The 56,249-nt window shown below is 43.9% G+C and carries 50 protein-coding genes; 18 read left to right on the forward strand and 32 right to left on the reverse strand.

The window, feature by feature from the left end:
• Positions 1 to 326 precede the first annotated feature (326 nt).
• From HMPREF3002_RS05935 to HMPREF3002_RS05950, 4 genes are read right to left on the reverse strand one after another with little or no spacing between them, the layout of a single operon-like run.
• Positions 327 to 992 carry a potassium channel family protein gene (locus HMPREF3002_RS05935; protein WP_070665564.1) on the reverse strand — a complete coding sequence of 222 codons (666 nt, stop codon included), beginning with the start codon at positions 990 to 992 and terminating at the stop codon, positions 327 to 329.
• A 9-nt stretch (positions 993 to 1,001) separates the two neighbouring features.
• Positions 1,002 to 2,384, reverse strand: a complete 1,383-nt coding sequence (locus tag HMPREF3002_RS05940; RefSeq protein ID WP_070449318.1) for a TrkH family potassium uptake protein — start codon at positions 2,382 to 2,384, stop codon at positions 1,002 to 1,004.
• 31 nt (positions 2,385 to 2,415) lie between these two features.
• Positions 2,416 to 3,180, reverse strand: coding sequence for a nucleoside phosphorylase (locus HMPREF3002_RS05945; protein ID WP_049483786.1), 765 nt, complete (start codon positions 3,178 to 3,180; stop codon positions 2,416 to 2,418).
• Positions 3,177 to 3,746 (reverse strand): sugar O-acetyltransferase, encoded by a 570-nt coding sequence (locus HMPREF3002_RS05950; protein ID WP_049483785.1) that lies wholly within the window; start codon positions 3,744 to 3,746, stop codon positions 3,177 to 3,179. The genes HMPREF3002_RS05945 and HMPREF3002_RS05950 overlap by 4 nt, the downstream gene beginning before the upstream one ends.
• Before the next feature lie 177 nt (positions 3,747 to 3,923).
• Between HMPREF3002_RS05950 and HMPREF3002_RS05955 the strand changes: the two genes are divergently transcribed.
• Both HMPREF3002_RS05955 and HMPREF3002_RS05960 read left to right on the forward strand, forming a co-directional pair.
• Positions 3,924 to 4,667 carry a DeoR/GlpR family DNA-binding transcription regulator gene (locus HMPREF3002_RS05955; protein ID WP_070665566.1) on the forward strand — a complete coding sequence of 248 codons (744 nt, stop codon included), beginning with the start codon at positions 3,924 to 3,926 and terminating at the stop codon, positions 4,665 to 4,667.
• An 11-nt stretch (positions 4,668 to 4,678) separates the two neighbouring features.
• Positions 4,679 to 5,488 (forward strand): Cof-type HAD-IIB family hydrolase, encoded by an 810-nt coding sequence (locus HMPREF3002_RS05960; protein WP_070665568.1) that lies wholly within the window; start codon positions 4,679 to 4,681, stop codon positions 5,486 to 5,488.
• A gap of 90 nt (positions 5,489 to 5,578) precedes the next feature.
• On the opposite strand, the gene HMPREF3002_RS05965 is transcribed toward HMPREF3002_RS05960, so the two are convergent.
• Positions 5,579 to 6,526 (reverse strand): AEC family transporter, encoded by a 948-nt coding sequence (locus HMPREF3002_RS05965; RefSeq protein WP_070665571.1) that lies wholly within the window; start codon positions 6,524 to 6,526, stop codon positions 5,579 to 5,581.
• Positions 6,527 to 6,609: 83 nt separating this feature from the next.
• Positions 6,610 to 8,235 (reverse strand): malolactic enzyme, encoded by a 1,626-nt coding sequence (locus HMPREF3002_RS05970; RefSeq protein WP_070665707.1) that lies wholly within the window; start codon positions 8,233 to 8,235, stop codon positions 6,610 to 6,612.
• A gap of 392 nt (positions 8,236 to 8,627) precedes the next feature.
• On the opposite strand from HMPREF3002_RS05970, the gene HMPREF3002_RS05975 reads away from it, so the two are divergent.
• The 4 genes from HMPREF3002_RS05975 (at position 8,628) to HMPREF3002_RS05990 (ending at position 14,549) form a co-directional block, all read left to right on the forward strand.
• A complete protein-coding gene (locus HMPREF3002_RS05975) occupies positions 8,628 to 8,978 on the forward strand; it encodes a helix-turn-helix domain-containing protein (RefSeq protein WP_023919061.1) in 351 nt (116 codons plus the stop codon).
• Between the two features lie 111 nt (positions 8,979 to 9,089).
• Entirely contained in the window at positions 9,090 to 9,965 is an 876-nt protein-coding gene (locus HMPREF3002_RS05980) for a LysR family transcriptional regulator (protein ID WP_070665573.1), read from the forward strand.
• Positions 9,966 to 10,266: 301 nt separating this feature from the next.
• Entirely contained in the window at positions 10,267 to 11,685 is a 1,419-nt protein-coding gene (locus tag HMPREF3002_RS05985; protein ID WP_229099289.1) for a VWA domain-containing protein, read from the forward strand.
• 149 nt (positions 11,686 to 11,834) lie between these two features.
• The gene (locus HMPREF3002_RS05990; protein ID WP_070665579.1) at positions 11,835 to 14,549 is read left to right on the forward strand and encodes a DEAD/DEAH box helicase family protein; all 2,715 of its coding nucleotides are present in this window, start codon (positions 11,835 to 11,837) and stop codon (positions 14,547 to 14,549) included.
• A gap of 54 nt (positions 14,550 to 14,603) precedes the next feature.
• Here HMPREF3002_RS05990 and HMPREF3002_RS05995 read toward each other — a convergent pair whose 3' ends face one another.
• Together HMPREF3002_RS05995 and HMPREF3002_RS06000 are read right to left on the reverse strand one after the other, a co-directional pair.
• On the reverse strand, positions 14,604 to 15,641 hold the full coding sequence (locus HMPREF3002_RS05995; RefSeq protein ID WP_070665582.1) for a zinc-binding dehydrogenase: 1,038 nt from the start codon (positions 15,639 to 15,641) through the stop codon (positions 14,604 to 14,606).
• A gap of 78 nt (positions 15,642 to 15,719) precedes the next feature.
• Positions 15,720 to 16,625: a cation diffusion facilitator family transporter gene (locus tag HMPREF3002_RS06000; RefSeq protein ID WP_070665585.1), complete on the reverse strand. Its 906-nt coding sequence runs from the start codon at positions 16,623 to 16,625 to the stop codon at positions 15,720 to 15,722.
• 133 nt (positions 16,626 to 16,758) lie between these two features.
• Between HMPREF3002_RS06000 and HMPREF3002_RS06005 the strand changes: the two genes are divergently transcribed.
• The 3 genes from HMPREF3002_RS06005 to HMPREF3002_RS06015 are packed head-to-tail and all read left to right on the forward strand — an operon-like array spanning position 16,759 to position 18,151.
• Positions 16,759 to 17,298, forward strand: a complete 540-nt coding sequence (locus HMPREF3002_RS06005) for a TetR/AcrR family transcriptional regulator (RefSeq protein ID WP_207185529.1) — start codon at positions 16,759 to 16,761, stop codon at positions 17,296 to 17,298.
• 15 nt (positions 17,299 to 17,313) lie between these two features.
• Complete coding sequence (locus HMPREF3002_RS06010) at positions 17,314 to 17,784, forward strand: HXXEE domain-containing protein (RefSeq protein WP_003008702.1); 471 nt, start codon at positions 17,314 to 17,316, stop codon at positions 17,782 to 17,784.
• Between the two features lie 34 nt (positions 17,785 to 17,818).
• Complete coding sequence (locus HMPREF3002_RS06015) at positions 17,819 to 18,151, forward strand: glucuronide permease (protein ID WP_070665591.1); 333 nt, start codon at positions 17,819 to 17,821, stop codon at positions 18,149 to 18,151.
• A gap of 49 nt (positions 18,152 to 18,200) precedes the next feature.
• Here HMPREF3002_RS06015 and HMPREF3002_RS06020 read toward each other — a convergent pair whose 3' ends face one another.
• Complete coding sequence (locus HMPREF3002_RS06020) at positions 18,201 to 19,139, reverse strand: AEC family transporter (protein WP_070665594.1); 939 nt, start codon at positions 19,137 to 19,139, stop codon at positions 18,201 to 18,203.
• 212 nt (positions 19,140 to 19,351) lie between these two features.
• Between HMPREF3002_RS06020 and HMPREF3002_RS11005 the strand changes: the two genes are divergently transcribed.
• Entirely contained in the window at positions 19,352 to 19,513 is a 162-nt protein-coding gene (locus tag HMPREF3002_RS11005; protein ID WP_176745571.1) for a hypothetical protein, read from the forward strand.
• A 14-nt stretch (positions 19,514 to 19,527) separates the two neighbouring features.
• Entirely contained in the window at positions 19,528 to 19,656 is a 129-nt protein-coding gene (locus HMPREF3002_RS11330; RefSeq protein WP_002878297.1) for a hypothetical protein, read from the forward strand.
• A gap of 81 nt (positions 19,657 to 19,737) precedes the next feature.
• Here HMPREF3002_RS11330 and HMPREF3002_RS06025 read toward each other — a convergent pair whose 3' ends face one another.
• The 6 genes from HMPREF3002_RS06025 to HMPREF3002_RS06050 all read right to left on the reverse strand — a co-directional run bounded on the left by HMPREF3002_RS06025 (position 19,738) and on the right by HMPREF3002_RS06050 (position 29,819).
• Complete coding sequence (locus tag HMPREF3002_RS06025) at positions 19,738 to 20,538, reverse strand: energy-coupling factor ABC transporter ATP-binding protein (RefSeq protein ID WP_070595474.1); 801 nt, start codon at positions 20,536 to 20,538, stop codon at positions 19,738 to 19,740.
• Positions 20,525 to 21,361, reverse strand: a complete 837-nt coding sequence (locus HMPREF3002_RS06030) for an ABC transporter ATP-binding protein (protein WP_070595476.1) — start codon at positions 21,359 to 21,361, stop codon at positions 20,525 to 20,527. The genes HMPREF3002_RS06025 and HMPREF3002_RS06030 overlap by 14 nt, the downstream gene beginning before the upstream one ends.
• Positions 21,337 to 22,128 (reverse strand): energy-coupling factor transporter transmembrane component T, encoded by a 792-nt coding sequence (locus HMPREF3002_RS06035; protein ID WP_171963570.1) that lies wholly within the window; start codon positions 22,126 to 22,128, stop codon positions 21,337 to 21,339. The genes HMPREF3002_RS06030 and HMPREF3002_RS06035 overlap by 25 nt, the downstream gene beginning before the upstream one ends.
• A complete protein-coding gene (locus HMPREF3002_RS06040; RefSeq protein WP_021153833.1) occupies positions 22,128 to 22,730 on the reverse strand; it encodes a hypothetical protein in 603 nt (200 codons plus the stop codon). The genes HMPREF3002_RS06035 and HMPREF3002_RS06040 overlap by 1 nt, the downstream gene beginning before the upstream one ends.
• Before the next feature lie 331 nt (positions 22,731 to 23,061).
• The gene (locus HMPREF3002_RS06045) at positions 23,062 to 28,461 is read right to left on the reverse strand and encodes a Cna B-type domain-containing protein (RefSeq protein WP_070665597.1); all 5,400 of its coding nucleotides are present in this window, start codon (positions 28,459 to 28,461) and stop codon (positions 23,062 to 23,064) included.
• 302 nt (positions 28,462 to 28,763) lie between these two features.
• The gene (locus HMPREF3002_RS06050) at positions 28,764 to 29,819 is read right to left on the reverse strand and encodes an acyltransferase family protein (protein WP_070595481.1); all 1,056 of its coding nucleotides are present in this window, start codon (positions 29,817 to 29,819) and stop codon (positions 28,764 to 28,766) included.
• A gap of 118 nt (positions 29,820 to 29,937) precedes the next feature.
• Here HMPREF3002_RS06050 and pabB point away from each other — a divergent pair, with 118 nt between their 5' ends.
• From pabB to HMPREF3002_RS06070, 4 genes are all read left to right on the forward strand, one after another.
• Positions 29,938 to 31,665: an aminodeoxychorismate synthase component I gene (gene pabB / locus HMPREF3002_RS06055; RefSeq protein WP_070595482.1), complete on the forward strand. Its 1,728-nt coding sequence runs from the start codon at positions 29,938 to 29,940 to the stop codon at positions 31,663 to 31,665.
• Positions 31,665 to 32,279, forward strand: a complete 615-nt coding sequence (locus HMPREF3002_RS06060; protein ID WP_021153837.1) for an alpha/beta fold hydrolase — start codon at positions 31,665 to 31,667, stop codon at positions 32,277 to 32,279. Before pabB ends, HMPREF3002_RS06060 begins: the two co-directional genes overlap by 1 nt.
• A gap of 395 nt (positions 32,280 to 32,674) precedes the next feature.
• Entirely contained in the window at positions 32,675 to 33,583 is a 909-nt protein-coding gene (locus tag HMPREF3002_RS06065) for an ABC transporter ATP-binding protein (RefSeq protein ID WP_031574611.1), read from the forward strand.
• Between the two features lie 57 nt (positions 33,584 to 33,640).
• Entirely contained in the window at positions 33,641 to 34,393 is a 753-nt protein-coding gene (locus HMPREF3002_RS06070) for an ABC transporter permease (RefSeq protein WP_006595651.1), read from the forward strand.
• 20 nt (positions 34,394 to 34,413) lie between these two features.
• Here HMPREF3002_RS06070 and HMPREF3002_RS06075 read toward each other — a convergent pair whose 3' ends face one another.
• Together HMPREF3002_RS06075 and HMPREF3002_RS06080 are read right to left on the reverse strand one after the other, a co-directional pair.
• Positions 34,414 to 35,301, reverse strand: coding sequence for a sensor histidine kinase (locus HMPREF3002_RS06075; RefSeq protein WP_070595484.1), 888 nt, complete (start codon positions 35,299 to 35,301; stop codon positions 34,414 to 34,416).
• On the reverse strand, positions 35,301 to 35,990 hold the full coding sequence (locus tag HMPREF3002_RS06080) for a response regulator transcription factor (RefSeq protein WP_070595486.1): 690 nt from the start codon (positions 35,988 to 35,990) through the stop codon (positions 35,301 to 35,303). Before HMPREF3002_RS06080 ends, HMPREF3002_RS06075 begins: the two co-directional genes overlap by 1 nt.
• 203 nt (positions 35,991 to 36,193) lie before the next feature.
• On the opposite strand from HMPREF3002_RS06080, the gene HMPREF3002_RS06085 reads away from it, so the two are divergent.
• Positions 36,194 to 36,727, forward strand: coding sequence for a hypothetical protein (locus HMPREF3002_RS06085; RefSeq protein WP_070595487.1), 534 nt, complete (start codon positions 36,194 to 36,196; stop codon positions 36,725 to 36,727).
• 114 nt (positions 36,728 to 36,841) lie between these two features.
• Here HMPREF3002_RS06085 and HMPREF3002_RS06090 read toward each other — a convergent pair whose 3' ends face one another.
• The 15 genes from HMPREF3002_RS06090 to HMPREF3002_RS06165 form a co-directional block, all read right to left on the reverse strand.
• On the reverse strand, positions 36,842 to 38,281 hold the full coding sequence (locus HMPREF3002_RS06090; RefSeq protein ID WP_070665600.1) for a 6-phospho-beta-glucosidase: 1,440 nt from the start codon (positions 38,279 to 38,281) through the stop codon (positions 36,842 to 36,844).
• A gap of 208 nt (positions 38,282 to 38,489) precedes the next feature.
• Positions 38,490 to 38,837, reverse strand: coding sequence for a VOC family protein (locus tag HMPREF3002_RS06095; RefSeq protein ID WP_003005063.1), 348 nt, complete (start codon positions 38,835 to 38,837; stop codon positions 38,490 to 38,492).
• 108 nt (positions 38,838 to 38,945) lie between these two features.
• On the reverse strand, positions 38,946 to 40,721 hold the full coding sequence (gene spxB, locus HMPREF3002_RS06100) for a pyruvate oxidase (protein ID WP_070665603.1): 1,776 nt from the start codon (positions 40,719 to 40,721) through the stop codon (positions 38,946 to 38,948).
• 348 nt (positions 40,722 to 41,069) lie between these two features.
• Complete coding sequence (locus tag HMPREF3002_RS06105) at positions 41,070 to 43,292, reverse strand: heavy metal translocating P-type ATPase (protein WP_070665605.1); 2,223 nt, start codon at positions 43,290 to 43,292, stop codon at positions 41,070 to 41,072.
• Positions 43,293 to 43,302: 10 nt separating this feature from the next.
• On the reverse strand, positions 43,303 to 43,674 hold the full coding sequence (locus HMPREF3002_RS06110) for a cupredoxin domain-containing protein (protein WP_023919099.1): 372 nt from the start codon (positions 43,672 to 43,674) through the stop codon (positions 43,303 to 43,305).
• 18 nt (positions 43,675 to 43,692) lie between these two features.
• Positions 43,693 to 44,088, reverse strand: a complete 396-nt coding sequence (locus HMPREF3002_RS06115; protein ID WP_049506522.1) for a CopY/TcrY family copper transport repressor — start codon at positions 44,086 to 44,088, stop codon at positions 43,693 to 43,695.
• Between the two features lie 420 nt (positions 44,089 to 44,508).
• Positions 44,509 to 45,141, reverse strand: a complete 633-nt coding sequence (locus HMPREF3002_RS06120) for an SGNH/GDSL hydrolase family protein (protein ID WP_024055139.1) — start codon at positions 45,139 to 45,141, stop codon at positions 44,509 to 44,511.
• Entirely contained in the window at positions 45,142 to 45,990 is an 849-nt protein-coding gene (locus HMPREF3002_RS06125; RefSeq protein WP_023919110.1) for an HAD family hydrolase, read from the reverse strand.
• Between the two features lie 136 nt (positions 45,991 to 46,126).
• Complete coding sequence (locus tag HMPREF3002_RS06130; RefSeq protein WP_023919112.1) at positions 46,127 to 46,705, reverse strand: HD domain-containing protein; 579 nt, start codon at positions 46,703 to 46,705, stop codon at positions 46,127 to 46,129.
• A gap of 310 nt (positions 46,706 to 47,015) precedes the next feature.
• Complete coding sequence (locus HMPREF3002_RS06135) at positions 47,016 to 47,732, reverse strand: DUF554 domain-containing protein (protein ID WP_070665607.1); 717 nt, start codon at positions 47,730 to 47,732, stop codon at positions 47,016 to 47,018.
• Between the two features lie 23 nt (positions 47,733 to 47,755).
• On the reverse strand, positions 47,756 to 49,420 hold the full coding sequence (locus tag HMPREF3002_RS06140) for a MutS-related protein (RefSeq protein ID WP_070665610.1): 1,665 nt from the start codon (positions 49,418 to 49,420) through the stop codon (positions 47,756 to 47,758).
• A 3-nt stretch (positions 49,421 to 49,423) separates the two neighbouring features.
• Entirely contained in the window at positions 49,424 to 50,767 is a 1,344-nt protein-coding gene (locus HMPREF3002_RS06145) for a CapA family protein (RefSeq protein WP_070665612.1), read from the reverse strand.
• Positions 50,768 to 51,198: 431 nt separating this feature from the next.
• Positions 51,199 to 52,134 (reverse strand): peptide-methionine (R)-S-oxide reductase MsrB, encoded by a 936-nt coding sequence (gene msrB / locus HMPREF3002_RS06155; protein WP_070665616.1) that lies wholly within the window; start codon positions 52,132 to 52,134, stop codon positions 51,199 to 51,201.
• 272 nt (positions 52,135 to 52,406) lie between these two features.
• A complete protein-coding gene (locus HMPREF3002_RS06160; protein ID WP_061591443.1) occupies positions 52,407 to 52,763 on the reverse strand; it encodes a hypothetical protein in 357 nt (118 codons plus the stop codon).
• 277 nt (positions 52,764 to 53,040) lie between these two features.
• A complete protein-coding gene (locus tag HMPREF3002_RS06165; protein WP_049474144.1) occupies positions 53,041 to 53,976 on the reverse strand; it encodes a dihydroorotate oxidase in 936 nt (311 codons plus the stop codon).
• A 299-nt stretch (positions 53,977 to 54,275) separates the two neighbouring features.
• Here HMPREF3002_RS06165 and gdhA point away from each other — a divergent pair, with 299 nt between their 5' ends.
• The gene (gdhA, locus tag HMPREF3002_RS06170; protein WP_003004977.1) at positions 54,276 to 55,622 is read left to right on the forward strand and encodes an NADP-specific glutamate dehydrogenase; all 1,347 of its coding nucleotides are present in this window, start codon (positions 54,276 to 54,278) and stop codon (positions 55,620 to 55,622) included.
• 278 nt (positions 55,623 to 55,900) lie between these two features.
• Positions 55,901 to 56,218: a hypothetical protein gene (locus HMPREF3002_RS06175; protein ID WP_070665618.1), complete on the forward strand. Its 318-nt coding sequence runs from the start codon at positions 55,901 to 55,903 to the stop codon at positions 56,216 to 56,218.
• The last annotated feature ends 31 nt before the right edge of the window (positions 56,219 to 56,249 follow it).

Below are 56,249 nucleotides of genomic sequence, written 5' to 3' on the forward strand. Positions count from 1 at the left end.
ATCCAGTGGATGATTTCAGCAATCCAGGAAGTTCTATGACTAAATTAAGATACAGAGGGCGTCTGCGGAGTAAAAATTAAAAATCATTTTTCTGCAGAATCATTTCACCTATTTTAGTTAAAAAATAGGTTATCAACATTCTGAGGCTGGGACAAAAGTCCTAGCCTCTTAATTGTTTTTGGATTGTCGAGCAAGACGCAGTGGTTGATGGGCTCTACTACGCTGATTTCATCAGCTTTTACAGCCCTACTCAACTGTGCGAAGGAGGGACGACGAAATCGAATTCTAATGAATTACCGATTTCTGTCCCACTCTCAATTACACGATTAGTCTAACAAGTCTTGGATTCTATCCAGATACTGGTTGTCTGTCACCGCCATCACGCGCACCCCTTCTGGCCAGATAAAGTCGGGAGCAATCTGAATATGAAGCGGTTGGTCTTCCGCATCTCGATAGCCGATAATATTGAGATGGTACTCCTCTCTGACAGCCAAGTCCTGAAGGCTTTTTCCTACCCAGCTAGCTGGAACCGTAAACTCAGCCACCACCACTGCTTCATCCAACTGGAAGACTTCAATCCCGTGTTGGAAGAGGATCATCTTAGCTAGAGACATCCCCGCTTCTACCTCTGGTAGGATGACCAAATCAGCTCCAATCTTCTCAAGAACTTCCTTGGTCACTTCATTCTTGACCTTAGCAATGACGTGCTCGACGCCCAATGCCTTACAGTGCATGACAGCTAGGACACTGGACTCCAGGTTTTCACCTGTCGCAATCACGACTGTGTCACAGTTCCCAATATCTGCCGCATCCAAGAGGTCCATTTCCGTAATGTCTCCAACAATTCCAGTTGTAATCATAGATTCATACTGGTTGATCACATCTTCGTGATCGTCAATTGCGATGATATCCACATCCTGGTCCTGCAGGGTTTTTAAGACACTCTGTCCAAAAATCCCTAAGCCCAGAATTCCAATGGTTCGATTTGCCATAAGTCTCTCCTATCCGATAATGATGTCTGCCTTGGCATATTGCAAGGCATCTGCTTTTTTGGCTTTGTAATTGTTCAAACTGACCATGAGGGTCAAGGGGCCGATCCGACCGATAAACATAAGCACCATGATGATCCCCAGCCCTGCTCCATTTAAGGTCGAGGTCACATTGGCTGTCACGCCTACTGTCGCTAGAGCCGATACTACCTCAAAGACCAGGTACAAAAAGCGTTGACCATCCGGAGTCACGAGACAAAGGCCAAAGAGTCCAAGGAGAAAAGTCAACTGGAAAATCACTGCCGTCCCCAAAGAGCGTTGGACCAAGTCTGGTGCGATGGTGCGCTTACCCAGGTTGGTATGTGGCAAGCCGAGCAACTCTTTGCGCGCTAAGAGAATTAGCACCAAGAAGGTGGTGATCTTCATCCCCCCTGCTGTCCCGCCTGGTGCCCCACCTAGGAACATCTGTAAGAGATAGATAAAGAGCGTCACTGGCCGGACTGCTGTATAATCCAACGAGGCAAAACCAGCCGTCCGCATACTGACAGTTTGGAAGAAGCTGACCAAGATCTTCTCTCCTAACGGAAGGGACCCAATCGTTGCTGGATTATTAAACTCGGTCATAAGACTAGTCACTGTCCCAAAGAGAAGGATAGCAGCTGTTAACCAGAGAACCACCTTGGTGTGAAAGCGAAGAGTCCGGCGTCCAGATTGGTTGCGGGCCTTGGTGGCTAGGTCAAACCAGACCATGAAGCCCAAGCCTCCGGTAATGATCAGAGCAGACAAGGTCAGATTGACCAACCAATCGGTCTGGAAACTCATCATACTATCGCCCCCAAAATTATCAAAGCCCGCATTACAAAAGGCCGAGACCGCAACAAAGATGGAGTTAAAGATCCCATGCCCCCAGCCAAAGCGAGGGATAAAGCGGGTCATGAGGAGCAAGGCCCCCACTCCTTCGATGGTAAAGGTGGTAATAAAGATGGAGCGGACAAAACGGGCCAAGCTCTGGTTATTGCTAAAACTAAAACTGTCTCGAATGGTCTGCCGGTCCTTGTAACTAAGTTTTTGGCGACCTTCCATAAAGAAGAGACCGATAAAGGTCAAGATCCCTAAGCCTCCGATCTGGATCAAGAGCATACAGATCAATTGTCCCAAACCATTATAGGTCGAAGCCACCGACTGGGTAAAGAGCCCCGTCACACAGACCATGGAGACCGCTGTAAAGAGGTGGTCGATATAGCCTGCTTTTGAGCTCGCTTGCTGGACAAAGGGCAGACTCAATAAGAGCGAGCCCACCAGGATAACTAAGGCAAAGCTGAGAAATATTCGCCTTGCCGGAGACAGGCTTTTAATTTTGGCCTGCCATTGTTTAAAAAATAATTTGACTAACATAGCTTCATTGTATCATAAAAAGTGAAAAGACCTACAAGTGATGAACCATCTCTAGGCACAATTCTAGGGCCTTCTCAAAAGCTTCAGCACCCCAGTCACGCTGGTCATAATTTTCCAGGTCTGCAAGAGAATCTGCGGTAAATAGGAGCAAGCCCCAAACTGCATCACGAAGCTGGGCGACCGCTGCAAGTGAGGCACACTCCATCTCCACAACACGACACCCTTCTTCAATGCGATAGGCCACCTTGTCAGGTGTTTCTCTATAAAAACCGTCCGTCGACCAGGTCATGACCTCTTGATAAGGAATATCTTTTCCTTTCAAGACAGTTTCGATGGCGGTCAGTGCACGACTGTCCACTTCGATATAACGAGAAGGCGCTACATAATGGTAACTAGCTCCCTCATCTCGCAAGGCCTTGGTCGGGATCAAAAAGGCATTTTCTTCTATATCTACCAAGACGCCACAGCTACCCGAGGAAATGATCTTCTTCACCCCATAGCCAATCAACCAATCCATGAATTGGGCAGCAGCTGCAGATCCAACTGGCGCTTGGGCCAAGCAGACTTTCTCTCCTTGGTGCTCCATAACATAGACCGGATAGACCTTGGTAGCTGAGACAAAGCTAGCTACTTGTTTGGCTCCAACAGCTTTGGCAAAGCGATCAATCTCATCCTCCAGGAAAGCATAAACACATTTTTCGGGTAGGTGCAGGTCTAACCCCTCATGGGTCGGCATAATGACTGCCTGCGGATTGTCGTCAAACTCTAAAATGGGTATTTCATGTTTATGGATCATTGTTTCTCCTTTTTGACGAGTATTTCTTTAATGACACGGGCTGGGTTTCCTGCAAGGACCACATTGTCTCCAAAGGACTTGGTCACGACTGCTCCTGCGCCAGCAACCACATTGTCACCCAGCGTCACACCAGGAAGGATGGTGACCCCTCCTCCTGCCCAGAAATTGTCCCCTATTGTAATCGGAGCGCCATACTCCAGACCAGAATTGCGCTCGTCTGGATCCAGTGGGTGTAAGGGGGTCAAAAATTGGCAATTAGGACCAATCATGGCATTCTTTCCAATCGTGATAGGACAAATGTCCAACATGGTCAAATTGTAATTGGCATAGAAATTTTCTCCCAGATGGATGTTGACCCCATAATCCACAAGAACCTGACGATTGAGATAGAGGTTTTCACCGGTTGAACCAAACCACTCTTTGATGATAGCTACACCTTTTTTAGGATCCACCTCTTGGTTAAAAGCTTCCTGTTTCTCCCGAGAGGCTTTTGCCAAAGCCCGTAATTCAGGGTCCGCAGGTCTATAATAGTCACCCGCAATCATTTTTTCATATTCACTGGCCATAAGGAAACCTCCACGTTATTTTGACATATTATAGCAGAATTCCACCTTTAAAACAAACGTCAGAATAAGGGTTTGCAAGAAAAAAGATCATAAACACTTAAAAATACTTAACAAAACTTGCATTTGCTTACAAAATAATGTACAATAAAGACAAGAACAGAAATAAGGAGCGAATTCATGTACCAGGAACAACGGCTCGAAAAAATCCTAGAACTTTTAGAAGAGCGAAAACAGCTATCCGCTAAAGAAATGGTTGATTATTTTAAGGTCTCAAAAGATACCATCCGTCGAGACTTCGCTCTCCTTAGCCAACGCCAGCTGGTCCGCAGGACCCACGGTGGGCTCCTTCCCTTAAACAAAGAACCTGGCCCTTCTTATCTAGACCGCAGTCAAAAGGCTAACAAGGAAAAGACTACCATGGCTCAAAAGGCCCTGCAATTGATCCAAAATGGCCAAGTGATCTTTCTCGACGTTTCCACCTCGATGACCCTGCTTGCTGGCTTGCTTAATAAGGAAGTCACAGTCTATTCGCATTCCCTTGACAATGCTATCCAGCTCAGTAGTCATTCCCAGGTTGACTTTCATCTTTTAGGAGGAAAATTCTACCCTAAAAACCGCTTCTACTATGACGCGAATCAAGCACAAATACTGGACAATCTTCGCTTTGATCTCGCTTTTTTTGGAGCGAGTAGCTTAGCCAACGGCGAGGTCACCTTTGAAGATGCCGAAGACGTTGCCGTCAAGTCTCTCGTTTTTGAACGAGCTCGTACCAAGGTGCTGGTGGCAGAAAGCATCAAGTTCTCCCAAAATGCCAACTACTATCTCGCTCATCTCAAGCAATTTGACTATTGGATTACCGACCAAAAACCAAGCCCGGAAATCCTAAAACAAGTTGGCAACGAAACCACTATTCTTTACTAGGAGGTAATTTTATGTCTCACATCCGTCTCATCATCAGCGATATCGATGGCACCATCTTAAATGATCTACACCAGATCGATTCTGATTTACTGACTCTGATCCCAGATTTAAAGCGTGAAGAGATCCCTTTCGTGCTAGCCTCTGCTCGCTCCCCCAAAGGAATGGCACCCATTGCCAAAGAACTCGGTATAGAAGACTGCCCCATGGCCTGCTACAACGGGGCCTTGATTCAAAAAGGCGAGCAGGTTCTGTTTGAGCATCCCTTAGACAAGAATGAAGCTCGTCAGTTTATCGACTGGGCCAACCAACACTTCCCTCAAGTTTCGATCAACCTCTATAGCGGAAAAGACTGGATGACCGATCATCTCGACCAATGGAGCCGAGAGGAAGCCCGGATTACAGGGGAAAAACCTCTTATTCTTCCCCTATTGGATCCTTTGCTGGATACGACAAAGCCCCTCCACAAATTGCTCTTAATTGGAGATGCAGAAGAGATCCAAGCCCTCTATCGTGCTATTTCTGCCGACGACTTCCCTTCTACCGCCTTTTATCTCTCCAAAGCCAACTACCTAGAAGTTACCGCTAAGCACGTCTCTAAAGAGGATGCTCTGGTTGAGCTCGCTAATCACTACCACTTGAGCTTAGAAGAAGTCCTCACCATGGGGGACAACTTCAATGACCTTCCTATGCTCAAAAAAGCAGGCATCGGTGTCGCTATGGGCAACGCTCCACAAGAAGTGAAAGAGGGAGCAGCAGTCGTGACAAAGACCAACAATGAAAACGGGGCTGGGCATGCGGTTGAAACCTATGTGTTGATCTAGTCATCCGTTTAAAAAGGACGTCGAGTATAATATCCGACGTCCTTTTTGACGAATGTATAGCACTAAAACTACATCATTTTCATATAAATGCTATCCCAACAATGTCTGCAGAATTGGAACCACAATCACAAATAAGACTGTGCTGAGAGTGACCACATTCGTTGAAAACTCAACATCGCCTTTACCTTGATTGGCAAGAATAGGAAGAACTGCCAAAGCTGGTGTTGCTGATTGAATCATAAAGGTTCTAAATTCTGGTGCCACCATATTTGGAGAGAAGAACTTCAGAACCAAGAGCATGATGACAGGTGCAAGAATAAAACGACCAACCAGTGTGATAATGGTATCTTTATCAAAGCGAATCGTCTTAAGGCCTGCCTTAGCTAGGACGATACCGATATAGACAAGAGATAAGGGCGTTGTTAAACTACCAATATAAGTCAAGGTGCTTTCTGCAAAACTTGGAACAGGAATACGCAACACCAAAAAGACGAGGGCTACGAGAAAACCTAATAAAGGAGCTGGGAAAAGCTTCTTCCAATTAAATTTTTGAGCCTGTTTTGAAGCCCCTTCTTTACTATCAGAAGTCATCAGATAGACACCTAATGTCCAAGTAGATACTGTATTTGTAATATAATACACTAAGAAATAAGGAAGGGCTTGATTTCCAAACAGAGCGATATTTAAAGGCAAACCAATAAATATGGTATTGGCATTGACAAAGGTATTAATCATGGTTCCTCGGCGTCCTGGGCGCACTCTAAAAACTTTCACCGCGATAAAGGCCGCTAGGTAACCAAGAATGAAGGCGATAAACGTATAGAGCAAACCGCCAGACAAGCTAATCAGCTTATCTAAAGTTAAATATTTAAGAACAGAGGTGAAAATTGCAACGGGCATGGCCACATTCATAATAAGTTTAGACAAGTCATTTCCGAAACTCTCTTGGAACCAACCGCGGACTTGCAAGAAATAACCAAGAATGATGATGACGATAATGGGTACAATACTCTGAATTGACGTTATAAAGATTTCCATAGTCTCCCTTTCTATATAATAGGACATACAGTAAAAGGCGTACGAGGCATCCAGTCGCACTCGTACACCCCAATTAAATTTACTTATTTATATTCTGGGTACCATTTCAAATCACGAACTGCTTTGGCCATATCTGTTTCCTTAGCACACGCAAGACCTTGCTCTTGTGCTTTTTTAGCGACTGCTTCTGCTACTTTAATAGAAACATCTGCTACATACTTGAATGGTGGCAAGACAGGAGCTCCTGGTTGGCCTGGATTGACAATACCACTCAATGAATGAGCCGCTGCTCCAATCATTTCATCAGTCAAAAGACTTGCTTCAGAAGCCAGCATACCTAGACCAAGACCTGGGTAAATCAAGGCATTATTGGCTTGACCAATCACATAGTCGACACCTTTATAAGAAACTGTATCAGCAGGAATTCCTGTTGCGACAAAAGCTTTGCCATCTGACCATTCGATCAAATCTTTGGCACTAGCTTCTGCTAGTTTGGTTGGATTTGACAAAGGGAAAATCATCGGACGCTCTGTATTTTCACACATAGCCTCTACTATTTCTTTAGTGAAGGTATTAGGTTGAGTTGAAGTTCCTACAAGAATGGTTGGCTTCACAGTCTTCACTACTTCAAGCAGGTCAGTCAACTTGTCTGCGTTACTAAAGTCAGCACGTTTCTTAGCAAACGGTTTTTGTTCAGGGGTTAGGTCATCCATGTCATCAAAGAGAAGACCTTGTTTATCAACCATAAAGAAACGTTTATAGGCTTCTTCTTCAGAAAGACCTTCACTCACCATTTCACGAAGAACACGAGAGGCAATTCCTGCGCCCGCAGTACCACCACCATAGCAGAGATAAACTTGATCTGTTAATTTTTCACCACTAATATCCAGTGAACCAAAGATACCACCCAAGGTAACGATTCCTGTACCTTGAATATCATCATTAAAAGTTGGAATTTGTTTCCGGTATTTTTCAAGAATATTGGCTGCATTCAAGCGACCAAAATCTTCCCAGTGAAGGTAGAGTTTAGGAAAGAGACGTTCTGCTGTTTGAACAAATTGGTCAATGAAGTCGTAGTAACGATCTCCGCGAACCCGTTCGTGACGATTTCCTAAGTAATTAGGATTGTTACGCAATTCTTCACGGTTGGTACCTGCATCAATGACCAAAGGAAGCACCGTTGAAGGATCGATTCCTGCAGCTCCAGTATAGACCATCAGTTTCCCAACAGAAATATCGACACCATTTGTTCCCCAGTCTCCAATACCAAGAATACCTTCTGCATCTGTCACAACAATAAGACGAATTTCACGGTCCCCTGCTGCATTTTTCAAAGTTGCTTCGATATTTTCAGGATGATTGATATCAAGATAGGCGGCATATTGTGGATCAACAAAGAGGTCGCTATAACCCTCAATGGTATCGGCAATGGTTGGATCATAGACAATGGGATTAAATTCTTCCAAATGTTGAGCAAACAGGTAATAGAAAAGGGTACGGTTGGTATTAAAAATTTCCATTAGGAACAAACGTTTTTCCAAATCGTTAACCTTCGTTTGCATTTGCGCATAAGTTTGCGCTGCTTGTTCTTCAATGGTTTGAACGTAAGGTGGCAGGAGGCCAATGAGACCTAGTTTCTGACGTTCCTCTAAGGTAAAGGCAGTTCCCTTGTTAAGGAAAGGGTTGTTTAAAATATCATGTGCAGTCATCATGTGACCTCCTTATTAGTTTAATTTATTATACCACTTATTTGCATTAAATGACACTTTGTTCTATATATGATACAATATAAATGAATCACTCAATGAAAGTTCAGGCGATACAACCGAAAATGATGCGATTTCAATAGATAACAAAATAATAGGTTTATCCATCACTTCCTAGATAGTCACGGTCATCTCTTAAAAAAGCCTGTTCCTTTCCACCTTTTAGAAGGTTATTCTCATCAAAAGATCCACTGTTTTCAGGTACTCTTTTTTCCACTTATGATGATCAATACCTATAAAAACCATAGATAATAAATCTAAAATATGTTTGTTATAAAATACTTTGTTTTGTTTAAGGTGTTATTTTTGTCATTTAAAACTTGTATTCTGGTTACATGAAAACAAAACATTATTTACAACGGTATATAGCGCAAAAGGTCAAATATTTGCGAAAAAAACAAAACATGAGTCAAGAGGAGCTATCGGAACGGGCAGATCTTGGATTAAAATACATCAATCAATTGGAAAATCAAAACGTGAATCTGACCATTCACAGTCTTGAAAAAGTCATTTCTGCTCTTGAGTTAACGCCTGAAGAATTCTTCAATTTTGATTCACTCGAAGCGTCTTCAGATCCTACTGACAGCCTTTCACTTAAGAGAGTAAACATGAAAATTAAACAACTTCCAGTTGGAAAAAGGGAAAAGATCCTAACGATTTTTGAAGATCTTTTAGATAGCCTTTAATGGTCCTCTGACTCACCTCAGATTGTAACAAACAAAAAATCATATAGTCAAATTAGCTATCACGGATAATTTTTGCTTATCCATGTCTGTCTATTTAGAAGAGGGAGCCCAATGAATCTTAAGGACTTTTATTATTTTTTTGATCTTAGTCAACAGCAATCCTTTACTGGGGTTGCCCAAAAACACGGGATCAGTCAACCATCCGTTTCCTATGCGATTAAACGACTAGAAAAGGAATTTCACTGCCCATTAATCGCGCACGATCCTTCTCACCGTACTTTCAAATTAACGCCCCAAGGAGAAATCTTGCTACGACATATTCAAAAGGTCCTACCTGAGATTCAAGGGGCTAAAAAAGAGATCCTCCGGAGTCTCTCTCAATTCAATACGATTGGTTTCCCACCAATCATCATTGACTATCTTGTCCGAAAACAACCCGCCTTTATCAGTAATGTTGCAGCTCTTCAAAGTATCCATCCTGTTCAAGAAGGGTCTGTCGAACTTTTGGAATTACTTTCCAAAGGAGAACTAGATGCTAGTTTTTTAGGGAGTTTAGAACCGATTAAAGATCATCGCTTCCAGGTAAGAGAAATGGCCAAACGAGATCTCTTCTATATCCTTCATCACAACCATCCACTATCCTCAAAAAAAGTATTACAATTTTCAGACGTCATCGATGAAGATTTTATCATTCCAGATGAGCACTTTGTTCATTTAAAAGCCTTTGAACTGTTGAATGAGCGCTATCACCATGAGGCTACGCCCTTCTTTCAGACGGATGATATTCAGCTCCTAAAACAACTTCTTCGTAAACAAGTGGGGATCAGTTTACTAGCAGATCTTGCACTAACAGATGATGAAGAGGAATTGATTGCCATTCCGATGGATGAAGACGAACGGATCAGCTTTTACGTTTCATTAGTTGAACCGAGGGAAAGTAATCTCAAACCGGAGGTCATCCAATTCTTTGAAAAATTACTAAGCTAATCACAACCTCCATTCTTTGTCCTGATTTAGAAACATAAATAAAGTGACTAGCTAGTATTTTTTACGACTAAAAAATATAGTAGAAATGCCGATAAAATAAGGATTCCTGCAAATTTGTGGGAATCCTATTTTCTTTCGTATGTATTGTATAATTAAATTATTTTGTGTATATTTTGCTTATTCAGCTTATTATTAATAATTAGAGATATAAAAAGCTCGCAAAGCCTTGATTATTATACCGTTGACAAGCTTTTCAAAAACCTGTATGATAGAAAAAAGTTTATTAAAAAGGGGACGTATTTTGAAAAAATATACTATTTCACGTAAACAAACTTTAACTTTAGCTTCCGTTGTTTTAGGAACGGTCTTCACAGGAACGACTATTGCTTCTGCTGATGACGTTGCACCTGCAACAACCCAAGCTGCTCCTGCAGCTACTACAGCAACAAAATCACCTATCACTGCTGCAACAGAAGAAATCAACGCCAAAGCCAATACACCAGTTGTTCCTGCTGATAAAGCAAAAACTGGAGATGTCATCGCTGTGGACGTCAAAAAAACTGGCCCATCTGCTAAAACAGACGGTGCAGACACCACCACTACCTCAACAGCAACCATCAAAACGACTAGCTTAGCCGATCAAGACACACCTGTTGGCACTTCAAAACCAGTCTCTTCTACCAAGACAGCTACATCAACCAAAGAAACAGCTGACTACACTGAGACAACAACTGAAACAGTCAACAAAACAACTGTAGTCGAAGTGACAAAAGAAGCCGATGTCGTCAACAAAAAAGAAGTCCAAGGAACATCAGACATCGTCTTTGTCATCGATAAATCAACTTCGATGGATTCACATATCAATGATACAATGAAGAATATCGAGTCCTTTGTTCGCAATCTATCTGCTAAGAAAATTCAAGCCCGTTTAGGATTAGCTGAATACGAAAGAGCTAGTGAAGTTAAATACCATGATTTCAATGGATCGAAGTTCACAAGTGATCCAGAAAGCTTCATTTCCGCCCTGAAAACCATCAAAACTGATGGCTACTATGAAAATGCTACTGTTCCATTGCATCATATCGCTACTTCAGGAGACTACAACTGGGGGACTGGGGCAAACAACCATCGCTTTGCTTTCTTGATTACAGATGAGGACATTGATCTTACAAAGGATACACCAACAAAAGAAGCGACACTGAAAGCCCTTCAAGATGCTGGTATCTCTTTGACAGTGGTTGGTGAAACACGTGAAAAAAAAGACTTTGATCCATTGGTCAATGGAACAAATGGTCTCTACCTAGATATCGACAAAAACTTTGCTAACTTGTTGAACGTTCAATTTGCCAATAAAGTCGTTGAAACCGTCCAAAAAGGTCGTGTCTTCAAGGTACAAACAGACAAGTATGAGTTGATCTCAAAAACTCATCGTGTGGCGAAAGCAAAACCACAAACACCTAGCATCCAAACGCCTGCAACACCGACTCCTACTCCTCAAAAACCGGCTGTTGTAACCCCTGCGAAACCGACCGTATTCACACCGGCTAAAAACGAGCCTGTGAAAACGGAAGTTTATATCGCACCAGCAGCTCTTCCTCAAAAAGAAGCAAGCCTTCCAAATACAGGAAGCAAGACCTCAATTGCTTTGACGACTCTAGGTCTTGGTCTTCTTAGCATGGGTGCTGCCTTTGGCCTCTCTCGTAAAACAAAGAAAGACTAACATGAAAAGCCTAATCCGTTGATTGGGCTTTTTATCACTCAAAATTTCCCCTTTGCTATTTTCATTAGAAAGCGGAAATCTTCAACTTCTACCAAGAAATTCTTGTCCTCCGCTATGATATAATGGGGACAGTACAAGGGAGGAAACCAATGTTACAAGAACTAGCCTTTACAGGCCAATGGAGACGCTATCAAAAACGCGTTCTCGATAAGAGTGACGCTTTTATGGCGGATGGCCATCTGCATTTGGTAGCAGCGCCTGGCTCTGGAAAAACAACCCTGGGAATCGAATTTATCAGACGCTTCGGCCAGCCAACCCTGATCTTAGCTCCTACGGTCACCATTCGTCAACAATGGGTGGACCGGATTATCCAAGCATTCTTGAAAGATGAAAGCCAGGCAGAGCAACTGATCTCTCAGGACCTCAAACATCCTAAGCTAATTACAGTGGCTACCTATCAGGCTCTACACAGTGCCATGAACCAAGTCGTCGGTCAATCGCAAGCTGAGGATACCGATGACCAGGCAGAGATTGAAACATTTGATTTCAAAGGCTTTGATATCTTTACTACTTTCAAAGACATCTCACTCGGGACCCTTTGTTTAGATGAGTGTCACCACTTGCGCAATGAATGGTGGAAGAGTTTGGAAGCCTTTCGTCAAGCCTTCCCTGACTTAAAGATGATCTCCCTCACCGCTACCCCTCCCTATGAAGGAGACCCTGCCCTTTGGGATCGCTATATCCGCATGTGTGGTGAGATCGATGAGGAAATTACGGTTCCCGAATTGGTCAAGGAAGACACCCTTTGTCCTCACCAAGACTATGTCTACTTTGCCTTTCCAACCAAGGAAGAGCAAGAGCAGTTGGATGCTTTTAGCCAACAAAAGAATGCTCTCTTGCAGCAACTGACTTCAGATCCTCTCTTTTGCCAATACCTCCAAACCTGCCAGGCCTTATCTGGTCAGATCAGTGATGATGAGCTACTCAATGAGCCCAAGTATCTCTCTGCTACCTTGATCTTTCTTCGAAGCAAGGGAATCGCCTTTCCCAAACGTTTCCAGGACCTTTTAGGAGCCAAGAAACTACCTACTTTCACCCTGGACTGGCTTGAAATTCTCCTGCAAGGTCTGCTCTTTCAAGTGCCTCACTGGTACAATCTACCTGAGGAATACGAGAAGCAAGTCCTCCATGAACTAAAAGCAGCCAGCTTGATCGATCGAAAACAAGTTAAACTTGTCCGCAACAAAAAACAAGACCTTCTGCTCAACCAATCCCTCGGAAAACTCAATGCCGTTCGTGAGATTTTCAAGGCGGAATACCAGGCGCTTGGAAATCAACTGCGCCAACTGGTCCTAACAGACTATATCCGCCAAGACTTTGAAGTTCATCTCGGGGATAAGGACGCCCAATTTACTCAATTGGGAGTTCTCTCTTATTTCGAATCCATTCGCAGGGAAAGCTTAGAGCAAGCAACTCCTCCTGCCATCGCTGTTTTGACCGGTAGCATCGTCATCATTCCGACGGTCGCTAAGTCAAGACTAGAAGAGCTTCTAGGAGGGAATCGACTGACTTACCAAAGTGTCGGCCAATTATCTCCTGATGACTTTCTCAAGGTTCGCTTGGTTGGTTCTCAGCATGATTTGGTGACAGCCGTGACCCAGCTCTTTCAAGAAGGGCTCATCCAAGTCGTCATTGGAACCAAGTCACTTCTAGGGGAAGGCTGGGATGCTCCTTGCGTCAATTCCCTGATCCTAGCGAGCTTTGTCGGCAGTTTTATGCTCAGTAACCAAATGCGGGGTCGTGCCATCCGAGTGTGGCCTGAGGATCCAGACAAGACCAGTAACATCTGGCATCTAGTCTCTATCAACCTTTCCCTAAAGAAATGGTATGAAAAGTCCGATCTTGAAAAGGAAGAGATCGAAGCCATCACTGATCAGTTGAAAGAATACAGTCCTGATTTGGAGCTCTTAGAAAGACGGATGAAGCAATTTTTAGGCCTTCATTACAAGGAGCCCTTCATCGAATCCGGTATCGAACGCCTAGCCTTTGACAATATTCGCTATACCAAAAAACAGTTACAAAAACTCAATGAAGAGACCTTAGAGCGCTCCACCCATCGTCAAGAACTCCGAGACGGCTGGCAAAAAGCCCTGCCTATTCTGGAGAATATGGAGATTGCAAATGAGGTCCAAGTGGATAAACACTTCCTGCCTCTGGCCCTATTCTTCGATGCCAGAAAGCTGGCTCGTTGGCTGACGGCCGCCACTTTGACCGATGCTTTCGCCAACCTTTTTTACTATTCACATAGAGGAGGAGGGAATAAAGCGTCTCTAATTCTTCTATTCGTTTTAGCTGTTCTCGCTCTCCTTGCCTGGCTCCGCTACTATCTCTATAAGAGCCCTTATAAACGGTTAGAGGTCTTTGGACAAGCTATTCACCAAGCCTTGCTCCTCTCTGGGCATATTCAAACCCAGGAGACCCGTATCCAAGTCGTACGAGACAGAAAGGATGCCATCAACACGCTGATTTATTTGAAGGGCGGAACCATGCGGGAGAAGGAACTCTTCTCGCAAACCATAATCGAATTCTTCGCACCGATTGAAAATCAGCGCTATATCTTGAAAGCACAGGAAAAGGTATCCGATCAAACAGAATATTTCGCTGTACCAAGCCTCTTTGACAAACGGAAAGAGGATGCCCAAGCCTTTGTCGCGCAAATCCGAAAGAGTATAGGCAAGTATGACCTCGTCTATACCCGAAGTGTCGAAGGTCGCGCCATTCTCCTAGATGCTCGCATCAAGGCTCTAGCTAACAAACAAGAGCGCACCTTCACCAAGAAACAAGTGATGTCGGATTTGAAATAAAACTGATTTCACTACAAAAAAATTCTAGTAGACATCCTCTACTAGAATTTTTTGTTAGTCAAGTACAATCATAGCCTTAATAGTCTTACGTTCATCCATGTCCTTATAAGCTTGGTCGATATCTTCCAGTTTATAGCTTGAAGTAAAGACACGACCCGGATTAATATCACCGTCAAGAACTGCTTTTAACAAAACTTGTTTATCATAAGTAGTAACTGAGGCTGCTCCACCTGCCACTGAGATATTTTGGGCGAAGGTCGAACCAAGGGCACGGTTATTGTAGTGTGGCACACCGACAAATCCCATACGTCCACCATTGTGAAGGACCCCAAGGGCTTGATCGACAGCTGCCGCGGTACCGACACATTCAAGGGCCGCATCTGCTCCTCCTCCGAGGATTTCACGAACCTTGGCAATCCCTTCTTCACCACGCTCAGCCACAACCGCTGTCGCGCCTGACTCCAAGGCCATCTGTTGACGGTCTTCGTGGCGACTCATAAGGACGATTTGAGACGCACCACGCATCTTAGCTGCGATCACTGCACATTGACCAACGGCACCGTCCCCAATGACCACGACTTTGTCACCTTTTTGCACATCTGCTACACGCGCCGCATGATAGCCCGTCGGCATGACATCTGCTAGCGTCAAGAAGGATTTAAGCATAGCTTCTGTATAATCAGAAGGTTGCCCTGGAATCTTGACAAGGGCCCAATTAGCAAAGTGGAAACGGATGTACTCCGCTTGCACTCCATCAGACCAGTTGGTGCCGATATGACGGTCACAAGTCCCATCGTAGCCAGCACGACAGGCATCACACTCTCCACAGCCATGGGTGAAAGGTGCAATGACAAAATCTCCCGGTTTGACCGTTGTAATGGCCTCACCGATTTCTTCGACAATCCCAATGGCTTCGTGGCCACTATTTTGGTGCCCCGCTTCAATATCTGGATTACGGTAGCTCCATAGATCGGATCCACAGACACAGGTGCGAACGATACGGAGAATGACATCATCTGGCGCTTCGATCTGTGGACGTTCCACTTCTACAAGGCCCACTTGCCCAGCTTCTGTATAGACTGTTTTCTTCATAGGGACGACCTACTTTCTATTGCTTACTTATCTATAGTATACACTTTTTATCGAGCTTCTGCTCATACCAAGTCGTCATTAATGGTGGTGATGATCATGCCCATGACCTTGATCAGTTTCCAGGTCTTCGATATTTCTCTTGTGAGCTCGGTGGGTTGCCAAGTCTTCATCTACCTCAATGGTGACGTTTTGAAAGCCACAATCTTTGAGCAAGGTACGAATCGCTTCTTTACAAACCTCCATGTGGTTGACATGCTCCAGACAAACATGGACAATGGCGTTCTTTTCCAGCCCATCCATGGTCCAGAGATTAAGCTGATTGATACTAGCCACATGGTCCAACTGTTCCAAATCACTCTTGACTTGCTGGATATCTACTCCTTCTGGCACGGCATCCAGGAAAATCCTGAGCGTGCTCCAAAAACGTGGAATGGCTTTTGACAGAATAAAGATGGAAATGGCAAGAGATAAGAGCGGATCCAGGATATACCAGTCGGTAAATCGGAGAACAATGGCCATTAAGATGACAGCCACCCAACCTAAGGTATCTTCCAGAAAGTGCAGGCTGAGAATGGATTCGTTCTTGGTTTGCCCTTTGCGAATGACGAGACTCGCTAGCACATTGATGCTGACGGCTATGATTCCAAGCCAGAGAATGCCCTCATCGTTGACAGGTTGTGGGTGAACCAATTTCGTTATATTTTCCAAAATAACCAGAACGGACCCTGTCATGAGAATCACAGCTGTTACCATGGCCCCTAAAAGGCTAAAGCGCTTGTAGCCCAAGGTATAGTGGCTGTCTTCTTCACGATTGGAAATACTCTCCAAAAAGGCGGAGATCCCAATAGCGATTGCATCCCCCAAGTCATGGACCGAATCCGCAAGGACTGCACTGGATCCAAAAATCCCTCCTGCAATAAACTCAACAATGGCATAACTCAAATTCAAGAAAAAAGCGATCCAGACCGCATGTTTTGTCTTCATAATCCTTAATCCTCTGATATAATAGATTCATGAACATCATGTTCATTATCTATTATCCACTACTATCAACAGAAAGGATAGGAGCAAACTGTTTAGGGTGTACGTTACTGAACAATTTGTTCAAATTGTCCATATGAATACTCAGGATCGTCGCATCACCAAAACTCGAAAAGCTATCTATCAAGCTTTCTTACACTTACTCAACCAAAAAGACTACGAGGCCATCACCGTTCAGGAAATTATAGACCTTGCTGATGTGGGGCGCTCGACCTTTTACAGCCATTACGAGAGCAAGGAATTATTGCTAGATGAACTCTGTCAAAAACTCTTTCACCATCTCTTTGAGCGTGCTGAACACCTCTCACCACAAGACTATCTGGCCCATATCTTCCAGCATTTCAAGAAAAATCAAGATCATGTGACCAGTCTCTTGCTCTCTAAAAACGATTATTTTATACGGCAACTGCGAAAAGAACTAGAACACGATGTCTACCCAATGGTAGCCGACGAACTCATCAAGGCCCATCCAACTCTCCCTCACTCTTACCTCAAACACCTGGTCGTCAGCCATTTCATCGAAACCCTCAGCTGGTGGTTGAAAAAAGGCAAGTCCTACACCGAACAAGAAGTGACCCAGTTTTATTTGGAGATTTTAAAAGTGGGGTCGAACTAGAAGGGAGTATTTTCAATGACCAGCGTACAATTTTACTTTCTATTTCCATCACTCTTCATGCTTCACGAACTGGAAGAAATCGTTTGGATGCCATCCTTTGTCAAAAAAATATCAATCCAGTATCCAAACAATCGAATCCTAACTTATTACACTCCTTTTGCTTTCAACTTTATTGTCTTGGAGCAATTTCTCATCCTAATGACGTCTCTATATCTTAGTTACCAGTTTAATAACTATAGCATTTACGCAAGCATCATAATCGCTTATATCTACCATGTATTCGGACATCTGATTCAAACAATCGTTATACGAAAATACGTGCCTGGGTTGTTAACGGGCATTTTAACAAGTTACTTTTCTATCATTTCCCTCAAAAATGAAATTCCAATTACACTTTATGGTTACTCTCTTTTTACCTTATTGGTTATTATTTTAAATCTTGTAGTATCATTTATGATTCTTCATAAAATCAGTCATAAAAAATAGTACTCAGGCAATCATATCTTAGAAAGGAAACCCTATGTTCTTCCCCATTCTTCTCGGCTTTTTGACAGCCTTCTTTGCCCTTGCTTTTGCTCTTCTTCACTTATTGGCTTCTCTTTCTGAAGTTAAAAAAGGAAATCACACTCTAGGAAATACATTTCTCCTCATCGGAAGTAGTCTTGCGACCTTATCTCTCACCCTCTACTTCTTTTTACCGATTGTCTCTCTAGTCCTTTGGTTGATCGGCTGTGGTTTGATTTGCTACGGGGCCTATTGGAATGGGAAACACAAAGGAAACTTCCACCCAGTCCACCACCTGATTCGAATGGGCATCGCTCTGGTGATTACAATTTTATTAGCTCTCATATAAGAAAAGCTCAAGTTTGCAGAAAAACTTGAGCTTTTGTAGTTTCTATTTGTTAAGCCATTAACAGCATGAGAATAGGGATCACCACCATGGTTGCAAGGGTCGTCTCTGTCACCATGACCGCTGCGTAATCACTATCAGCTCCGTAGAGCCTGGCAACGACCGGGGCATTAGTCATCACAGGCATGGCAGACTGGATGATAAAGACTTGCTTCATCAAGCTTGGAAGAGGGGCCCAGTAAACAATGGTCGCCATTAGGAGTGGAGCAACTACGAAGCGTCCTAGTAGAATGAGGAGCTGATCTTTTCCAAGTACCAACTGCTTCACGCCTACATGAGATACCGACAAACCAATGAAAATCATGGATAAGGGGGTTGTTAAATTGCCCAGATACTGCAAATCACTGGCTAGAAATGCAGGGAGCTTTATCTGCAGCATCACCATGACTAGTCCTAAGAGAAAGCCCATGAGGGGAGGAGAAAAGACTTTTTTCAGACTGGTTCTGATATCAAACTGCGCTTCTCCTTCGCCATCTCGCTGGATCAGGTAGCTCCCCAAGGTCCAGAAAAAGGTCGTATTACACATGTAATAGATCAAAACATAGGGAATACTGGCATCTCCAAAGAGAGCTTGGTTAATAGGAAGCCCCACGAAGATAGTATTGGAGTTAAAAAACATGGAAATAAAGAGGCCACGACGGTCCTGTCTCACCGCAAAGATCCTGGCTACTCCTGTCGCGATGCCAAGCAAAATAACCATAGACAGGGCAGGAAAACGCAGTTCTGGCAACATTTTTAGGAGGTCAGCCGCTGTAAAACGCTGTGTAATGGTATAAAGCATATAGCAGGGAAGAGCAATTTGAGTGACTAATTTTGCGATCAGGCCACGTGACTTGTCATCAAACCAGCCTTTTTCACCTATGACAAAGCCCACTAAAATCATACCTAGAATGACCAGGATCCCTGATATACTCCTCAAAAAGATCTCCATGTTTTCTCCTTTTACTTCTTTGAAATGAACGTTTTTCCACAAGTCTCAAAAACTACTCTAGTATATCATAAAAAGAGGTGGGGCAACATGCCCACCTCTTGTATTTATTAATTGTTACTAGTAGCCTTTCTTGGCCGCCTTGGTCTATTGGTACCAACCAACGAGACTGTTGATAAGGTAAATCAAGAAAAACCAATAAAATGGTGGGGACTATGGCGAAAATAGATGATTCAGTTAAAAAGAAAGTTCCAGAATTGCGATTTAAAGGATTCGCGGATGAATGGGAACAGCGTAAGTTGGGAGACGAAGTTCGAATAGTGACGGGACAGTCTCCTAATTCAGAAAATTATACTGATGATCCTAATGGGCGCTAAAAATGCGAAGACCTATGAAGACCTATTTTGTATTAGTCAAACAAAAGATCCAAAAGAAATGGTATATGATTATGACCATGAAACAAAGTAAAATCAAACCAAGTGATCTGAGGAAGCACCCGATGATCATGAAACGTTATTAAACACAAAAGTCACCCATGTGAGTTCTTGCCAGAAGCTGAAGTTAATCCTTCAACCTGGAAAACCCGCAGAGGTGACTTTTTCTATACATCTCGATTTTTCTGGTAATAATCATTAACCGATAAATATGTCTGTGAATCACCCAGCGACTCCGCTATGTCCATAATCCGCGGTGGTAGTAATCCCACTCGCTGGACAAGTTCGTGATCGCTGAACAATTCCCGTGGACTGCCGGAGAAGCCAAACTTCCCGTGTTCCATAACATACACCGACTCAAACTCGGCGGCGACCCAATCCATGTCATGGGTGATGGTCACAACTTGGTGGCCCGAATCAGCCAACTGATGGAAAATTGCGGTCAACTTGCGCCGGCTTTCCCAATCAAGCGACATCATCGGCTCATCAAATAAATAAATCGCCGGATCCACTGCCAAAACTGTGGCAACGCTCAACAGCTTGCGTTCCGACAATGACAGGTCATATGGACTTTCAGCTGTTTTATCATCCAAGCCAACTCTTTTTAGAGCCGCTAAAGCCCGCCTCGTAATCGTGTCGTGGTCATCTATGACCTGCGCGACACTCCACTCCACCTCTCGTTGAACGGTCGGGTTAAAAAGCTGATCGTCAGGATTCTGAAAAGTAATCCCAACCTTCAGTAACTTTTCGACTGGTTTAAGATCATTAAAATTTTCTCCATCGATCTTAATCACACCGGTTTGTGGTGTCAGCAAGCCCGTCAATAATTTGAAGAGCGTTGATTTGCCGGCACCATTTTGGCCGACAATCGCCACCATCGGATCGGCGAAGAGTTTGTCTTCAACATCCAAGCTAAAGGACCGTTCCGGATAAGTGAACGTCAGGTGGTTCAGTTCAATTGTGGACATAACAAACCTCCTTCAGTTCAGCGTCATTCACCGGATACCGGCCATCAGCCAAGCGCCAATCCATTTTTTGAGCAAGTTGCTGGATTGTCGGGGCTGGAATCTGCCAGTCAGCTTCCAAATGATTAAACACCTCACCCGGCCTGCCCTGGGCTACCATTTGACCCTCGTGCAGCACCCACACAACGTCGGCGACTTCGCACAAATCGTCAATTTCACTGGTGACAATGAAGACAGTCGTCTCTTTGACTTGGGCCAGCCATTGGAAAAATTGTCGGCGACCAAGGGGATCCATCTGACTGGTCGGATCATCCATAATCAAAACAGCCGGGTTAGCCGCAATCGCCGTGGCAATTGCCAACCGCTGGCTCTGACCACCGGAAAGGCTCTCGGGACGCAAATTCAGCTGTTCAATCAGCCCCATTTGCGTCGCAACTTCTTCAACCCGTTTTTGAATCAGTCCTTCAGCCATTCCCTGATTAATCAAGTCAAAGGCAATTTCATCGGCAACCGTGTCTGCCAACCCGCTTAGTTGGCCAGCTGGATTTTGCAGTACAACTCCATTCATGGCATTATAAACGGGCCAATTGTCGGACACTCGCTGGCCAAACATGTGCCAGTCGCCCTCAATCTCAGCAGACACCATTTTGGGAATGACCCCTGCCAGCACACGGCACAAAGTCGATTTGCCGGAGTGGCTATTCCCGATAATCCCAACCACCTGGCCGGTATGAACCTCCGCGTTAATCTGACGCAGTTGTGGTTGCTCAGTACCCGGATAACGGGTGGTCAAATTTTCAATTACAATCCGTTTATCTTCGTCCATATCTTCCACCCAATCAATAAAATTGCCAATCCAGTCAGACCAATGTGCAGCGTCCGCGACAGGCGATACACGCGCTGGGAGGTTCTGACAGTCCGGTTGGGATTATCAAAACCTCTCAGTTGGAGAGAAATCGACCGCGCCATCGATTGATCCAAGGTCTTAATCACCAATGGAATTAGAACCGGCAGGACTGACTTTAATTTCTGAATCAACGTTTTTTGCGGATTGGTTCCGCGAACTTTTTGTGCCTGCTGGATTTTCCGCATATTGCGCATCATTTCCGGCAAAATATAACACACCGACATCAGAACGTAGACGGTTTTATAAGACAATCCGGACAGTTCCAAATAGGCCGCGTTTTCTGAAATACTCGTGGTCACCATAAAAAAGCCACTGGTCAAAATAATCACCAATACTCGACAACCCAGAGTGGTGGCGTAAATCAGGCCTTCTTTGTAGAACGACACCCCAAGCACAGAAAACAGCACAGTTTGATTCCGACTGTAAAATAATCCTTGGATGATCAGCATGGTGCAAATCAGAAACAGGCTGAATCCCAGCGCCTTAAAGATGGTAGAACTCAATTTGGAAAATAACAATAGCAGTGTTGCGACAAGAATTAATCCGGCCTGAAGCAATAAATTCATACTGGCAAAGCTCAACAACGTCATGTCCAAGATGAACAAGAGCTTAGTAATCGGATCGATCACCTGGTACCACTTGAGCTTGACCCGTGGCGCTCCAGAAATCAATGTTTGATCAGTCATCATTTATCACCGCTAAAGAAGTGCACCATCCGCTTCGGTAGCTGACGATAGATGAAGAATGCCAGGTAGGCCACGCAGACTTTATCCAAAATATCCAAGACAAACTCATCGGTAAATGAGGCCAGCCACACTGGTGCATGATTGGCGACCATTACCGCAAACAATGAGTCACCCCAAGCGATACCGGTCTGACCACCCCAAAAGATGACGTTGAGTGGCGTTGAAATGACAGCTGAAACGATGGCAATAATAATAGCAGAAACAAATACTCGTCGCGCTGACGAGAACCACCCATTGGCGTGCAAAACTCCGACAGCAATCCCAATTCCGATGCTGGTAATCGCATACACGGTTGAAATTGGCGATAAGGTCAGCCCATAGATCACGTTGTTGATGAAACCACTGATGGCACCGGCAACCGGCCCAGCCAACATGCTGGCAAGAAAGGTTCCCAAAGACCCCAGCCAAACGGGCAACTTTAACCCCTCCGCCAAGGCTTTGGCAACATAGTTAATCCCCACGGCAGCGGGAATCAAAGTCATGGTGGCAGCACTTAACTTAAATTTCCACATACTGGTACGATGAATCGGTTCTGTTTTCATAATCTTCTCCTTTTGTTTTTAAAGAGCCGTGTCTGTTTAGACTTTCGGACGCAACGCTCTATAGATTTTCGATTTGAACCGCTTCTCCTTTCACAGATCCCTTAGTCGACATCAGGGATTTTCTTGAAAATGATTGTTCAACAGTTCACAACTAATCATACGCCTATTTCATCAGAAGTCAAGAATTTTCTGAAGTTTTCTTGAAAACGTTCGGGAATTGAAAAATAGAGCGAGCGCCCATGAGAACGATCGCTAAACAATTATAAGAGGCCACTATAAAAAACAAACACCATCTCTGGTGTTTGTTTCATTTTATAAAGGAAGCACTAGCTTATTTTTTCTTTTTCTTCAAAATATAAGCTGCAATGCTTGCCAAGACAAAGGCTAAAACTAAGCTAATAATAGAGATGGTCGTACCTGTATTTGGTAAGAATCCTAAGATCTTGCCTGGTTTCTTCGGCTCTGGTTGGCTTGGTTTTTTAGGTTCAGGTTGACCCGGTTTCTTTGGTTCAGAAGAACTTGGAGGAGTTGGTTGTTTTGGAGTTTCTTTTGGAACATGCTTGTTAGTAATCACAACATTTCCTTTACCATCCTCGTCGTTACGAGCTTCATAGCCCTTTGGAACACTGACTTCTCTCACTGTATAAGTGATGGTGTTTCCATTTGCTTTTTCATCTAAATCTGCAAAGGTATGGGTCCACTTGTTTTCAGCTGACAATTCTACTTCTTGACCGACTTTTTGATCATTGGCATAGAGTTGAACGCGAATACTCTTCGGACGAATTCCATCCTTGTCATTCTCATCATCCCACTTCTTAGTGACCGTGACGCTTGTCTTACCAGGTGCATGGGTATTGGTAATGGTATAAGCAGCCTGATCAATTGTAGTCGTATATTCAGCTACCTTCTCTTCTTGAAGAGTATAGACGATTTCTTTTCCATCCTTGAATTTTGGTAGACCTGTGAAGCTTTCTTTCCAATCTGTCGCATTCGTGAGTTCTTTTTGAGCAACTTTTTCACCATTGGCAAGAAGATTCACCACGATACTTGCTGGACGAAGACCATCTTGATTGTCTTGGTCATTCCAGATCTTGGTCACTGGAATATCGATCACCGCAGGCGTATGCGTATTGGTCAAGATCGTGTGAGCAGCATCAGAGGTATCAGCAGTGACTTGGTAGCCTTCAGGAACAGAGACTTCTTCCACACGGTAGCTGATAGCTTGACCGGCTTTCTTTTCAGCTAATTTACTAAAGGTATGAGTCCACTGATTGTCCGCTGACAACTCCACTGGATCTCCTACTTTTTCATCACCAGCATAGAGTTGAACCTTAATGGATTTTGGACGAAGACCATCTTGGTCATTGGCATCTTCCCATTTCTTCGTAACTTTCATCTCTGTCAAAGCTGGTTCATGCGTATTGGTCAAGACAACATTGGCCTTGTCCTTATCATTTACCGTCACCTTGTAACCATCTGGAACAGCGACTTCTTTCACCGTGTAAGTGATTGCTTTTCCAGCTGCCTTGGCATCAAGGTTTTCAAATGCACCTTTCCAGTCATTCGCGGCTGAAAGTTCTACCACTTGATCCGTCGCAAGACCATCTTTGTATAATTGAACTTGAATGCTGGCTGGACGGAGACCATCTTGGTCGTCTCCATCTTCCCACTTCTTGCTCACTTCTACTTTGGTCTTTTCTGGTTCGTGCGTGTTGGTCACGACTACTTGACCTGGGTTGCTTGCTTCGACGGCTTGTGTGTAGCCTTCTGGAACATCGATTTCTTTTACTGTATAGTTGATAACTTGGCCAGCTTTCTTCTCGTCTAAGTTTGAGAAGGTATGGGTCCATTTGTTATCTGCTGACAATTCAATAGCCTTACCAACCTTTTGATCACCAGCATACAATTGAACCTTGATTGTTTTTGGACGAAGGCCATCTTGGTTATTGGCATCCTTCCAGTTTTTCGTAACAGTAAGGCTTGTCTTACCTGGTTTGTAAGTATTGGTAATCGTCGTTCCATCAATCTTAGTAGTGTAATTGTCCACTTTGTCTTCTGTCACTGTGTAGACAACTTTTTGACCATCTTTATAGACGGGTAGGTCTGTGAAGGTATGAGTCCATTCATCTCCTTCACCAGTCAGGTCAAGTGCTTGCACCTCTGTTCCATTTGCCAAGAGGTGAACTTTGATGGTAGATGGGCGAAGACCGTCTTGGTTTTGTGCATCATCCCAGACTTTCTTGACTGTAACCGTCGTTGTCTCAGGAGTGCGCTTGTTGGTGATGGTGGCTTTTCCATCTGTGAAGCTGGCTTCTTCTGTATCGACCGTATAATGAGTCGGAACTTTCACTTCTTTAACAGTGTAGGTGATGAGCTTGCCATCACTGTCTTTATCTGGAAGGTTCGTAAAGTGAGCTTTCCAGTCTGTTGCTGCTGAAACCGTGACTGGTTTTCCTTGAGCTTTGCCATTCTTGTAAAGTTGGAATTCCACACTTGCTGGTCGAAGCCCTTCTTGGTTGTCTTGGTCATCCCAAACTTTTGAAGCTTCAAGATCGAGATACTTGATATCTGCTTCATTAGCGATCTCAACTGGGACTGCTTTTGAGCCAACCGCTTTTCCATCCACCGTGACGTGGTAGATTTGTTTGTCCGCATCATAGGTGACAACCACAGCATGTTCTGTTTCATCCAACTTGTAGTTTTCAGGTGCTTTGATTTCTTTGAGCGTATAGGTTCCTTCTGTTAAGGTGTTAAAGGAGAGTTCTCCATTTTTATCAGAAGTGGCCGTCGCAACAACCGCACCATTTGCATCAGTTAAGGTAAATTCAGCACCTTCAAGGACTTTCTTAGGATCATCCTTGTCTACCTTCTTGACTTGGAAAGCAGCCGAGAAGATTTGTGCAGTTACGGTATTAGACTCACGATTTCCTTCGTGACCTTTCGCCTTGTAACCAAACTGGTTATGAGCTTGAACAAGACCGGAACGACCGCCGTTATCTTCATTATCTTTGGTGCGTTTTTGCATCAAGGCCTTGACTTCATCGGTCAATTCACTTGGATTCACGACTGGGACACCAAAGCTGGCTTCTCCACGCGCAGGAATCGTAGTTCCTGCATTTGCAACTAACTTGATTCCTGTTACTTGACTGTAATCAGCCACAGCTGTCGTCCAGATATCCTTGTCAGCAGCTTGCGCCATGGTATCTGTCGTAACGCCTGTATCAGTTGTATAGTAGACCGTCCATCCTTCTGGAGCTGTCACTGGTCCACGAAGGCTGACCGTGTATTCTGTCATCCGACCAGATCCGTCTAGTGTGTTAACGTCTTTTACTTTTGGTAGGACATCATAGACGACTCCATCTTCTACTGCCTTATCCGTATTATTTTTAATGGTGAGTTTGTAGTTAAAGGTTTCACCTGGTTTGAAGGTACGTGTCACAATCGAAGCGTCTGACAGGTCATCATTTTTAGCGATATATTTGCGTGCATAGATTCCTTCAGCCGCAACAATCGTATAGTTTGATTGAGCATATGGGATTTTATCCGTTGTTGAACCATTTCCATTCAGATCGTAAACGTCTTCCGTGACCCGATCAGGGTTGGCATTTTCAAGATCGTGGATCCCGTTTCCAGCGACATATACTTTATTTGTGAAGGTACCACCATCATCTTTCCCTTTCAGATCAGCCACAATAAACGGTAGACGCACGCGGTTAAGATCTTTCAGAGAAGCCTTAATAAACTCTTTTTGGTCCAAATGCATGATGAGAGCTGTCCGTCCAGAGTTGTGATAGTTTTCAATGACATCGTAACTCTTTAAGAATTTCATACCTTTTTCATTAGAGGCAAGGTTTCTCTCAAAATCTTTATAGTCGACTTTAAGGGTATTTGGATCATACAGATCAATGATTCGCAGGTCTCCATAATCCTTATCAGGATCTAAAACTACTTTGGTTGCCATCAAACCAAAACGAATATTTTCTCCATCAGTATAACGAACATCATTGTAATCCGTCGTTTTTGAAATCTCAAAGCTTTCCTTCAAAGGAATCAGCTTAAAGGTCCAATCTGATGTTTGGTCTTTAGCAATATTTGATTGTGTTTGATAAGTGACACGACCTGTATTCTTGAATTCATTCTTGGTCGCATCATTTTCATCGTAACGAGTCTTTTCTGGATCTTTGAAGCTTGTATAGGTATTGAGGCGAATTCCTTGACCAGATTTTAGGACAAAATCATCCTTCATTTCCATCCGCCAACCGACAACTGTTCCATACTTGGTTAAATCGATCAAGCCATTGCCGTCTTTATCAGTTTCTGGCTGAATTTCTTTTTTACTACCATCGTCCAAAGTAAGGATCAAGCGTTTCACATATTTGCTAACAAACTCGCCATTTCCATAATTCCCTTGCATGAGACGAGCGTAATCAATTTTGGTAAATTTTAACCGAGAGTCAACTGTCTCATCATAGAAAACAAAATTCTTTTGTGGTGAAGGAGTTTTGTTATCAAAGGCTATGATCCACTTATAATTTGCTGCTTTATATTCAGTTGAATCATAGACATCACCATCTGCTTTTTTGGCAAAACTTCCAGCCCCTTCAAGGTCACGAGAAGTCAAGCGGAAAATGAGGGAATCTTCAGCTGTAATATCCGGTTCTCCCTCTCCACGGTTGGCAGGAATCCCTACGATGCTACCAGTATTGGTCAAATCCTTACTAAGGACATCCTTGAGGGTTTGGTCTTTTTCTAAGACCAAATCAGGGAATTTCAAGTAGAGGTAACTTGTATCCTTGATTTTGGTCATAAATTCTTGGTGATAAGCTGCTGGATTGTTGTTTGCATCCGCCTTGAAAGTCTTCGTAACGGTACCATCTCCATTGTCTACCCAGCCTTCAGACTTGGTTGTATCAAGAACAGCTGTACGAGTCTTCCCACTTTTATCTGTATAGGTTGGTAACTTATCAGTGATCGTTGCTGATTCTAACTGACGGTATTGACCACCGTATTGACCACGCATTCCGTCCAATTGGAAGGCAAATGGGACAGAAGTTGGTGTTTCAATATAGTTCTTACCATCCGCACCTTTGACAATACCTGGCATTGCTTCCGCATAGTCCTTAGACATGGCTTCGTTCAAGTTTTGGTTGATGTACTTGGTGAAGCGATAGTCGTTGTACTTGGGTTTCCAAATGATATCATTGAGCGCTGTTTCCTGCCCATTGATGTTCAAGGTACCCGTAATATCCAATGAATAATTGGTCGGTGCATAACCGACTTTAAATTTTCCAATAAATGGTAGAGTTAGGACCTCTGACTTTTGGTAATTGTTAAAGTGAAGTGTGACTTGATAATCATCTCCAACTTTTGTAACCGTTGGTTTGTCATGCTCTGAAGCACTATTGAAGTCAGGGAAACTAACTTCTCGTAAGTACTTTCCAGGAACCTTCAAGGTCACCGTTACTTCATTAATATCCGTTGTCAAATTCTTAGGGGTGATCTGGATATAACCAGACATGGTATCCCCTGTGTAATAGGACATCCCATCTGGATGGTTCTGTTTATCCCCATACATAAGGGCAACATCCAAGGCCCCATTATCCCCGACTGCTAGCTCATTGGCAAAGGCTGTGATCGCCCCTTGGCCAAGCTGGCCTAGCATCATGAAAATTGTTAAAATGGCAAAACCTTTTTTCAAAAAGTCTTTCCATAATGAACGAAGCTTTTTCATGTCTTATCTCCTTTACTTTTGTTAGCCTTCCAAAAGGCCCTCCCTTTAATTTTATCACTTATTTTTTAAAATATCCTTTGCTTTTCAAATTAAATCATCACTATTCAATAATATAGACATTATTTACAATGATGTCTATATTATAAATCACTATCTGGTACTGATTTCCCCTTTCTTATATCCAAGGGCAAGAAAATAAAACATTTATAAACAAGGAGGAGCAGTCTGCCAATTCTTATTCTTCCTTGATTTTCTTCATACAAAAAAACTCAAACACATCTGCTTGAGTTTTGTACACCCTACTATTGGTTGGTTATTTTATCTAACTCTTCACCATTTGAAGGAATCTTTTGTTTTTCCCTTCTCTCTCGTACCCACAGCATGGCTAGTCCAAAGAGGTGGCTGCCAAACAAGGCCGTCACAAAAATCAGCTTGCCCCTGTCTGGATAAGAGAGAGGGGGGCTGCTAAAGCCATAGCGAGCCCACTCGATAAAGATCGGATGCGAAAAGTAAAGAGCTATACTCATTTGCTTTAAATACTGTAAATTATAGCTTTTCAAAAAGGACGATCGCAGGCAGGCATTGACAAAATAAACGGTCACAAAAGGAAGAAGAAAGAAAAAGTTCTTATCAATTCCTTCGTGTTGAAAAATAATGATCCCTTCTAGACAGAGCAATCCAAAGGCAAGAGCTAGCTTTTGCCAACGGTGAATTCTAAAAGTTTGTGCATGAAAATGGTCATACAGATAATAACCCATATAAATAAAAATGGGCGTGTAAAAGAGACCATTTCGCGCTGTAAAAAATAAATTGCTGTAGAGCTGGTAACCTTTGAGAAGACTTGTTGTGTCCAGATAAGCCGAATAGGTCTCGATCAAGCCCCAGCAATAAAGAAGAAAGGTGATCAACCCCGTCCAAACCATACCTAGGTATTTGACCAATTGATTGACCAAAAACAAACCCAGCAAAAAGGCTGGGATATACCAGAGTTGGTAGCACATCCCCAGATAGATCAGTGCAATGAGAACACCTGCTGGAAAAAGATAGACAGGAAGACGAAGACTAGAGAAAAAGAGCCAAGCATACGGAAGGTAAACAAAACTCCAAAACAAATAGGTTTTTACGATTTTGACCAGATAGGCCTTCATTTTCTGAGAATTCCCTAGTGATTGCTTAAGGAAAAAGCTGGCACAGACGATAAAAAATGGCACCGCTAGCCGGCCAAGCATACTCTTGAGACCAAAATGCACCGGCTCATATGAAGTTAAGCGACCACTATGCACCAAAATCACTGCAATCGCAAACAGATATTGAAAGAGACTAATACTAGAAGTATTGTAGAGGGAATTCTTTTGCATGTTCCTACTCCTTGCAAAATGCAGAATCTAAGGTTATTTTAGCATGAAAGAAAGGCCGGGGCAAGGAATCTTGTATCCTGATCTACCTTTTTTCCTCTATTTTTGATATACTCAAAGCATGCACAAACAAACGATTATTGATTTTAAAGAACTTGGATTGCGACACCTTTTCACCAAGCCCATAAAAGAATTAAAAACCAGAGACCTCGACCAAGTAGAGGCACTTCTTAAAGAAGTGGAAACTTACCAGGAGGCTGGTTTTTATGCTGTCGGCTATGTCAGCTATGAGGCAGCACCTGCATTTGAGAAAAAATTAGCTGTCCACCCTGCTCCTCTCATGGGAGAGTATCTCCTCTACTTCACTATCCACCAGGAGGTTGAAACCCTTCCTTTCCCAGAGGACTATGAAGCAGTGGACCTGCCAGCCAATTGGAAGGAAGAGGTCGAGGCTCCCGCTTACCAAGAAGCCATCAAGACTATCCATCACCACATCCGCCAGGGGGATACCTATCAGGTCAACTACACCGTCCAGCTTTCTCAAGAGCTAGAGGCGGATCCTCTCGCCATCTACAACCGACTAGTGGTAGAGCAGAAAGCTCATTACAATGCCTTCATCCAACATGATGATGTAGCCATCCTCTCCATTAGCCCTGAGCTCTTTTTTGAGCAAGACGACCGGCTACTGACCACTCGCCCTATGAAGGGAACGACACGCCGCGGGCTTACCAACCAAGCGGATCTCAAAGAGGCTGCTTGGCTAGAAGCCGATCCAAAAAATCGAGCAGAAAACATGATGATCGTCGACCTCCTCCGCAATGACATGAACCGGATTTCGGAGATTGGAAGTGAGCAGGTGACCCATCTCTGCCAAGTCGAGCAATACTCCACCGTTTGGCAGATGACCTCGACCATTGAAAGTCACTTACGAGCTGAGATCGACCTGGTCCAAACCTTCCGAGCTCTCTTTCCTTGTGGCTCGATTACAGGAGCACCAAAGATCTCCACTATGGAAATCATCCAAAAGACGGAGAAGGCTCCTCGAGGTGTCTACTGTGGAACGATCGGCATCCTTCTTCCAAAAGGGAAACGGATTTTTAATGTGGCCATCCGGACCCTTCAAATGCAGGGGGATCAAGCCATCTATGGCGTGGGAGGAGGCATCACTTGGGATAGCAAATGGGAAGGTGAATACCAGGAAACCAAGCAAAAATCGGCTGTCCTCTACCGACAAGAGTCTCACTTTGAGCTCCTGACGACCGGCCGCATCCACCAAGGAGAGTTGACTTTCTTAGACCAACATTTAACACGCTTGAGGGAAGCTAGTCGCTACTTTGCCTATCCTTATGATGAGTCGAAGCTCCTGAAAGAACTTCAAGAAGAGCTTGCTCATTTGGAGTCCAACCTTGATTATCGTTGTCGGATTGCCTTGCAAAAAAACGGGACCTTCCACCTAGAGATCACGGAGCTGACAGACTTGCCAGCTAGCTATCTACAGGCCCAACTGACAGAGCAGAAGCTTGATTTAGCGACGCCATTTACTTATTTCAAAACGAGTCAGAGAGACCATCTCAACCAGTCAGATCACGAGCAAATTTTCCATCTGCCAGACGGAACCTTGCTAGAGACGACGATTGGCAATCTGGTGCTGGAGATAGAGGGACAACTCTATACCCCACCAGCTCACCTCCCCTTACTCGATGGCATTTATCGGCGCCATCTTCTTGAGACCCAGCAGGTGGAAGAAAAACTCTTGACTCTGAACGATTTAACAGACGCTGATCGTATTTATGCCTGCAATGCTCTTCGTGGTCTCTACGAACTCGATTTTCAAAGAAAGGATTCCTGATGAAACTTATTTTTTTACATGGACTAGGGCAAGATGTCCTCTCTTGGCAAGGAGTCCAATTTGCACTTTCACCCTTGCACTCCAAAACTTTTGATATTTTCTCCCATCCAAAAGAAAGCTATCAGGAAGTCAAAGAAAGGTTGATGGAGCGCCTCCAGCAAGAAAGCGAACCCTTTATTCTGGTAGGACTCTCACTAGGTGGCGTGCTCGCTCTTGATCTCTCCAGACAAGACTTCCCGCAACTCAAGGGCTTAGTCCTTGTAGGAACACAATACAAACTTAACACCAATCCCCTCTATCGGCTCCAGATCCTTCTCTTTCGTCTACTTCCCAAGCATGTCTTTGAAAAACAAGATGCCAATAAACAACAGATGCTTCAAATCTTGACGGAATTAAAAGGGCTCAATTTAACCGATACCGTTAAAGTTTGCCCTCTTCCTAGCTTGGTGATTTGTGGTAGCAAAGATTGGGCCAATCAATCTTCTTCTAAAAAATTGGCCAAGCTCCTGCCAAAAGGCCGCTATCAAGAAATCGCAGACGGAGGTCATCTACTCAATACCGAGAAACCCTATGAACTCGCGCAAGCCATCAAGGAGTTTGTCGCTGGGTTTTAAAATGAAGAGGCTAACTTTTAGAACAGTTGCTCTTAATATATATAAAGTCATTTTTAAAACTTTCCTTAGGTGAGGACGGACGTCAGCGAACTTCAAAGAAGTTCCATGACTTAGTTTTGGACCTAAGGTTCCAAAACTCCCGAGTGCTAGAAACATGATCGTTTCTAGCACTTTTCTCACAGCGGAAAGTTTTAATATATTTTGGATTGAATTTCAACATTAGAAATTCTTTTTATTTCTTTGTAGAGTCACCTATTCAACATTTTTATTTTATAAGAAGTCTTTACCGCAATTTTTTAGAAATATTTGAGAATTGCTTGATAGTTATTTGAAAAGCAAGCTGTATACTAAGAGTGTAAAGAAAACAACTAGTCATTTGGACGAAGGAGAAAACCATGGAAAAAGTATTAGAAATTTCCCATTTGAGTAAAAAGTTCGGTCAACAATACGCCTTAAATGATGTGAATCTCACCATTCGCAAAGGCGACGTTTATGGCCTGATCGGTAAGAACGGGGCTGGGAAAACCACTCTCATCAAGATCATCACCCAGCTGATTCAAGAAACTGACGGAAGCGTCTCTCTCTTTGCTTCTACAAATCGCTCCCAGTGGACCCAAGCCTTGAAACGGGTTGGATCTGTCATTGAAAGTCCCGTGGCTCACAAGCATATGACCGCCTATCAAAACCTGGTCTACTATTGCAAGGCTCGCCATATTCCCAATCCCGACCAGGTCATCAAAGAAACCTTGAACTATGTTGGCCTGAATAATACGGGTAAGAAGAAATTCCGTGATTTTTCACTCGGGATGAAACAACGGTTGGGAATTGCGATTGCTCTCATTGCTAAGCCAGATTTCCTTATTCTGGACGAACCCATCAATGGCCTTGATCCAGTCGGAATCAAGGAATTCCGTCAGATGATCAAACGCCTCAATGATGAACTCGGCATGACCATCCTCATTTCCAGTCACATCCTCTCCGAACTCTATCTGGTTGCCAATCGCTTTGGCATTGTCGACCAAGGACGCCTGATCAAAGAAATTAGCAAGGCTGAATTCGAAGAACAAGGAGAAGACTACATCATCCTCAAGACAAGTCAGCTAGCCCTTGCGAGTCAACTGATCCAGGATCAACTCCATCACCGCATCAAGGTCATCGATAAGGATGGAGAAATCCATATCTTCGGACAGACTCACGATATTAAAGTCATTGTCAAAGCCCTCGTTCAAGCCGATATTGACGTGGACGAAATCTACTATGCCCGCCAAGATCTGGAAAAATTCTTTACGGACTTGGTAGACTAGTCCAATCACCGTCTTCCTCTATTACCTATCCCACATATTTCATTTAGGAGATTTATCATGTTGCATACCATTCAAGCAGATTTTTACAGACTTTTTCGCTCCAAAGGTTTTTGGATTACAGAAGCCATTCTCGTTCTCAACATCCTGTCTGGAGTCATCTTTGGAGCTACTGGCCACGTCGGCGTCAATACGGAATCCAAATTGCCCCAAGCGACCGAAGTTTGGACAGGCTTTAAAGCTTTGACCAACTACTCTTCCAGCATCAGTGTGACTATCCTCTTTACCATTATTGTCATCACCTTGGTCCTGGGAACAGACTTAACGCAAAACTTATACAAGAATAGTCTGGCCTATGGCGTTTCGCGCACCAGTTACTACTTTGCCAAAAGCGCCGTTGTTCTGACCATTGCTCTCTTCCAATTTCTTGTTTCTTATGGTCTCGTCTTCTTGATCGCGACGCTCTACAATGGACTTGGCACCATGCCAGAGCACTTCCTTGCTCATTTTGGACTGACCGTGCTGATTCAGTTCCTTTCCACCTTGGCTTGGGTCAGCATCATTTCCTTCCTTCTTTATGCCAGCCAATCCATCACCTTGGCCTTCGTTGGCTACTTCATTGGAAATATCCTCTTAAGCCTTCCTGCGCTCTTCCTTAAAGATATTGATATTCTCCACTATCTAAACTTGGAATTCCAATATTCCATGGTACAGAGCACAACAGCAACAACCAACACCCTCTCGATCGCCCTTGGATTCATCCTTGTTTTCGGCTTCCTAGGACTGGCTACTTTTAAACACAAAGATTTATAACAAAAAGACTTGAGCAGTGCTCAAGCCTTTTTTCTTAGTGTAATGGTCAAGATAAACCAGTCTGCCTCCGTTGCCAGTTGCAAGTCCCCGCCTAAGATCTCTACAAAATTTTGAATGATATAGAGACCCAAGCCAGATGACTCTTCTGTATCCGAGAGATTTTCAGAGTAGAATCGACTAGCCAATTGGTCTAAGTGCTGGATCGGTTGTTGCACAATATTGCGCAGCTCGACCCGAATCGTGTCTGCATCCGACATCAAGGTCAAACGGGCCTGCTCCTTTCCATGCTTGAGGACATTGCTGAGCATATTTTGCAAGAGGCGCTCCCAAAGCTCAGGATCCGTAGCATAATGAAGATGCTCTTCTAGCTCTACCTCTAAGGTAATCCCCGCCTCAGACAAGCTATCATAATACTGGAACAACTGCTGGGTTAAGACTTGACTGAGATTAACGTTTGAAATCCGAGGCTGAATAGCTCCCTCCATCAAGCGTCTGTATTCCAAGAGAGATTCCAAACGTTTTGAGACGACTTGAAGATTGGAAGCAATTTTCTTCAGCTTCTCCTCTTCCTGCGTCCCACCCTTAATGATTTGTTGGGTATAGCCCGACGCAATGGTCAAAGGTGTCCGAATATCGTGAGCAATATTACTGATGGCCATATCCAAGGTCTTTTTCTCTTGAAAGGCAATCCGATTGGTCCGCTCGATCTGATCAAAGAGATCACTGACCTGCTTGGTCAAGGCGACCAATTCTTTTTTTGAGAGCTGAGAGGTCAGCCGTACCCCACTTCCGCTTTGAAGTTTCTTTTGAATCTGCTCCTGCAAATCCTTTAAGGCAGAAAGCAAGCGAGCATAGCCCAAACCCAAGAGAAGGACAAGGACGACAAGAATTAGAACTAAAACCCACATTACTTGTCTCCTTTCAAGCGAACACCCAAGCCCCAGACCGTTTCAATATAGTCCTCATCTGGATCAAGCTGGGCAATTTTCTTTCGGAGATTGCTTAATTGAGCATTGAGGGTATTGTCTCCAGGCAGATAAACTTCTTCCCAGACCGCCTCATACAATTCTTCTTTGGTGAAAATCTTCTTTGGATGTGACAGCAAGGTCTCAAAAATTTGAAATTCTTTTTTGCCCAAGCGAAGCGTCTGTTCTCCGGACTCCAATTCAAAGGTTTCTGGATTTAAGACCAAATTCTTAAAGGATAGCTTTTGCGACGATTGAGCTTCCTGTGCTACCGTCGGTTGATTTCTCAACTGCACCGTCACCCGAGCCGCCACTTCGTCCAGATTAAAGGGCTTGACAATATAATCATTGGCACCTGCAAGGAGATACTGGCTAATGAGGTGTTTGTCTCCCAGAGCGGTCATCATGATAACCGGTGTTTGACTCTGCAAACGGATCTCCTCCAGGACCTGATCCCCATTCTTCCCTGGAAGCATGATATCCAGAAAGACCAAATCAACAGCTTCTTGCTGGAAGAGCCGCAGCCCTTCTGTACCTGAAAAAGCCTGAAGGACCTCATGATCTTCACTTAAGAGACTGTATAAAATTTCTTGGATATCATTATTATCCTCGATTAATAAAATCCGTGCCACTTGCCTCGCTCCTTTTTTCTTTTCTTGCGAAATCAGTTCTATTCCCCTAGCCTATCAAATAAAGGGACCTTCGTCAATGAAAATCTGATAAAATTCTATTGTCCCCAGGTAGATCTGCATGTTAGATCATCACAAGATGAACTTGACGATCCTTTCTTTCAAAGGGTATAATAGGACCAATGACACAATAGGGAGACTCATCTATGAAAAATCATGCTAAAACTAAAATCAGTCTTGTATCCATCCTTGTCATCCTGGGCGTTGCTGCAAGAATGATGCGAGTCATCCACCGCCAGCAAATCAGGGAGCAAAACAGACAAACCATCCAAACGACTAAAAAGGTTGCAGAGTTTCAGAAAACACTAGACGAGGAAGAAACGAAGAAACGCAACGAAACCTTCAACAAGATTTATAATGAATCCCTTGTTCGGACAAAATTTGAGAACTGGAAAAAAGTCGATGAACTTCATGGTTTGGGACAAAGAACTGGGCAATTTTATATCTATAACTTTGAAAAAAAAGAAGAGATTCTCTTAGAGAATACAGATCAAGCATTTGTTCTACCCATTCGATACAAGAGCGATAACATCACATTTCAGGCTATCTTTGCCCACAAGGACGGTCAGTGGCATATCCTAGAGCCAGACGGAAGTTCACAGTTGCAACTAGGAGCAGCCAACGTTTCCGCTGAATCTAAGTTTGTCATCGAGAATAATGTCTTAGATTACGACCAGTAAATCCGTAATAACTTGGCTAAACTACATACAAAAAGCTTAGGACCCCAGCTTGAAATTGGGATTCTAAGCTTTTTCGTTTATAGGAGAGAGTCGGCCAGCAAGTACCGAAAACTTTTATTCAACAGAAGCCCCATTGGTCGCAATGACTTCTTTGTACCAATAGAAGGATTTCTTACGTGAGCGCTCCAAGCTTCCCTTGCCTTCGTTGTCCCGGTCAACATAGATAAAACCGTAGCGCTTCTTCATTTCTCCTGTCCCGGCAGAGACCAGGTCAATACATCCCCAAGTTGTATAGCCCCAGAGGACAACGCCATCTTCGTTAATGGCATCCCGCATGGCCTTGATGTGAGCAGCCAGGTAGTCAATCCGGTAGTCATCCTCAATCTCCCCGTCTTCATTTGGGGTATCAACAGCGCCTAGTCCATTTTCTACAATAAACAGGGGTTTTTGATAACGATCCCAGATGGTGTTCAGCGTAATGCGGAGACCAAGAGGGTCAATCTGCCAACCCCATTCTGAACTTTCTAGGTAGGGGTTCTTCAGAGAGGCAAAGATATTGCCCGCTGTTTTCTCCCTTTCAGCTGGATCCCCTGAAGCGACTCGACTGGCATAGTAGGAGAAGGAAATAAAGTCCACTGTATGGTCTTTCAACAATTGCAGGTCCTGCTCCGTCATCTCAACCGTGATTCCCTGACGCTCCCACTCTTTCTTGGCATAGTTAGGGTATTCCCCACGCGCTTGCACATCGATGAAGAAATAGTTCTTGCGGTCTTCTTCTAGACCAGCCCAGACATCTCGTGGAGCACAGGTATGCGGATAGTTTTGCCCTGCTGCTAGCATACAGCCCACCTTATTGTTCGGATCAATCTCATGGGCTAGCTTGGTGGCAATGGCTGAAGCAACCAACTCATGGTGAGCTGCCTGGTATTTGACTTGCTCTTCATTCTCCCCTTCTTCAAAGCAGAGCCCCGCTCCCATAAAAGGCGCATGAAGGATCATATTGATTTCATTGAAGGTCAGCCAGTAGTTGACCAATCCCTTATAGCGAGTGAAGAGGGTTCGGCAGAGACGTTCATAACATTCCAACATCTTGCGACTACGCCACCCTCCATACTCTGTAATCAAATGCATGGGGCAGTCAAAGTGGGTAATGGTCACCAAGGGTTCAATACCATACTTGTGGCACTCCTTAAAGAGGTCTTCATAGAACTGTAGACCCGCTTCATTCGGCTCCAGTTCATCCCCTTTTGGGAAGATCCGAGACCAGGCAATGGACAAGCGATAGGTTTTAAAGCCCATTTCCCCAAAGAGGGCAATGTCTTCCTTGTAGCGATGGTACATATCAATGCCATCTTTAGCCGGGTAAAAATAGCCCTCTTCAAAGTCAAACATCTTTTTCTGACCCGTAATAATCGCATGACGATCAGGCCCAATCGGTACCACATCCACATTGGCCAAGCCACGGCCATCTTTATTATAAGCTCCCTCACACTGGTTAGCAGCCGTCGCACCACCCCAAAGGAAACCATCTGGAAATTGAAGTTTGTCGGTCATCACTTTACCTCACTTGATTGGATAGTTCTATTATACCCCTCTCTAACCCAAAAGTCTTACAAGATCCTAGGAAAAACCGAACCTATTCTAAGGTAACTATCGCTTTCATGCAACACAAAAAGATCGGATGACTCCGATCTTTTAATAGTTCATATTCTCATATTCTGTTTTAAGAATAATTATGGTTAACTTCAAATGACTAAGCATCCTATTTCATACGATAAAAATCAATGACTAGACCGGCAGGGCCTTCAACTAGCAGACTTTCTGTTCCCCAATCTGTTACAGCTGGTCCGTTTAAAACCTGGATACCAAGATCTTTCAACCGTTGGTAGTTCTGATTTAGATCCTCAACCTCGATATGAAGAATGATTCCTGACTGAAAATCTTCCAAAGGAATCAAATGATTTTGGGATAACATTAGACAATGACTGCCAATCGTGAACTGAGCAAAACTATCATCAGCATAATCTGCCTTTTTATCCAAGATATGCTCCAAGTCAGCACAGACTTGGGGAACATTTGAAACGATGATATCTATTTGATTTAAATTCATTTACTATCTCCATAAAAAGACCGGATTGCTCCGATCTTTTAAGTTTCCCTCTAAGAAAATCAATGCATAAAATCTACACTGTTTACTTTTGATTTTCGGCGAGAGGAATTATTTAATTGCGCGTGATTGCAATCCTTCTTCTTCCAAGAAGAGGCGGAATGGTACAAGCTCTTCAGCTTCGTATTTTTCCTTGAAGGCTTTGATGGCTTCTTCTGAGTATAGTTTTGGATCCAATTCAAGTACTTCTACTGGAAGTGGACGATGTGGAGTGATGCGAGCATCGATCACAACAGTTTTACCTTCTTTGTTCAATTTAACAGCTTCTGCAACAACTGCATCGATGTCTTCGATACGATCAACTGTAAATCCAATAGCTCCTTGCGCTTCAGCGATTTTCGCATAGTCAGCATTAGGGAAGTCACAACCAAACAAGTGTTTGTTTGTGTCTTCGTATTTGTCCTTGATGAAGGCATATTTACCATTTGAGAAGACAACGTTGATAACTGGAAGGTCGTATTGAACGTTTGTGATCACGTCTGGGTAGCACATGTTGAATGCACCGTCACCCATGATGTTCCATACTTGGCGATCTGGATTATCTTTCTTAGCAGCGATACCACCAGGAAGGGCAATACCCATTGTCGCAAAGAGTGGAGATGTACGCCACATGTTCTTAGGTGTCATGTGAAGGTGACGAGTAGATGTTTGAGTAGTGTCACCTACGTCGATTGAGTAGATAGCGTCTTGATCAGCATGTTTGTTGATTGCATTGTAAACTTGATACAATTGCAATTCACCCTCAGTTTTACCTTCGAGTTTGTTCATGTAATCGCGCCAGTTTTGGTTGTTCTTCACGTTTGCACGCCACCATGGAGTAGACTCAACTGGGTTTACTTTATCAAGGATAGCTTTAGCTGCTTGACCTGCATCACCAAGGATTGAAGCGTCAAGGGCGTGACGTTTCCCAAGTTTGTAAGGGTCGATATCCACTTGGATGAATTTTTCAGTGTTTTTGAATGCTTCGTAAACTTCAGCAAATGGGAAGTTTGAACCAAGGAAAAGAACTGTGTCTGCTTCAAAGACCACTTCGTTGGCTGGTTTCCAACCAACACGGTAAGCAGAACCTGTCAAACCTTCGTAGTTCCATTCGAACGCTTCGAAGTTTTTACCAGTTGTGATGATTGGTGCTTTGATTTTACGTGACAATTCAGTGATTACTTCACCAGCTTTCACACCACCGTAACCAGCGTAGATCACTGGACGTTCAGCATTGTTCAAGATTTCAACCGCTTTGTCGATTTCAACTTCGTTCAAAGCAGGAGCGATGAATGAACGCTCGTATGAACCTGATCCATAGTATGAGTTTTCGTCGATTTCTTGGAAACCAAAGTTTACTGGAATTTCAACGACAGCTGGACCTTTTTTAGAAACGGCAGCACGGCAAGCTTCGTCAATCACTTTTGGCAATTGCTCTGCGTAAGCTACACGTTTGTTGTAAACAGCGATACCGTTGTACATTGGGTTTTGGTTCAATTCTTGGAAGGCATCCATGTTCAATTCGTTAACTGGACGTGATCCAAGGATAGCAAGGAATGGAGTGTTATCCATAGCTGCATCGTAAACACCGTTGATCAAGTGAGTTGCACCAGGTCCACCTGAACCAACTGCAACCCCGATAGAGCCACCAAATTTAGCTTGCATAACCGCTGCAAGAGCACCAGTTTCTTCGTGACGAACTTGCAAGAAACGGATATCTTTGTCTTCAGCCAAAGCGTCCATCAGTGAGCTAAGTGTTCCAGATGGGATACCGTAGATCGTATCTACACCCCATGTTTTCAATACATTAAGCATTGCTGCAGATGCAGTAATTTTCCCTTGAGTCATTCTAACTCTCCTTTAATTCTATTTTGATCCCTTAAAATGCAGCATAGCGCTTCTACTTCATCTTTGCGATCATCTCGCCTTGAAAATGAGTTTTTTCTGACTTTTCTCATGAAAACGATTTACAAAACGATTACAGTATTAATTTATCACAAAGAGATTCACATGTATAAGGATCTGCTCAGAGATGCTCAATCCCTATTCCATAACAGATCCTCTTTTTGAGAAATTTTCACAAACTATCCTACAATAGGGTATTTTACTATAGTTTTATACCTATCCCTTTTCCTTGTCGTTCTAGGAAAAAGAGAAAAAGAGTGATACAGAATTCTGTACCACTTCTTATTTTCTTTAATCAATCTTCGCGACATTGAGGAGCAGAGAGCTAGTCAAAACAGACAAAGAACTAAGGGCCATGGCAAGACCTGCTAGTTCTGGATTGAGGGTCAATCCCAGTCCTACAAAGACTCCAGCAGCAATTGGAATCCCAAGGATATTGTAGATAGAGGCCCAGAATAGATTGAGCAAGATCCGGCGGAAGGTCTTTTGACTCATGTCAAAGGCGCGCACAACGCCAAGCAAATCATTTTGCGTGAGCACGATGCCACCGGACTCGATCGCAATATCCGTTCCAGATCCCATAGCGATCCCCACATCCGCGATCGAGAGAGCTGGAGCATCATTGATCCCATCTCCAACAAAGGCTACCTTACTACTTTCTTGCAGTTTTTGGATGGCGCTGGCTTTTTCTTGAGGAAGGACATCAGCAATCACGGTGTCAATTCCCACTTGCTTAGCAATAGCTTGGGCCACCCGTTCATTATCCCCTGTTAACATGACCGTTTTCAAGCCCCGTTCTTTGAGCTTTTTGATCGCTTCTTTTGAGCTGGCCTTCGGAGCATCTTGAATGGCAATCAAGCCAATCACTTGCCCATCCACAGACAAACTGATCACTGTTTTGGCCTGCTCTTGCAACTCTACCATCCGTTTTTCAAGCTCCGGATCCATCGCTGTCCCGTCATGAAGTTTGCCATTTCCCAAGGTCACCAACTGCTGGTCGATCTGACCTTGGACCCCTTTTCCTTCAATCGCTTGGAAGTTTTCCACAGGGGTTAGCACCAAACCTTTTTCTTCTGCTCGTGATAAAACCGCTTGCGCTAGGGGATGTTCTGAAAAAGTTTCAAGACTAGCAGCCAGTGTCAAGACACGCGCTTCATCTCCTACAACATCGGTTACAAGTGGTTGGCCAATGGTAATAGTCCCTGTCTTATCAAACACAACGGTTTGAATCTTTTGCACTTCTTGAAGAACTGTTCCATTTTTAATCAGAACCCCCATCTTGGCACTACGGCCGGTTCCGACCATCAGAGCTGTTGGGGTTGCTAAACCAAGGGCACAAGGACAGGCAATAATGAGGACAGAGACTGCGTAGAGCATGGCCTCTTGAAGCGACGCACCCAGAAGCACGGACCAAACCCAGAAAGTCGCAATGGCCAAAATCGTCACCACTGGAACAAAGATACCTGAAATCTTATCCGTCAAATCTTGAATAGGAGCACGACTGGATTGGGCCATTTTGACAAAGTCCACAATTTGAGATAAGAGGGTCTCACTACCGACTTTTTCAGCCTTAAAGAGAATGGTCCCATTGCTGTTGATAGTGGAGCCGATAACTGCATCACCAACTGATTTTTCCACAGGCAAGCTTTCACCTGTCACCATCGACTCATCAATGGTCGTACTTCCTTCTACAATCGTCCCATCAACCGCGATCTTTTCCCCAGGACGGACCCGAATCAAGTCATCAATTTGGATATCTTCTGCCGCCACCTCGACATAGTTCCCATCACGGAGAACTTGAGCCGTTTTTGCCTGCAAATCCAACAACTTTTCCACAGCCTCGGAGGCATTGTTACGCATCCGTTCCTCAAAGATTTGCCCTAAGAGGATAAAGAAGATGATAAAACCCGCAGCCTCAAAGTATACTGGCTGACCAGTAAAAAGGGCAAATACACTATAGACATAGGCTACCAGGGTTCCAAGAGCTACCAAGGTATCCATATTGGAATGGTGCTTCTTAAATGAGGCCCAGGCACTCTTGATAAACGGCACACCTGCCACTAGCATAATCGGCGTTGTCGCGATAAAGGTCCCCCAGTGACTAACTGGATGCGACACAAAACCTGCTACCATCCCAATCATCAAGATCAATAACGGCAAGGTGAAGATACTGGTGATCCAAAAACGATCCAGCAAACTCAAGACACGACGGCGTTTTTCCACAACCGTGTAGGAACCCTTTTGCATCTTCATTCCACAAGAGAACTCAAAGTCCCCTGTTTCTGTTGGGGTAAAGGAAATGACCTTATCCACACCAACTTCCAAAGGTTCTAAAATTCCCTGATCTTCAAACAAAATCTCCTTGTAACAGCCGGATGGATTGACCCGATGGAAGGTGATTTCAGCAGGAATCCCTTTTTGAAGTTGAAATTCTTTGGGACTATAGCCCTTTTCTGCTGTAATACGGATCTTTTGCACTCCGTTTTCCACAACTGCTTTTTGTTTTTCTGCCATACCTACTCCTTTATTCCACAATCATGTGACCATGCATCATGTTCATACCACATGAATAACCATATTCGCCCGCTTTTTCTGGCGTAATTTCAATGACATGTTTTTCACCCAAAGGCAAAGCTTCATGCACCCCAAAGTCTGGAAAGATCACTTGATCCAGACATGAAGATGGATCCTTGCGATTAAAGATGATCCGGGCTGGAACATTCTTTTTCAGGACAATGGTTTCAGGCGAATAGCCCCCCATGACTTCGACTTCAATTTCTTGATAACCTGATTTCTGACGAGCGTGGTCGCTTACCTTTTCATGCTCTGCAAAGAACCACCAAGCAATAAAAGCAACCCCAAGTAAACAAACAATACTAATTAACAATCCAAACATTGAAATTCCTTCTTTCTATTACATACAATTGCAAGGGACTGTTTCGACAGCCTCTGCTTTCTTTTCTTCCAGGACCTGCTGCAGCTGATTAAGATCTGCAAGCGTAAAGTCACTCTCCTGAATCAAGTTTTCAAGCACCTGGACAATTCTTTTTGAGCAAACCTTGTCTTTCACCTCCTCAACCACCAAGTCTAAACTCTGGTCCTGCTTCAACAAAGCCGAGTAGACAAAGGCTTTGCCAGATTTTTCTCTGGTCAGACAGCCCTTTTCAACCAAGCGCGTCAAGAGGGTCTTGATGGTCGACTTCGACCAGTCAAAGCGCTCGGACAAGACGGCGATCAAATCCCTGCTGGTCTGCTTGCCTTCCATCCAGATAATTTTCATGATGCGCCATTCCGCATTGGAAATTTGCATGGCCTCTCCTTTCTAAATCTACATTTGTAAATCTTATGATGTTATTCTACTCCTAAGATTTACATTTGTCAACCAAAAAGACAAAAAATTTTCCTCTTGGAAATAGAGGAAGGGTGACAATCTGTTTTTACAAAAAATCATCTAAGGAAATCTAAAAAGAAATAGAATTGATATCAATTATAAGAACCATTCAAATATTTCCTGAAACTTTCCGCCGTGAGAAAAGTGCTAGAAACACTATTGTTTCTAGCACTCGGGAGTTTTGGAACCTTAGGTCCAAAACTAAGTCATGGAACTTCAAAGAAGTTCGCTGACGTCCGTACTCACCTAAGGAAAGTTTTTAAGAAGACTTTATCTTCGATCTGAAATTTTTCTTTGAAGATTTGTCTGATTGGGCTTTTTTCGCTCCTATTTTTGTCTCTATAATGTCTCCTGCAGAGCTTGGGCTAGGATGCGGTAACCGGCTACATTTAAATGGAGGCCATCTGTCGTATAGGCTTCTGCCAACTGCCTCTTTTCATCCAATAAAGACGAATACACATCAATATAGCTGACCTGGTGGTAGGCCTGGGCCAATTCGCGATAGGCCTGGTTGAGGGCCTGAATTTTTTCATTGGTCCGCACATAGACCTTTTGTTTGTAGCGCTCTTCTTGACTCACCGGTAAAACCGAGATCAGGTTGATGTGGGTCAGCGGAAAGTCCCTCATAATTGCTTGTAAGACCGCTTCTACATTGTCTAAGGTTTCCTTTTGAGGAATTTCTTTTCCGATATCATTGGTCCCGATCAAGAGAAAGATCTGATCCACCGCCGTTCCAAAGACATGGGCGTCTAGATGCTCACGAAGAAGACCCGTCTTATAGCCTCGCACTCCTCGATTGACCATGTGCTTGGGACTTTGTAATAGTTCATGAATGGGAAAATACTCTACGATGGAGTCTCCGATAAAGATCAAACCAGGCTCTTTCAGAGGGGCTTGATTGAGCTCCCGATAGGTTGTTATGATTTTCTCCTGCTCCTTTAAGAGCCAGTCTTCTAACAGTTGTACTGCCATCTACTTCTTTCCTTTCACTTGTTCCCAGGGGGTCAATCCTAGATACTCTTCGATCACCTGGTAGACACCACCTTCCTGATGACTCGGTGCTAGATGTTTGGCAACAGCTTTGACAGCTTCTTCTGCATTAGCCACAGCATAGGAATGACCTGCCATTTCAAGCATTTCGATGTCGTTTCCACTATCCCCAAAGGCCATGACCTGGCTGGCATCAAGCTGCCACATCTCCATTAATTGAGCCAGACCCCAAGCCTTGTGAATGCCTGCTTGTAAGAGATCCATGCTGCCAAAACCGCTCGAAACCGCCATGAGCTGATCTCCAAAAGCCTGCTGGACTTCCCGACGCACTTGATCGAGACGATCCAAGCCAACAACCAAGCTCATTTTAAGCACCTGATCAAATAGATCTGCTGTCAATTCGGGGACAAACTTCATCCGCTTGTACAAGGCTTCAATCACTTCCGGCTGCATGAATTTCTCAACTTCTGTAAAGAACGTGCCTTCCTTGACAAAGCCACCATTAACTGCTGACACAACCAGCTGGTCTGAAATTTCCCGCCCCTTAAAAAAAGCAAGAACCGCCTCTACTAGTTCTCGATCCCAGAATTTTCCTAGAATCATCTGGTCATCCTCAAAAATCCGAGCTCCGTTGGCTACGACCAGAGTCACCCGCTTGACCAAAGGACCCAAGAGCTGGCGCATGCGATGGATTTCATTTCCCGTCGCAATGACAAAGCGAATCCCTTTTTGATCCAAGTGGTCCAAAAGCCTTTCCAGACGCGGAAGATCCACCTCTCCTCGCTCATCTAATAAGGTTCCATCCATATCTGTAGCAATCAACTTAATCATACAATCTAACCTTTTCCCTTTCAAAGGGTGTAAATTATCTGGTTCCATTATACCACAGATCAAGCAAGTCAAAACCACCCGCGAAAACAGGTGGCTTCCTCTTGGGCTGAAGGTTGCTACTGATGGCCAAGGGATCTTATGAATATAAGCCCTTCTCCACACTTTCCTGAATTAACTCTTCCGTCAGTTTCCACAACTCTTTGGATTCACTTTTTATGAACTTTTTCTTTTCTAATACCATCTCTGAACGGATATGATCGGGATTATAATCGACTTCTGACACTTCCAAGTGATTGATCAGTGGTACCAATGCGTCAATCACTCTTGCATATCTTGCCTCAGGACTCTGCTCTTTTTCAAACTCCAACCACGAATTTTTCATACTCACATATGTTACTTCTGGAAGAAGGCTCATTGTTTTTTCTATAGATGCTAGCTCTCTATCATGAGCATGAAGCTTTTTTTCATCATCAAACACCCAAGTATCTCCGGCATAAATCTCACCTAAATCATGGATCAGTAACATAGAAATCACCTTTTCCATATTCAATTTTTCAGGATAATAATCTTGCAGAACCATCGCAGCTATCGCACCCTGCCAAGAATGCTCGGCACTATTTTCAAACCGTCCATCAAGAGTTCTATTAAACCTTGTTACTGACTTCAATTTCTCTATTTCTTTAATAAATTCAACTGTCTGATTCAAATCACTCATGGCGACTCCAACCTCCCTATTCGAAATTACGACTATCATACCAAAAATCAGGTTTTCCATAAATGAATTCCCGTATTTGCAAAAGAAAAGGAAAATAATTCAGATTGGATACAAAATCATCTTAGAAACTTTCCGTTGTGAGAAAAGTGCCTGAAACAATAACGTTTCAGGCACTCGGAATTATTGAGACCTTAGGCTCAATAATTAGTCATGGAACTTCTTCGAAGTTCGCTGACGTCCGTACTCACCTAAGGAAAGTTTTTAATATGACTTTGTCTTAAATCTGAAACTACTGCTTAGCTTCTATTTTTCACCCAACAAAAGCCCAAATAATGGCAATCAGCACTGCTGGAAGGAGATTGGCGACCTTGATCCGTTTACCCCAGATGAGATTGATCCCTACACAGAGAATGAGGCTGGAGCCAACTAGTGACAGATTCGAAAGGGCTTGTGGAGTCATGATCGGTGCGATCAAATGAGCCAACAGCGTGATCAAACCTTGAAGGATCACGAGTGGTACCACCGCAAAGATTGCGCCCTTTCCTTTTGAAACGGTCAAGACTAGAACGATGACCATATCCAGAATAGCCTTAGCCAACAAGGTCGAGGTGTCACCTGTCAAGCCATCCTGGACTGCTCCGACTACCGCCATAGCCCCGATACAAATGGTCAAGGCCGTGGTCATAAAGGCATCGACAAAGCTGGAATCGCCTTGGTTGCCCGTCTTTTCCTTCAGCCAGGTTCCCAGTCGCTCAAAACCCTCCTCAATCTTCAAGAGTTCCCCGATAACGGTCCCGATTACTAGACTCAGAATCAACATCATACTGCCGTGACTCTCCACATGACTTCCATGCACCACCAGCATCTTTTCCAAGGACCCTGCAATACCCAAGACAAAAACAGCAACTCCTGTCACTTTCAGAAGGGTCTCATGAAAATCTTCTGATAAACGTTGACCGATGAGCAGTCCTAAAAGCCCACCAAATACAACTCCTAAGGCATTATAAAAGGTCCCTAAACCGATCATTTACAAACTCCTTCGTTCGTTTTTCATTCTTTTTCAATTTCTTTCAAAGACCAGTGTCCCGTCTCTTCATACTGGTCAATCAAGTCCTTGGCTGTTTGCGTAATCTCCTCTGGATAATGCAAGCTTTCTAGAGTATTGACCGCATTTTTGGTCACCGCTGACCCTGGCTTGATCTGGTAGTCAAAGACGATCTTGCCATCCACATAGCGACTGTCAAAATGGTAATTATCATTTACTTCACCGGAGGCTGCGACCAGCTCAATATCGTGACTGGAAATCATGTAGAGGCAGTTTTGGGCAGCCAACCAGCGGACAATCCCAAGACCTGATCCGATCCGCTCGATGGTATTGGTCCCCTTAAAGAGCTCGTCAATAAAGAAGTAGTGAAAGCCAGACTTCTTCAGATGCTGAATCATACGTAAAATAGCTTTACTTTCAGTGATGAAGTAACTATCTCCAACTTCAATGTCATCGCTCACATCCATAGCCGTTAGCACATGACCATAGGGAAGGGCTAATTTTTCTCCATAGGCAAAGCCTGATCCTTGAGCCAGAATGGCATTGATGGCGACAGTTTTAAGGTAGGTCGATTTCCCGGAGGCATTGTCCCCACTGATGACCATATTTTTCTGAAAATGCACATCATTCGCAATCGGATTGGACAGCAAGGGATGATAGAGCGTCTCGCCCTCAATGCCACCTGTCTCCATAAAGACCGGCTGGCAGACCACTTCTAGATCCCGCTTATGGCGCAAGAGACTAATGGCGACTTCCATCTCTCCAAGGAGATCCAGAAGCTTCTGGGCCTCTTTTTGATGAGCCTTCACCTGATTGTAAATATAAACCTGAGCGATCTGCGGGAGTAAAAAGAGGACGTTGAGGTAGAGGAGAATAATTTCCATTTCCGAAGTCCCCGTTGGACTCTGCAAGACACTGGCAAGGATCCGCGTTTTCTTAAAGGGTTTGACCGCTTGCTTCAATTCTTCTTGTTGTGGCAAGGCTAGATGGCTCAAGCGTTCTGCCGAAGCAAAGATGCGGACCAAATAGCTAACATTGTCCAGACGGATTTTATTGGACCAATTGCGCAAACTCGAAAAGACAATATTAAAGACCACACTGATAACCAAGAGGGTAATGGCACCGACTGGCTCAAAGGGGATGGCAAAGAGACAGACAATAGGAAGACAGGCCAAGGCTAGATAGAGGGGTAAACCTGCATAATGCTTGCCGGGATTTGCAACAATGCTCCGCGCCATGTTGTGGTTCTTCTTGCCCAGTTGGTTGAAAATGACCTGGACCTTGAGGCGCAAATCAGGATGCTCTTCAAAGAAGGCTTCTAAGTCATGAAGCTGGTCCTGAGGCTGGAATTCCAGCAGGCGCATTTTTTGATAGAGAGCCTCTGCTCCAAGGCTCGATTGGGTATAGTTGAGCTGATCAAAGACCGCATCCAAAGCCAAATCATGCCAGGTCTGATCATCCACTTGGCTATCGATCGTCCTTCCCTTAGCTGGATAAGCCAGACTATCTATCAAACTTTCTTCTGTGTCTTTCTTGCGAAAGAAAGGCGCCCCATCCCAAGCCTTCTTCAGCTTTTGCTTGAGGCGGATGGCTGTAAGAAATTTGGTTGCCCAAATCACCACTATCAATCCTAGGATCCCAAGCGGGATCCAGTTCACATTTCCTTCCATGCTCTATTCCTTTCCACTCTGAGGCCAGTCCAAGTGAACACGTTCCTTCATTTCTCGATAAGCCGTGTCCACTCTCTCCTTGGTCTCCTCATCTAGCTTATCGCGGTATTTGCCACCCTTGATAAAATCTTCCAAAATATAGGTTTGGTACTTGTACAACTCATAACCTTCAGGAGAATAGGTGCCCTTCGGAGTCCGACTGACCCAGGTTGGATGAGCAGTAGCCGTCTTAATCCGTGTCTTGCGACCAACCTTTTCGATGGTCACATCCATCAAAACTCCACGCTCTGTCCATTGGGCAGTCTCTATACCTTCCATAGTTTCCAGACGTTGATTGGAGAGAAAATTCCCCATCGAGTAGATGATCAGCTTGTTTTGACCATCTTTATTGACCACTTCAGCAGGCTCTACAACATGGGGATGTCCGCCAAAAACGATATCAGCGCCCCAAGAAATCATTTTATGATAGAGCTCTTTTTGCTCTTCTGTCGGCTCTAACTGGTACTCAACTCCCATCTGGGGCATAACAATGGTGATATCAGCCTCTTGCTCCGCCTTTTGGATCTCTGCCTTCATCCGTTCTTCGTCTAGGTCAGACAAAACATTCGCCTGCTCTTCTGGAGTAAGGGTCGTTTCCATTCCATTAAAGCCGTAAGCGTAGGCTAGAATAGCAATCTTGATGCCATTCACTTCCTTGATCACTAAGGGGGCCTGGCCTCTCTTTTCATGCGTGTAAACACCGACAGGGGTGATGCCTGCATCTTCAAAGGCCTTGGCTGTCGAATAGACCCCTTCTAGGCCTGAATCCAGGATGTGGTTGTGTCCCAAATCCATGACATCATAACCAGCATCCTTGATGGCTGGTACGACTTCGCTTGGCGCATTAAAGAGGGGATAACCTGACAAATAGTAATTCGGGTCAATGGTTCCCTCAAAATCACCCAAGGCCAGATCCGCCTTTTGTAGCCAGGGTTTGACATACTCATAATTTTCATGAAAATCATAGGTCCCATCTTCTTTTTGTGCACTCATATAGACCAGATCATGATAGAGCTGATCTCCATTAGCCATGATCCGCGCTGTATGAGGAATCTGATCAGCCGGTGTTTTTGCCTTGTACACAACCTCTGGCCGTTCCGTTGCGGTGATCGGAAAGCCTTGAAACTTTTGTACCCACAAGATGGCATTAGCCACGATAAAAACGACTGACAAGAGCACATAGACAAACTGTTCATTGGTCAGCTGAATCTTTGAAAAGAGACGATCAAAAGCCCAATCAAAGGCCGCCGATAGCTCTTTCCCCATCGTTTTGATGGTCCCTTTCACACTCTCCCACTTCTCTAACATTCCTACCTCTTCTTCGTACCTAGTTTCTCCAATGATCCGCCAACAAATTGAGCTGTCATTGAAATACTTTCTCTTCATTGTATCACAATTTTTAAGAAGAGAAAAAAGAGAGCAGGACAGAAGCGCCATTGTTTAGAAACGCTTCATCGTCCTGCTCCTGCACAGTTGATGGATTCATGTAATTGATCGATCATCACTTCTTATCATTTGATTTGGACAAGCTGATTGCAACCATGACAAGACTTAGGAAAAAGGCCGAAAGCAACCCTTTTGTCGTCCGATTCATAAAAGGTTGATGGAATACAAAATGATTATAGGCAGTAAATCCTAATCCAATCAGAGTTACCATAGCTGAAAGCGTAAAAATCATTCGCCACAAATTTCTTTTTTTCATCATAAACTCCGTTTTTCGATCTACTAGAAAGGCCCTCTTATCTCAATGCTTTTAACAAATAACCATAACCTTCTTGCTCCATGTCCTCTTTTGGAATAAAGCGCAGAGAGGCCGAATTGATACAATAGCGAAGGCCACCTTGGTCTTTGGGTCCATCGGTGAAGACATGGCCGAGATGGGCATTGCCTGAGCGGGAACGAACTTCGATCCGCTCCATTCCATGGCTATGGTCCTGGTAATAGTGGACCACATCTTTGGCAATGGGACGGGAGAAACTTGGCCAGCCACAGCCAGATGCAAACTTATCCTTGGCAAAAAAGAGTGGCTCCCCAGTCGTAATATCCACATAGATGCCCTCTTCAAAGGTCTGATCATAGGCATTGTGGAAAGGACGTTCCGTCGCACTTTCTTGAGTGACTTGGTACTGCTCTGCTGTTAGTTTCGCTTTTAAGGTTTCCTGATCTGGCTTCTGATAGGCTGCTGGATCAATCAAGGGCTGCTCAGCATCCGTCACATCGATGTGGCAATAGCCTCCAGGATTCTTCTTGAGGTAGTCTTGGTGGTAATCCTCAGCTAGGATATAGTGGCGCAAGGGTTCCAACTCAACCGCAATTTTGCGGCCTAGTTGCTTCTCTTCTTCCGCAAACACTTGGGCGATCACTTCACGATCTGCCTCGTTTGTATAATAGACACCGGTTCGATATTGGCGGCCTCGATCATTTCCCTGCTTGTTAATGGACAAGGGATCGATCACCCGGAAATAGTAGAGCAGAATCGCTCGTAGGGTGATTTTATTTGGATCGTAGATGACCTGAACGGTCTCTGCATGATCCGTTTCCTTGATCAGTTGGTAATTGGTCGTTTCTACCTGGCCATTGGCATAGCCCACCGTCGTCTCTTCTACACCGAGGATCCGTGAAAAATATTCCTCTAAGCCCCAAAAACAGCCACCTGCTAGATAAATCTCTGCCATCTTTTTTCCTCGCTTCCTGCATTCCCCACAAGGAACGCTTCTTACTATTAGCTCCATCATAATCCATGAGCCTCAGATTTTCAAGGATTCTGCATCAAAAATCCCTTCTACTATATGTAAAAGGGATTCAATCCTTCTTATTTTTCAAATAAGAAAAAGAGCGAGTAATAGAAGTTCCAAAATGATAGGGTTAACTGATGTAGAAAATCATGAAGGACTACCATGACCAACACCTCCTATGAATATCTGTAGACAAACTCTAGGCACATCAACTATAAAAGCACCGTCGGTCCATAGACCTGTAACTGAGGCTTCACAACCTCGTAATGCCAGTGATCATAAGCTCGCCAAGCTTGAAAGGCCTCTTCGTTCAAAGCTAGCCCAACCAGACCAATCAATAGACTGGCGGTCTGATAAAACTTTTCTAACTCAATCAACAGACGATTGTCTACCCGCCTAGCCTTTCGTAAACCTTTCAACATCTGATCTAGATTTTCTCGAAATCGAAGGGCATCTGGACTGGGGGTGAATCCCTTAGAAAAGGCTGTTTGAAGAAGGGTGATCGTCGTTCTTGCCTCTTGAATCACATCCCTTTCTTCCATAGAAATCACCTTCCTTTTCACCTCCATTGTACACCTTTTTCTCTCTATAAAAATGGAAAATTCCTAAAACTAGGAACAGAATGAGGTTGGGTCAAAAGTCCTAGCCTCTCAATTATTTTTGGATTGTCGAGCAAGACGCAGTGGTTGATGGGCTCTACTACGCTGATTTCATCAGCTTTTACAGCCCTACTCAACTGTGCGAAGGAGGGACGACGAAATTGAATTCTAACGAATTACCGATTTCTGTCCCACTCTCTTAAAAAACTTCCCCAAGTTTCCACTTGAGGAAGTTCTTTTCGAAAGATTAGTCAATGTAGTGCAATTTCCCACGGAAGTCTTCCAGGCTTTGGTATCCTTTTTCTTCCATGATGGCTTTGAGCTCCGCAGTGATGCGTTCAAATGCTCCTACTCCTTCTTTATGAAGCGTCGTGCCGATTTGCACCATACTAGCCCCACAAAGGATATGTTCAAAGGCATCGCGACCGGTCAAGACACCTCCTGTCCCCACAATCTGAATTTCTGGATTCAGACGTTGGTAAAAGGCATGGACATTGGCGAGAGCCGTTGGTTTGATGTATTCTCCACCAATCCCACCAAATCCGTTCTTAGGACGAATCACCACGGATTCATCCTCGATGTAGAGGCCATTTCCGATCGAATTGACGCAATTGACAAACTTGAGCGGGTATTTGTTAAAGATCGCTGCTGCTTGATCAAAATGAACGATATCAAAATAAGGTGGCAACTTGATGCCTAGAGGTTTGGTGAAATAGGCAAAGACCTCAGACAAGATCCGATCTGTCGTATCAAAATCATAGGCGATCTGAGGTTTCCCAGGGACATTGGGACAAGATAGGTTCAACTCTGTCAAGCCTTTAAAGTCACTATCTTGCACCTTTTTCAAGATGGTATGAGTTTCTTCAGGAGACATGCCGACGAGAGATAAGAAGAAGGTCCGGTCTGGATCCGTTTCTTGCAACTCCAATAAGTAATTCAAATAATAGTCCAACCCTTGGTTAGGTAGCCCCATTGAATTGATCGAACCAAGCGGCACATCTTGGTAGCGTGGCTCTGGATTACCAGCACGGAATTCTAAGGTCGCTGTCTTGGTCACAAAGGTCCCCGCAGCTGAGTTCTTCACTTCTTCTAATTCCTCAGTGGTCATACAGGCTACACCTGCCGCATTCATCAGGCAGTTGTCAAATTCAAAACCAGCAATTTGCGTTTTTGTCGATACCATCTTGTACTCCTTTTTTGAAACACCACCAACAGAATTGTTCGGGATGCTCTCTATTTTCTTCTTTCATTATACCATCACTTGGAAGCTTCCGGACTATCAAAGCTAAAAATTCTTCCAAACATTCGGACTTTCCTAGTCGCGATAAAATTTTCAGAAAATTCAACTTTTTTCTTTACAAGCCAAAAAAAGTCTGCTATAATGATCCATGTAATAAAACATGACATTGTTTGTCAACTGTCTCAAAACCACTCCCCTAGCGGGTTTGCTGGTTTTCGTTTCATTCACAAAGGAGAATTAACATGACAACTGCTAAAGAATATATCCAAAGCACTTTCGAAACTGTAAAGGCTCGTAACGGCCATGAAGCTGAATTCCTTCAAGCTGTTGAAGAGTTCCTCAGCACTTTGGAACCTGTTTTTGAAAAACATCCTGAATACATCGAAGAAAACATCTTGGCTCGTATTACAGAACCTGAACGCGTAATTTCTTTCCGTGTTCCTTGGGTTGACCGTGAAGGAAACATCCAAGTAAACCGTGGTTACCGTGTTCAATTCAACTCTGCTGTAGGTCCTTACAAAGGTGGTCTTCGTTTCCACCCAACTGTTAACCAAGGGATCTTGAAATTCCTCGGTTTCGAACAAATCTTCAAAAACGTCTTGACTGGTCTTCCTATCGGTGGTGGTAAAGGTGGATCTGACTTCGATCCTAAAGGAAAAACAGACGCTGAAGTAATGCGTTTCTGCCAAAGCTTCATGACTGAATTGCAAAAACACATCGGTCCTTCTCTTGATGTTCCAGCTGGTGATATCGGGGTTGGTGGACGTGAAATCGGATACCTTTATGGTCAATACAAACGCCTTCGCCAATTTGATGCTGGTGTCTTGACTGGTAAACCTCTTGGTTTCGGTGGTAGCTTGATCCGTCCAGAAGCAACTGGTTATGGTTTGGTTTACTATACGGAAGAAATGCTCAAAGCCAACGGCGACAGCTTTGCTGGTAAGAAAGTCGTGATCTCAGGTTCTGGTAACGTTGCTCAATACGCTCTTCAAAAAGCAACTGAACTTGGTGCAACTGTTATCTCTGTATCTGACTCAAACGGTTACGTGATCGACGAAAACGGTATTGACTTCGACCTTCTTACAGACGTCAAAGAAAAACGTCGTGCACGTTTGACTGAATACGCTGCTGAAAAACCAACTGCTACATACTACGAAGGTTCTGTATGGACTTATGCTGGTAACTATGACATCGCTCTTCCATGTGCAACTCAAAATGAAATCGATGGCGATGCTGCTAAACGTTTGGTCGCTCAAGGGGTGAAAGTTGTCTCTGAAGGAGCAAACATGCCAAGTAACATCGATGCCATCAACGTATACAAAGAAAATGGTATCCTTTACGGACCTGCTAAAGCAGCCAATGCTGGTGGGGTTGCTGTATCTGCTCTTGAAATGAGCCAAAACAGCCAACGTCTTTCATGGACACGCGAAGAAGTGGACGGACGTTTGAAAGACATCATGACCAACATCTTCAACACTGCTAAAACAACTGCAGAAACTTACGGACTTGGTAAAGATTACCTTGCAGGTGCCAACATCGCTGCCTTTGAAAATGTCGCAAACGCGATGATTGCACAAGGTCTTGTATAATCAATCGATATTTTTCTTTGAGACCTTCGGGTCAAAGCCTCTCAACTCCTGAAACCAGTATGTTTCAGGAGTTTTTTTGTAGCTACCGACCTCTATCAAGTCAACCCGACCAAGGGAGAAAAGCCATTTTTAAGACAAGGGGTTCGACCTTCTGTAGTGGAGAGATGTAAGCCCTCTCTTTTTCTGTATCTTTTTCTAAAAAAATTTTATTTTTTTTACTTTACCCCCTTGCATTTTTAATAAATTAGTATTAAACTATAGCAAAAGGAGGTGTGCTTATGTTTCTTTTAGCTCAAGAAAAATCAGATACGATCAAATTCCTTAAGTCTGAATTGGTCCAATTACTCTCCAATATGCGACAAGAAATCGCATCTAGCCGTCAATCACAGACCGGCGCAGCTTGCCATCATATTGAATATTGCATGGACAAGATCCAGAGGGCAAAAAGTTCCGTAGCCATTGCCCTCCCGATCGAATCCTTAAATCTCGAAATCACGACTATGATGCGCAAGCAACTCATCGTCTTGCCACCAGAAGCTCGAAAAAATTGGGACCAAATTAAAAAGCTGGATTTCAAATACTGCCACTTAAAATAGAGAGTGGGACAGAAATCGGTAATTCGTTAGA

This window comes from Streptococcus sp. HMSC065E03 (assembly GCF_001815045.1).
Taxonomy (GTDB): Bacteria; Bacillota; Bacilli; order Lactobacillales; family Streptococcaceae; genus Streptococcus; species Streptococcus parasanguinis_AD.

Bases quoted from the DNA above. Each gene is read 5' to 3' on its own strand.
- HMPREF3002_RS05970 (WP_070665707.1), bottom strand. From the start codon at position 8,235: ATGACTGCACATGATATTTTAAACAACCCTTTCCTTAACAAGGGAACT.
- HMPREF3002_RS06135 (WP_070665607.1), bottom strand. From the start codon at position 47,732: ATGATCGGTTTAGGGACCTTTTATAATGCCTTAGGAGTTGTATTTGGT.
- gdhA (WP_003004977.1), top strand. From the start codon at position 54,276: ATGACAACTGCTAAAGAATATATCCAAAGCACTTTCGAAACTGTAAAG.
- HMPREF3002_RS05965 (WP_070665571.1), bottom strand. From the start codon at position 6,526: ATGGAAATCTTTATAACGTCAATTCAGAGTATTGTACCCATTATCGTC.
- HMPREF3002_RS05940 (WP_070449318.1), bottom strand. From the start codon at position 2,384: ATGTTAGTCAAATTATTTTTTAAACAATGGCAGGCCAAAATTAAAAGC.
- HMPREF3002_RS05950 (WP_049483785.1), bottom strand. From the start codon at position 3,746: ATGGCCAGTGAATATGAAAAAATGATTGCGGGTGACTATTATAGACCT.
- HMPREF3002_RS05935 (WP_070665564.1), bottom strand. From the start codon at position 992: ATGGCAAATCGAACCATTGGAATTCTGGGCTTAGGGATTTTTGGACAG.
- HMPREF3002_RS11005 (WP_176745571.1), top strand. From the start codon at position 19,352: ATGGCGAAAATAGATGATTCAGTTAAAAAGAAAGTTCCAGAATTGCGA.
- HMPREF3002_RS06140 (WP_070665610.1), bottom strand. From the start codon at position 49,420: ATGGAAGGAAATGTGAACTGGATCCCGCTTGGGATCCTAGGATTGATA.
- HMPREF3002_RS06045 (WP_070665597.1), bottom strand. From the start codon at position 28,461: ATGAAAAAGCTTCGTTCATTATGGAAAGACTTTTTGAAAAAAGGTTTT.
- HMPREF3002_RS06090 (WP_070665600.1), bottom strand. From the start codon at position 38,281: ATGACCGACAAACTTCAATTTCCAGATGGTTTCCTTTGGGGTGGTGCG.
- pabB (WP_070595482.1), top strand. From the start codon at position 29,938: ATGCACAAACAAACGATTATTGATTTTAAAGAACTTGGATTGCGACAC.
- HMPREF3002_RS06165 (WP_049474144.1), bottom strand. From the start codon at position 53,976: ATGGTATCGACAAAAACGCAAATTGCTGGTTTTGAATTTGACAACTGC.
- HMPREF3002_RS06145 (WP_070665612.1), bottom strand. From the start codon at position 50,767: ATGTTAGAGAAGTGGGAGAGTGTGAAAGGGACCATCAAAACGATGGGG.
- HMPREF3002_RS06110 (WP_023919099.1), bottom strand. From the start codon at position 43,674: ATGTTTGGATTGTTAATTAGTATTGTTTGTTTACTTGGGGTTGCTTTT.
- HMPREF3002_RS05960 (WP_070665568.1), top strand. From the start codon at position 4,679: ATGTCTCACATCCGTCTCATCATCAGCGATATCGATGGCACCATCTTA.
- HMPREF3002_RS05980 (WP_070665573.1), top strand. From the start codon at position 9,090: ATGAATCTTAAGGACTTTTATTATTTTTTTGATCTTAGTCAACAGCAA.
- HMPREF3002_RS06015 (WP_070665591.1), top strand. From the start codon at position 17,819: ATGTTCTTCCCCATTCTTCTCGGCTTTTTGACAGCCTTCTTTGCCCTT.
- msrB (WP_070665616.1), bottom strand. From the start codon at position 52,134: ATGGCAGAGATTTATCTAGCAGGTGGCTGTTTTTGGGGCTTAGAGGAA.
- HMPREF3002_RS06130 (WP_023919112.1), bottom strand. From the start codon at position 46,705: ATGAGTGATTTGAATCAGACAGTTGAATTTATTAAAGAAATAGAGAAA.
- HMPREF3002_RS06000 (WP_070665585.1), bottom strand. From the start codon at position 16,625: ATGAAGACAAAACATGCGGTCTGGATCGCTTTTTTCTTGAATTTGAGT.
- HMPREF3002_RS06040 (WP_021153833.1), bottom strand. From the start codon at position 22,730: ATGAAAACAGAACCGATTCATCGTACCAGTATGTGGAAATTTAAGTTA.
- HMPREF3002_RS06030 (WP_070595476.1), bottom strand. From the start codon at position 21,361: ATGGACGAAGATAAACGGATTGTAATTGAAAATTTGACCACCCGTTAT.
- HMPREF3002_RS06065 (WP_031574611.1), top strand. From the start codon at position 32,675: ATGGAAAAAGTATTAGAAATTTCCCATTTGAGTAAAAAGTTCGGTCAA.
- HMPREF3002_RS06095 (WP_003005063.1), bottom strand. From the start codon at position 38,837: ATGAATTTAAATCAAATAGATATCATCGTTTCAAATGTTCCCCAAGTC.
- HMPREF3002_RS06115 (WP_049506522.1), bottom strand. From the start codon at position 44,088: ATGCAAATTTCCAATGCGGAATGGCGCATCATGAAAATTATCTGGATG.
- HMPREF3002_RS06175 (WP_070665618.1), top strand. From the start codon at position 55,901: ATGTTTCTTTTAGCTCAAGAAAAATCAGATACGATCAAATTCCTTAAG.
- HMPREF3002_RS06060 (WP_021153837.1), top strand. From the start codon at position 31,665: ATGAAACTTATTTTTTTACATGGACTAGGGCAAGATGTCCTCTCTTGG.
- HMPREF3002_RS06070 (WP_006595651.1), top strand. From the start codon at position 33,641: ATGTTGCATACCATTCAAGCAGATTTTTACAGACTTTTTCGCTCCAAA.
- HMPREF3002_RS06010 (WP_003008702.1), top strand. From the start codon at position 17,314: ATGACCAGCGTACAATTTTACTTTCTATTTCCATCACTCTTCATGCTT.
- HMPREF3002_RS06075 (WP_070595484.1), bottom strand. From the start codon at position 35,301: ATGTGGGTTTTAGTTCTAATTCTTGTCGTCCTTGTCCTTCTCTTGGGT.
- HMPREF3002_RS06035 (WP_171963570.1), bottom strand. From the start codon at position 22,128: ATGACTGATCAAACATTGATTTCTGGAGCGCCACGGGTCAAGCTCAAG.
- HMPREF3002_RS06025 (WP_070595474.1), bottom strand. From the start codon at position 20,538: ATGTCCACAATTGAACTGAACCACCTGACGTTCACTTATCCGGAACGG.
- HMPREF3002_RS05955 (WP_070665566.1), top strand. From the start codon at position 3,924: ATGTACCAGGAACAACGGCTCGAAAAAATCCTAGAACTTTTAGAAGAG.
- HMPREF3002_RS05975 (WP_023919061.1), top strand. From the start codon at position 8,628: ATGAAAACAAAACATTATTTACAACGGTATATAGCGCAAAAGGTCAAA.
- HMPREF3002_RS05945 (WP_049483786.1), bottom strand. From the start codon at position 3,180: ATGATCCATAAACATGAAATACCCATTTTAGAGTTTGACGACAATCCG.
- HMPREF3002_RS05990 (WP_070665579.1), top strand. From the start codon at position 11,835: ATGTTACAAGAACTAGCCTTTACAGGCCAATGGAGACGCTATCAAAAA.
- HMPREF3002_RS06020 (WP_070665594.1), bottom strand. From the start codon at position 19,139: ATGGAGATCTTTTTGAGGAGTATATCAGGGATCCTGGTCATTCTAGGT.
- HMPREF3002_RS06160 (WP_061591443.1), bottom strand. From the start codon at position 52,763: ATGGAGGTGAAAAGGAAGGTGATTTCTATGGAAGAAAGGGATGTGATT.
- HMPREF3002_RS06005 (WP_207185529.1), top strand. From the start codon at position 16,759: ATGAATACTCAGGATCGTCGCATCACCAAAACTCGAAAAGCTATCTAT.
- HMPREF3002_RS06120 (WP_024055139.1), bottom strand. From the start codon at position 45,141: ATGGCAGTACAACTGTTAGAAGACTGGCTCTTAAAGGAGCAGGAGAAA.
- HMPREF3002_RS06105 (WP_070665605.1), bottom strand. From the start codon at position 43,292: ATGGCAGAAAAACAAAAAGCAGTTGTGGAAAACGGAGTGCAAAAGATC.
- HMPREF3002_RS06085 (WP_070595487.1), top strand. From the start codon at position 36,194: ATGAAAAATCATGCTAAAACTAAAATCAGTCTTGTATCCATCCTTGTC.
- HMPREF3002_RS06050 (WP_070595481.1), bottom strand. From the start codon at position 29,819: ATGCAAAAGAATTCCCTCTACAATACTTCTAGTATTAGTCTCTTTCAA.
- spxB (WP_070665603.1), bottom strand. From the start codon at position 40,721: ATGACTCAAGGGAAAATTACTGCATCTGCAGCAATGCTTAATGTATTG.
- HMPREF3002_RS06125 (WP_023919110.1), bottom strand. From the start codon at position 45,990: ATGATTAAGTTGATTGCTACAGATATGGATGGAACCTTATTAGATGAG.
- HMPREF3002_RS11330 (WP_002878297.1), top strand. From the start codon at position 19,528: ATGAAGACCTATTTTGTATTAGTCAAACAAAAGATCCAAAAGAAATGG.
- HMPREF3002_RS05995 (WP_070665582.1), bottom strand. From the start codon at position 15,641: ATGAAGAAAACAGTCTATACAGAAGCTGGGCAAGTGGGCCTTGTAGAA.